The 57,671-nt window shown below is 44.9% G+C and carries 56 protein-coding genes, 1 tRNA gene and 2 pseudogenes (1 of these 59 only partly in view); 36 read left to right on the top strand and 23 right to left on the bottom strand.

Annotated elements, in window-relative coordinates; translation table 11 throughout:
- Window positions 1–1,251, bottom strand: partial view of a valine--tRNA ligase gene (locus QUA00_RS15220; RefSeq protein WP_333410125.1) — the start only. It extends 1,473 nt beyond the left edge of the window; only the first 1,251 of its 2,724 coding nucleotides appear in the window; the start codon lies at window positions 1,249–1,251; its stop codon lies beyond the left edge, outside the window.
- A gap of 156 nt (window positions 1,252–1,407) precedes the next feature.
- Between QUA00_RS15220 and QUA00_RS15215 the strand changes: the two genes are divergently transcribed.
- Together QUA00_RS15215 and QUA00_RS15210 are read left to right on the top strand one after the other, a co-directional pair.
- Window positions 1,408–1,743 carry a hypothetical protein gene (locus QUA00_RS15215; protein ID WP_333025783.1) on the top strand — a complete coding sequence of 112 codons (336 nt, stop codon included), beginning with the start codon at window positions 1,408–1,410 and terminating at the stop codon, window positions 1,741–1,743.
- A complete protein-coding gene (locus QUA00_RS15210; protein WP_015179269.1) occupies window positions 1,736–2,110 on the top strand; it encodes a type II toxin-antitoxin system RelE family toxin in 375 nt (124 codons plus the stop codon). The genes QUA00_RS15215 and QUA00_RS15210 overlap by 8 nt, the downstream gene beginning before the upstream one ends.
- 317 nt (window positions 2,111–2,427) lie before the next feature.
- Here the strand turns inward: QUA00_RS15210 and QUA00_RS15205 are convergent, their stop codons facing one another.
- The gene (locus tag QUA00_RS15205; RefSeq protein WP_333138333.1) at window positions 2,428–4,080 is read right to left on the bottom strand and encodes an FAD-dependent oxidoreductase; all 1,653 of its coding nucleotides are present in this window, start codon (window positions 4,078–4,080) and stop codon (window positions 2,428–2,430) included.
- A gap of 58 nt (window positions 4,081–4,138) precedes the next feature.
- Between QUA00_RS15205 and QUA00_RS15200 the strand changes: the two genes are divergently transcribed.
- From QUA00_RS15200 to QUA00_RS15180, 5 genes are all read left to right on the top strand, one after another.
- Window positions 4,139–4,306 (top strand): hypothetical protein, encoded by a 168-nt coding sequence (locus tag QUA00_RS15200; protein WP_333138335.1) that lies wholly within the window; start codon window positions 4,139–4,141, stop codon window positions 4,304–4,306.
- Between the two features lie 103 nt (window positions 4,307–4,409).
- Window positions 4,410–6,527, top strand: a complete 2,118-nt coding sequence (locus QUA00_RS15195; protein ID WP_333138337.1) for a GNAT family N-acetyltransferase — start codon at window positions 4,410–4,412, stop codon at window positions 6,525–6,527.
- Window positions 6,528–6,544: 17 nt separating this feature from the next.
- Entirely contained in the window at window positions 6,545–6,976 is a 432-nt protein-coding gene (locus tag QUA00_RS15190) for an ASCH domain-containing protein (RefSeq protein WP_333138339.1), read from the top strand.
- A gap of 52 nt (window positions 6,977–7,028) precedes the next feature.
- The gene (locus tag QUA00_RS15185) at window positions 7,029–8,633 is read left to right on the top strand and encodes an AAA family ATPase (RefSeq protein ID WP_333410124.1); all 1,605 of its coding nucleotides are present in this window, start codon (window positions 7,029–7,031) and stop codon (window positions 8,631–8,633) included.
- Between the two features lie 47 nt (window positions 8,634–8,680).
- A complete protein-coding gene (locus tag QUA00_RS15180) occupies window positions 8,681–9,877 on the top strand; it encodes a 5-methylcytosine restriction system specificity protein McrC (protein ID WP_333410123.1) in 1,197 nt (398 codons plus the stop codon).
- 238 nt (window positions 9,878–10,115) lie between these two features.
- Here QUA00_RS15180 and QUA00_RS15175 read toward each other — a convergent pair whose 3' ends face one another.
- A complete protein-coding gene (locus QUA00_RS15175) occupies window positions 10,116–11,120 on the bottom strand; it encodes a phosphoribulokinase (protein ID WP_333241886.1) in 1,005 nt (334 codons plus the stop codon).
- Window positions 11,121–11,984: 864 nt separating this feature from the next.
- On the opposite strand from QUA00_RS15175, the gene petH reads away from it, so the two are divergent.
- The 4 genes from petH to QUA00_RS15155 all read left to right on the top strand — a co-directional run bounded on the left by petH (window position 11,985) and on the right by QUA00_RS15155 (window position 16,862).
- The gene (petH, locus tag QUA00_RS15170; RefSeq protein WP_333138347.1) at window positions 11,985–13,190 is read left to right on the top strand and encodes a ferredoxin--NADP reductase; all 1,206 of its coding nucleotides are present in this window, start codon (window positions 11,985–11,987) and stop codon (window positions 13,188–13,190) included.
- 144 nt (window positions 13,191–13,334) lie between these two features.
- The gene (locus QUA00_RS15165; RefSeq protein WP_333410122.1) at window positions 13,335–14,090 is read left to right on the top strand and encodes a Uma2 family endonuclease; all 756 of its coding nucleotides are present in this window, start codon (window positions 13,335–13,337) and stop codon (window positions 14,088–14,090) included.
- 134 nt (window positions 14,091–14,224) lie between these two features.
- A complete protein-coding gene (locus tag QUA00_RS15160) occupies window positions 14,225–15,541 on the top strand; it encodes a homoserine dehydrogenase (RefSeq protein ID WP_333410121.1) in 1,317 nt (438 codons plus the stop codon).
- A gap of 469 nt (window positions 15,542–16,010) precedes the next feature.
- Complete coding sequence (locus QUA00_RS15155; protein ID WP_333410120.1) at window positions 16,011–16,862, top strand: hypothetical protein; 852 nt, start codon at window positions 16,011–16,013, stop codon at window positions 16,860–16,862.
- A gap of 17 nt (window positions 16,863–16,879) precedes the next feature.
- On the opposite strand, the gene QUA00_RS15150 is transcribed toward QUA00_RS15155, so the two are convergent.
- The 11 genes from QUA00_RS15150 to QUA00_RS15100 all read right to left on the bottom strand — a co-directional run bounded on the left by QUA00_RS15150 (window position 16,880) and on the right by QUA00_RS15100 (window position 28,221).
- Entirely contained in the window at window positions 16,880–17,356 is a 477-nt protein-coding gene (locus tag QUA00_RS15150; RefSeq protein WP_333308619.1) for a hypothetical protein, read from the bottom strand.
- A gap of 428 nt (window positions 17,357–17,784) precedes the next feature.
- Entirely contained in the window at window positions 17,785–18,348 is a 564-nt protein-coding gene (locus QUA00_RS15145; RefSeq protein WP_333308616.1) for a Uma2 family endonuclease, read from the bottom strand.
- A 126-nt stretch (window positions 18,349–18,474) separates the two neighbouring features.
- Complete coding sequence (locus QUA00_RS15140) at window positions 18,475–19,104, bottom strand: type I restriction enzyme HsdR N-terminal domain-containing protein (protein ID WP_333410119.1); 630 nt, start codon at window positions 19,102–19,104, stop codon at window positions 18,475–18,477.
- Between the two features lie 135 nt (window positions 19,105–19,239).
- Window positions 19,240–20,124 (bottom strand): PhzF family phenazine biosynthesis protein, encoded by an 885-nt coding sequence (locus tag QUA00_RS15135; protein WP_333410131.1) that lies wholly within the window; start codon window positions 20,122–20,124, stop codon window positions 19,240–19,242.
- 79 nt (window positions 20,125–20,203) lie between these two features.
- A complete protein-coding gene (locus tag QUA00_RS15130) occupies window positions 20,204–21,817 on the bottom strand; it encodes an anthranilate synthase component I family protein (RefSeq protein ID WP_333410118.1) in 1,614 nt (537 codons plus the stop codon).
- Window positions 21,818–21,837: 20 nt separating this feature from the next.
- The gene (locus tag QUA00_RS15125; RefSeq protein ID WP_333410117.1) at window positions 21,838–22,698 is read right to left on the bottom strand and encodes a GNAT family N-acetyltransferase; all 861 of its coding nucleotides are present in this window, start codon (window positions 22,696–22,698) and stop codon (window positions 21,838–21,840) included.
- 162 nt (window positions 22,699–22,860) lie between these two features.
- On the bottom strand, window positions 22,861–23,286 hold the full coding sequence (locus QUA00_RS15120) for a photosystem I reaction center subunit II PsaD (protein ID WP_333106609.1): 426 nt from the start codon (window positions 23,284–23,286) through the stop codon (window positions 22,861–22,863).
- A gap of 299 nt (window positions 23,287–23,585) precedes the next feature.
- Window positions 23,586–24,086 carry a peptidoglycan-binding protein gene (locus QUA00_RS15115; protein ID WP_333138365.1) on the bottom strand — a complete coding sequence of 167 codons (501 nt, stop codon included), beginning with the start codon at window positions 24,084–24,086 and terminating at the stop codon, window positions 23,586–23,588.
- A 423-nt stretch (window positions 24,087–24,509) separates the two neighbouring features.
- A complete protein-coding gene (locus QUA00_RS15110) occupies window positions 24,510–26,498 on the bottom strand; it encodes a DICT sensory domain-containing protein (protein WP_333410116.1) in 1,989 nt (662 codons plus the stop codon).
- Between the two features lie 474 nt (window positions 26,499–26,972).
- Window positions 26,973–27,284, bottom strand: coding sequence for a DUF2973 domain-containing protein (locus QUA00_RS15105; RefSeq protein ID WP_333106625.1), 312 nt, complete (start codon window positions 27,282–27,284; stop codon window positions 26,973–26,975).
- A 607-nt stretch (window positions 27,285–27,891) separates the two neighbouring features.
- On the bottom strand, window positions 27,892–28,221 hold the full coding sequence (locus tag QUA00_RS15100) for a DUF2605 domain-containing protein (protein WP_333410115.1): 330 nt from the start codon (window positions 28,219–28,221) through the stop codon (window positions 27,892–27,894).
- A gap of 415 nt (window positions 28,222–28,636) precedes the next feature.
- Between QUA00_RS15100 and QUA00_RS15095 the strand changes: the two genes are divergently transcribed.
- The 5 genes and pseudogenes from QUA00_RS15095 to QUA00_RS15075 all read left to right on the top strand — a co-directional run bounded on the left by QUA00_RS15095 (window position 28,637) and on the right by QUA00_RS15075 (window position 33,290).
- Window positions 28,637–28,786, top strand: coding sequence for a hypothetical protein (locus QUA00_RS15095; protein WP_333308607.1), 150 nt, complete (start codon window positions 28,637–28,639; stop codon window positions 28,784–28,786).
- On the top strand, window positions 28,779–30,608 hold the full coding sequence (gene thrS, locus QUA00_RS15090; RefSeq protein ID WP_333410114.1) for a threonine--tRNA ligase: 1,830 nt from the start codon (window positions 28,779–28,781) through the stop codon (window positions 30,606–30,608). Before QUA00_RS15095 ends, thrS begins: the two co-directional genes overlap by 8 nt.
- A 109-nt stretch (window positions 30,609–30,717) precedes the next feature.
- Window positions 30,718–31,508 (top strand): annotated as a pseudogene (locus QUA00_RS15085) (DUF4058 family protein).
- A 32-nt stretch (window positions 31,509–31,540) separates the two neighbouring features.
- Window positions 31,541–32,326 (top strand): DUF4058 family protein, encoded by a 786-nt coding sequence (locus QUA00_RS15080; RefSeq protein WP_333410113.1) that lies wholly within the window; start codon window positions 31,541–31,543, stop codon window positions 32,324–32,326.
- A 151-nt stretch (window positions 32,327–32,477) separates the two neighbouring features.
- Window positions 32,478–33,290 carry a DUF4058 family protein gene (locus tag QUA00_RS15075; protein WP_333410112.1) on the top strand — a complete coding sequence of 271 codons (813 nt, stop codon included), beginning with the start codon at window positions 32,478–32,480 and terminating at the stop codon, window positions 33,288–33,290.
- Here QUA00_RS15075 and QUA00_RS15070 read toward each other — a convergent pair.
- Both QUA00_RS15070 and QUA00_RS15065 read right to left on the bottom strand, forming a co-directional pair.
- Window positions 33,287–34,222, bottom strand: coding sequence for a DUF1350 family protein (locus tag QUA00_RS15070; protein ID WP_333138387.1), 936 nt, complete (start codon window positions 34,220–34,222; stop codon window positions 33,287–33,289). The two genes, QUA00_RS15075 and QUA00_RS15070, sit on opposite strands and share 4 nt — an antisense overlap.
- Before the next feature lie 315 nt (window positions 34,223–34,537).
- Window positions 34,538–35,356 carry a hypothetical protein gene (locus tag QUA00_RS15065; RefSeq protein WP_333138388.1) on the bottom strand — a complete coding sequence of 273 codons (819 nt, stop codon included), beginning with the start codon at window positions 35,354–35,356 and terminating at the stop codon, window positions 34,538–34,540.
- Between the two features lie 434 nt (window positions 35,357–35,790).
- Here QUA00_RS15065 and QUA00_RS15060 point away from each other — a divergent pair, with 434 nt between their 5' ends.
- The 8 genes from QUA00_RS15060 to QUA00_RS15025 all read left to right on the top strand — a co-directional run bounded on the left by QUA00_RS15060 (window position 35,791) and on the right by QUA00_RS15025 (window position 41,496).
- The gene (locus tag QUA00_RS15060; protein ID WP_333106650.1) at window positions 35,791–36,009 is read left to right on the top strand and encodes a DUF3285 domain-containing protein; all 219 of its coding nucleotides are present in this window, start codon (window positions 35,791–35,793) and stop codon (window positions 36,007–36,009) included.
- 206 nt (window positions 36,010–36,215) lie between these two features.
- Complete coding sequence (ybeY, locus tag QUA00_RS15055) at window positions 36,216–36,752, top strand: rRNA maturation RNase YbeY (protein ID WP_333138390.1); 537 nt, start codon at window positions 36,216–36,218, stop codon at window positions 36,750–36,752.
- Between the two features lie 161 nt (window positions 36,753–36,913).
- Window positions 36,914–37,426, top strand: a complete 513-nt coding sequence (locus QUA00_RS15050) for a diacylglycerol kinase family protein (protein ID WP_333138392.1) — start codon at window positions 36,914–36,916, stop codon at window positions 37,424–37,426.
- A gap of 177 nt (window positions 37,427–37,603) precedes the next feature.
- Entirely contained in the window at window positions 37,604–38,191 is a 588-nt protein-coding gene (locus QUA00_RS15045) for an aminodeoxychorismate/anthranilate synthase component II (RefSeq protein ID WP_333054712.1), read from the top strand.
- 701 nt (window positions 38,192–38,892) lie between these two features.
- Window positions 38,893–39,675, top strand: a complete 783-nt coding sequence (locus QUA00_RS15040; RefSeq protein ID WP_333410111.1) for an MBL fold metallo-hydrolase — start codon at window positions 38,893–38,895, stop codon at window positions 39,673–39,675.
- 213 nt (window positions 39,676–39,888) lie between these two features.
- On the top strand, window positions 39,889–40,017 hold the full coding sequence (locus QUA00_RS15035; protein ID WP_333138397.1) for a hypothetical protein: 129 nt from the start codon (window positions 39,889–39,891) through the stop codon (window positions 40,015–40,017).
- A 629-nt stretch (window positions 40,018–40,646) separates the two neighbouring features.
- Complete coding sequence (locus tag QUA00_RS15030) at window positions 40,647–41,276, top strand: fasciclin domain-containing protein (protein WP_333138399.1); 630 nt, start codon at window positions 40,647–40,649, stop codon at window positions 41,274–41,276.
- Between the two features lie 85 nt (window positions 41,277–41,361).
- Window positions 41,362–41,496 carry a hypothetical protein gene (locus QUA00_RS15025; RefSeq protein ID WP_333103346.1) on the top strand — a complete coding sequence of 45 codons (135 nt, stop codon included), beginning with the start codon at window positions 41,362–41,364 and terminating at the stop codon, window positions 41,494–41,496.
- Between the two features lie 153 nt (window positions 41,497–41,649).
- On the opposite strand, the gene QUA00_RS15020 is transcribed toward QUA00_RS15025, so the two are convergent.
- Together QUA00_RS15020 and QUA00_RS15015 are read right to left on the bottom strand one after the other, a co-directional pair.
- Entirely contained in the window at window positions 41,650–42,567 is a 918-nt protein-coding gene (locus tag QUA00_RS15020; protein WP_333410110.1) for a cobalamin-binding protein, read from the bottom strand.
- A 123-nt stretch (window positions 42,568–42,690) separates the two neighbouring features.
- A complete protein-coding gene (locus QUA00_RS15015) occupies window positions 42,691–45,402 on the bottom strand; it encodes a glycosyltransferase family 39 protein (protein ID WP_333410109.1) in 2,712 nt (903 codons plus the stop codon).
- 132 nt (window positions 45,403–45,534) lie between these two features.
- Between QUA00_RS15015 and QUA00_RS15010 the strand changes: the two genes are divergently transcribed.
- Window positions 45,535–45,607 (top strand) — tRNA-Phe (locus tag QUA00_RS15010).
- A 112-nt stretch (window positions 45,608–45,719) separates the two neighbouring features.
- Here QUA00_RS15010 and QUA00_RS15005 read toward each other — a convergent pair.
- The 3 genes from QUA00_RS15005 to QUA00_RS14995 form a co-directional block, all read right to left on the bottom strand.
- Window positions 45,720–45,986: a hypothetical protein gene (locus QUA00_RS15005; protein WP_333138405.1), complete on the bottom strand. Its 267-nt coding sequence runs from the start codon at window positions 45,984–45,986 to the stop codon at window positions 45,720–45,722.
- A gap of 111 nt (window positions 45,987–46,097) precedes the next feature.
- A complete protein-coding gene (locus QUA00_RS15000; RefSeq protein WP_333410108.1) occupies window positions 46,098–46,253 on the bottom strand; it encodes a DUF4339 domain-containing protein in 156 nt (51 codons plus the stop codon).
- Between the two features lie 292 nt (window positions 46,254–46,545).
- Complete coding sequence (locus QUA00_RS14995) at window positions 46,546–46,746, bottom strand: hypothetical protein (RefSeq protein WP_333410107.1); 201 nt, start codon at window positions 46,744–46,746, stop codon at window positions 46,546–46,548.
- A 113-nt stretch (window positions 46,747–46,859) separates the two neighbouring features.
- Between QUA00_RS14995 and QUA00_RS14990 the strand changes: the two genes are divergently transcribed.
- The 7 genes from QUA00_RS14990 to QUA00_RS14960 all read left to right on the top strand — a co-directional run bounded on the left by QUA00_RS14990 (window position 46,860) and on the right by QUA00_RS14960 (window position 49,733).
- Window positions 46,860–47,078: a type II toxin-antitoxin system HicB family antitoxin gene (locus QUA00_RS14990; protein WP_333138409.1), complete on the top strand. Its 219-nt coding sequence runs from the start codon at window positions 46,860–46,862 to the stop codon at window positions 47,076–47,078.
- A gap of 268 nt (window positions 47,079–47,346) precedes the next feature.
- A complete protein-coding gene (locus QUA00_RS14985; RefSeq protein ID WP_333054723.1) occupies window positions 47,347–47,679 on the top strand; it encodes a DUF433 domain-containing protein in 333 nt (110 codons plus the stop codon).
- Window positions 47,654–47,986 (top strand): DUF5615 family PIN-like protein, encoded by a 333-nt coding sequence (locus QUA00_RS14980; RefSeq protein ID WP_333410106.1) that lies wholly within the window; start codon window positions 47,654–47,656, stop codon window positions 47,984–47,986. The genes QUA00_RS14985 and QUA00_RS14980 overlap by 26 nt, the downstream gene beginning before the upstream one ends.
- 295 nt (window positions 47,987–48,281) lie before the next feature.
- A complete protein-coding gene (locus QUA00_RS14975) occupies window positions 48,282–48,536 on the top strand; it encodes a type II toxin-antitoxin system ParD family antitoxin (protein WP_333138411.1) in 255 nt (84 codons plus the stop codon).
- A complete protein-coding gene (locus QUA00_RS14970) occupies window positions 48,526–48,771 on the top strand; it encodes a twitching motility protein PilT (RefSeq protein ID WP_333138413.1) in 246 nt (81 codons plus the stop codon). The genes QUA00_RS14975 and QUA00_RS14970 overlap by 11 nt, the downstream gene beginning before the upstream one ends.
- The gene (locus QUA00_RS14965; protein WP_333138415.1) at window positions 48,743–48,904 is read left to right on the top strand and encodes a PIN domain-containing protein; all 162 of its coding nucleotides are present in this window, start codon (window positions 48,743–48,745) and stop codon (window positions 48,902–48,904) included. The genes QUA00_RS14970 and QUA00_RS14965 overlap by 29 nt, the downstream gene beginning before the upstream one ends.
- Window positions 48,905–49,457: 553 nt before the next feature.
- Complete coding sequence (locus QUA00_RS14960) at window positions 49,458–49,733, top strand: endonuclease domain-containing protein (RefSeq protein WP_333410105.1); 276 nt, start codon at window positions 49,458–49,460, stop codon at window positions 49,731–49,733.
- Window positions 49,734–49,880: 147 nt separating this feature from the next.
- Here the strand turns inward: QUA00_RS14960 and QUA00_RS14955 are convergent, their stop codons facing one another.
- Window positions 49,881–50,018, bottom strand: a complete 138-nt coding sequence (locus QUA00_RS14955; protein WP_333103360.1) for a hypothetical protein — start codon at window positions 50,016–50,018, stop codon at window positions 49,881–49,883.
- 73 nt (window positions 50,019–50,091) lie between these two features.
- Between QUA00_RS14955 and QUA00_RS36840 the strand changes: the two are divergent.
- The 4 genes and pseudogenes from QUA00_RS36840 to QUA00_RS14940 form a co-directional block, all read left to right on the top strand.
- Window positions 50,092–50,193: pseudogene (locus QUA00_RS36840) on the top strand (DUF4160 domain-containing protein); the annotation flags it as partial.
- A gap of 13 nt (window positions 50,194–50,206) precedes the next feature.
- Complete coding sequence (locus tag QUA00_RS36835) at window positions 50,207–50,341, top strand: DUF4160 domain-containing protein (RefSeq protein ID WP_333291193.1); 135 nt, start codon at window positions 50,207–50,209, stop codon at window positions 50,339–50,341.
- Window positions 50,342–50,354: 13 nt separating this feature from the next.
- Entirely contained in the window at window positions 50,355–50,651 is a 297-nt protein-coding gene (locus QUA00_RS14945) for a DUF2442 domain-containing protein (RefSeq protein ID WP_333410104.1), read from the top strand.
- A gap of 13 nt (window positions 50,652–50,664) precedes the next feature.
- Window positions 50,665–50,910 carry an endonuclease domain-containing protein gene (locus QUA00_RS14940; RefSeq protein ID WP_333410130.1) on the top strand — a complete coding sequence of 82 codons (246 nt, stop codon included), beginning with the start codon at window positions 50,665–50,667 and terminating at the stop codon, window positions 50,908–50,910.
- A gap of 228 nt (window positions 50,911–51,138) precedes the next feature.
- Here the strand turns inward: QUA00_RS14940 and QUA00_RS14935 are convergent, their stop codons facing one another.
- The gene (locus QUA00_RS14935; protein ID WP_333410103.1) at window positions 51,139–57,573 is read right to left on the bottom strand and encodes a S8 family serine peptidase; all 6,435 of its coding nucleotides are present in this window, start codon (window positions 57,571–57,573) and stop codon (window positions 51,139–51,141) included.
- Window positions 57,574–57,671: the final 98 nt, after the last annotated feature.

Below are 57,671 nucleotides of genomic sequence, written 5' to 3'. Positions count from 1 at the left end.
AGCCGGGATTTGGTGTCCCCACCACAATTGTCGGGAGATACACCAATCCTTCAGCTTCACCAACCAATCCCGATAAACCTTTGTCCATCTGTCAGGAACAAAGACTGGTGAGTTACTTTGATCTAATGCTTCTAAAGCACGTTGAGAAAGAGGCTCTATCTTCACAAACCATTGAGTAGATATCAAAGGTTCGACCGGAACTTTGCCGCGTTCGCTGTAGGGAACAGTATGCTTATAATCTTCTATTTTAACCAAAACCCCGTCACTTTCTAACCGCTGCACCACATTTTTCCGGGCAACAAATCGGTCTTGTCCTTGGAACTCTCCGGCATTTTCATTTAAAGTGCCGTCCTTATTCATAATGTTAATAAACGGCAAGTTGTGACGCTTACCCATCTCGAAGTCATTCGGATCGTGGGCAGGAGTCACCTTGACACAACCAGTTCCAAAAGTCGGATCGACAAACTCATCAGCAATGATTGGGATTTCGCGATTGACGATCGGCAAAGTGACAGTTTTACCGATAAGATGTTTGTAGCGATCGTCCTGTGGATTCACCGCCACCCCAGTATCGCCCAACATCGTTTCCGGCCGAGTCGTCGCCACCTCCAAATAACCAGAACCATCCGTCAAAGGATAGCGGAAATGCCACAAATGCCCGTCAACTTCCTGCTGATCAACCTCCAAATCCGACACAGCAGACTGACTCGCCGGACACCAATTCACCAGGTAATTACCGCGATAAATCAGCCCCTCATCGTACAGCCGGACAAACGCTTCTAAAACCGCAGCGGATAAGCCTTCATCCATCGTAAAGCGTTCGCGCGACCAATCGACAGACACGCCCAAACTGCGTAATTGATTAGTAATAGTATTGCCCGATTCAGCTTTCCACTCCCAGGCGCGTTCCAAGAATTTTTCTCGGCCTAAATCGTGGCGAGTTTTGCCTTCTGCTTTGAGTTGCTTTTCCAGAATAGTTTGAACGGCGATGCTAGCATGATCCGTTCCCGGCAACCACAGGGTATTGCGTCCAGTCATGCGGTGATAGCGGACGAGGACATCAATCAGCGTCTCTTCAAAAGCGTGTCCCATGTGGAGGCTGCCGGTGACGTTGGGCGGCGGGATAACTACGCAGTAAGGTTCGCCGCCTTTTTCGGGGTCAGCTTTGAAGGTTTGGTTGTCTTCCCAGTATTTTTGCCATTTGGCTTCGGTGGCTTGGGGGTCGTATTGGGGGGGTAGGTTTGCGGTCATGGTGGCTTCGGAGTTGTATCTTATTTAGATTGTGCCATAGAAGGGAGGAGAAGAGTTTTGAACCGCATCCGCGTCAGAGGCAGAGGGAAGAGCGATATTCAAGGCGGGGCGGGTTTACGTTAAAATCAAGGTAAAATTAAAAGGTTTGATGGCATTATGAATGTAGCAGCACTTCGACATCAAATCGATCGATGGCTCGATCGACTTTCTCCAGAACATCTGGCATTAGTTGCGAGTTTTATAGAGTTTCTAAGCCAAAAGCAACGTCAGGGGGTAATCATTTCGCAAAATAATCTGCCAGAGGTTTTCTCAGCAGAAATCCAAGAGATGCCTCCTGCTAATTCTTTTAGTATTCCAGAACCCTCAGAAATTGACGGAGAGGGCCAATCTAAAGCAGCGCTGCTACAAGATTTTCGGCAAGCTTGGCACGAAGCCATGACTGGGCAAACCATTTCGGTTGCTCAAATGTGGGAAGGAATTGAAAATGACTGACTTGCCCTTAATTCAAGTTATAGTTTCACCAACCTTCAATCGCAATTTACGCACTCTTGCAAAAAAATACCGCAGCATTCGCAATGATATTCAACCCATTATCGAACAACTCACACGGGGAGAACTGCCAGGAGATCGAATTGCTGGAGTGGGTTATGCAGTCTTCAAGTTGAGAGTCCGAAATAGCGACACTCAAAAAGGTAAAAGTGGTGGATACCGTTTAATTTACTACGTCCAAACAGCAACGGGAATCATTTTGCTGACCCTTTACACCAAATCCGAACAAGTCGATATTGCAGCAGAGGATATTCAGAACATTATTACAGAATACGAGCAGCAGCAGAGCGAAGATCGAGAGGATATCTAAGAGTTGGGGAATCTTGCGCCGTCGAATATGAGGTTTCGACATTTTCAGTGGAAAAATCCTTTTAATATCTTATTTGACAGAAATCCCTAATCCCAAACCCGCATTCTATCGGAGAAAGCCACGATTTTGCAGAGAAATCGGTTTTCTTTTTGCCTTAGTCCTACTGGTAAAACAAATTGAAATAATTAAGAATCGCAATGAATAACATTTGTTAAACTCCAGGAATTGCGTTTTTTGTTCTCAAACTCAAACAAAAGTTTATAGTTTGTAGGCGGGTTTAACATCGTATAGCAACACGGGCGACAGCTATATCTCGATTACTTCACCTCCTTATAATCCACCCCATAACTCGTATCTCTTCCCGACAAATACGTCGTTTTCCCCGTTAAAGTTTCCAGAGTTTTTTTCGTTTCAGCCGAAGTAATCGAATTCAGCGGCACGCCGAACTTGCTAGCCAAACCAGCGGCGACGCCCACACCTTGTCCTTGATAAATATTCACCGTCGCAATTCGCCCGACGGATACAGCCATACCGACATAACCGGACGATCGCCCGACAATGGCTAAATTCTTGACTTTGCTAGCCAAAGCGCTTTCTATCCCGAAATTATAGACTGGTAGCGGCGGAATTCTCGCAGATAAATTCTTGACTCCGCCCCGCATATCGAAATCGTAGGAAAAACTGCCGATCGACTTTTCGGGTACTGTTCCCCCTTTGATAATCTCCTGCCCCGTTAACGGATCTACCACATCGCGAACGTTCAAAGTTTGCCTGATATAAATCTCGTCCGGAAGAAATACTCTCACATCTTTACCAGACTTCTTTTGTAGCCAGTATTGGAGAAATGACATTTCTCTAATCATTTCAGGAGTCGGTTTTCTGCCGTTAGCTTCCATCTCCATTATTTTGTCAACTTGGTATTTAAACAGAAACCCGTTCCAGGACAGCACATTTTTGTTATAAACGCAGACATTGCCTTTATCAAAAAAGAATCCTTTATTTTGGCTAAAGGGCAGATTTCTGTCTATGTGATACGCTGCTCCTATAGCTACGCTTCTGATGTCGTAACCGTCTGTATATGGCTGATAAATCGTGCTCCAGAAATTCCTCATCCAGAATTTTGTACTAGCCGGATCTTTAGATTTTGTAATGCTTTCTTTAATCTTTTTTACCAAAGGCCGATCGTATAGAATTTCATCTTCTATACTGCGGAATTCGGACATCGTTATCCCTGTAATTCTCGGAACTACAGAGACAGCTAAAGTTTCATTTTTGGATTTTATATTTTGAGATTGATATCCTGTATAATAAGATAATCCTGCTTTTCTTGCCAATTCAGCGTCTTGAGTTACGTCAATAAAAGAGTGGGCTTTAATTGTTAAATTTCTGCCTGTTACTTCGGCATATTCGAGTTTTTTATCTACGACGTGGGGAGTAAGAGTTGAGTTGGAAATAACTTTGACTCCTGCAGCGGAAAGCATCTGTTTGAGAGCTCGATCTGCCTTTTTTGGATCTAAGCAAGATTCGGGCGCATCGGCTTTATCTAAGAATTCCTTAAAACATTGGGCGTAGGGTTGGCGATACCAACCGGGGATTTTATCTACATCGATGTAAGCTAAACCGCCGCGGGTGAGTAACCCGCCCAAAGGAGCACTTCCGTAGTTCGATCGCACGATCGCAACTTTGCCCTTTGCGCCTAAAGTTTTCTTAGCCCATATCGCCGCACATATCCCCGGTACTTCATCACCATATACTACTACATCAAACTTTTGCTCCGGTGATTTTTTGGGAGGTACCGGAGGGGGGCTGCTGGGTTTTTGCTGCTGAGTTCCAGCGTCTAAGGTGGCACTTGCTGGGTCTCTATTTGCGATAAAATTCTTTATTTCTCTGAAAGCCGGATAATTAAGTAAAAGTTCTAGGGCGGCAAAGATGATTGCAATTGAAGCTAATTTCTTGAAAGTAGAGAGCATTCAGTTGACTCGTTTATAAATTTGCATTACCTGAAAGCGCAGTTCAGGGTTTACGGAGTTGAATATAGCACGTTTAGATAGTTTCGACACAAGTTTAACTTTTCCGGGAACAGTTGTTAGCGGTTTTGCCAGTGTTACTGGTTTGGGAGGGCTATTGATGTGGGTAAGGATGGTGGGTGCGATCGTACTTTATGACTCCCGACTTTCCCAGCCGCTTGTAATGTGATACTAAGACGGAAGTAAGGGCGAGATAGCCACCCCAATCATTGACTCAGTGGTAAATTTAGATCAAACTGAGGTATTGCGGTAACTTGAGGAGGTAGAAAAAAGTGACAGAAGAAACACAGGTGACGATTGAAGAGATTGACGAAACATCCCCCCATTTAGAAACTGTTATAGCCCTAGGTGATGCCAATAAAAAAACTCTGGGTTTTTTTACAGAAGGTGCTTTTCGCAAAAGTGCAAGAGATCGGGTGATACTTATAGCACTCAATTCTCAAAAAAATTGCATTGGCTATCTGCTTTACCGACCAGTGCGTCGCAGCAACATTATTGTTATCGTTCATCTCTGCGTCGATCCTGCATATCGCGGTCGGGGTGTTACTAAACAGCTAGTCAATTCCCTCAGCCAAAAAAGTCAGAATTTTTATGGAATTCAACTCAAATGCCGTCGCGATTATGGAATAGACAGAATGTGGGAAACACTGGGTTTTATTCCTCTCAACGATCGACCTGGAAGAAGTAAGGAGGGTAAACTGCTTACTGTTTGGTGGTTGGATCACGGTCATCCAACTATATTTTCTCAAGCTGCTGCACAACAACTTGAGTCTAAAATTTGTGCTGTTATTGATACAAGTATTTTCTTAGAATTACACGGTAATGAAGATATTGAAAGCACGGAATCCGACTCTCTACTTGCTGACTGGTTACAAGATTATTTGGAATTGTGTATTACCGATGAGATTTTTAAGGCAATAAACGCGATCTCTGAGGTCGCTCTAAGAAAGCGTAAACGCCTGTTAGGGGAGAGTTTTACTAAAATCCACTGCGATCGGCAGACACTTGAAACAAAATTTAACTCTCTAAAACGTCTAATTCCCAGTATCAATCTCGATGAAATAAACGACTCCTTAGTTCGTCAATTAGCACAAGCTATTGCTGCTGATTACTTAATTTTCTTAACTCGCGAACCCAAAATATTAGCTTTAGCAGATGCCGTCTATGAAAACTTTAGTTTAGCAATTATGACTCCTACAGATTTAATTGTTAAACTGGATGATGTTCGCAGAGATACTCAATATCAACCGGTACGGTTTGTCGGCATACAGAATCTCACCATTCAACTAATTGATAGCAAATTTGATAAATTACTGTTAACCAACTGTTTTTATGCGGTTGATAGGGCAGAAAAAATAGCCGATTTTCAGAGAAATCTGCGCCAGATAATTGCCAACCCAGATAAATTTAAGTGTCATGTCGTTTTAGATGGTGAAAATCAACCCCTTGCTTTAATTGCCTATTGTCAATATAAAAATCACGAATTAGAAGTTACAATGCTCCGAGTTAAACGCGGTGCTCTAGCAGCGGCACTTTCACGGTACTTACTTTTCCACTCCATATCAGTTTCAGTAAAAGAAAACAGGCAATTTACGAGACTTACTGACCAGTATTTCGATGAAATTGTTATACAAGCTATTCAAGAAGATGCTTTTGTTCGAGTTAATGATGGGTATTTAAAGGCAAATCCGCCTGTAGCAGAAACAGCAGCAGATATGTCTCAAAAACTGGCAAGCCTAGCCCAAATAGGGCAAGAATATAATTTTTGCATGAAAATTGCAGAGACGCTTAACACTCCCGAATTAATTCAAGATATAGGAACGATGGCAGAGCTAGAACGTCGCCTTTGGCCTGCTAAGATTATTGATGCTGACCTGCCTACTTTCATGATTCCCATTCAACCCAGATGGGCCAAAGACTTATTCGATGAAGAGTTAGCTAAGCAGTACATTTTTGGCTCTCAAATTGAGCTAGCGCTAAAACGGGAACTTGTATATTATAGAAGCAAGTGGGCTAATGGTGGCCTCAGACCGGGTGTTATTGGTAGAATTTTATGGTACGTCAGCTCCAATTCCTCATTTACTCTGGGGACAAAAGAGGTTAAAGCTTGCTCTAGACTAGAGGAAGTTATCATAGACAAGCCGGAAAAACTCTATCGACAATTTCGCAGCTTAGGAGTATACGAATTAAAAGATTTAATGACAATAGCCAAAGACGAACCAAAGGCAGATATCATGGCGATAAGATTCAGCCACACTGAGCTTTTCCCTAACCCATTGACATTAAAGAGAATTCAGGGAATACTGGGTAATAAGATAACGGTTCAAAGCGTATTTAGGCTTCCAGAAACTAAATTCGGAATCATTTACAAAGAAGGAACCGCGACCTAGAAAGAGGATAATCACAAATGTCAAATATCTTATTATTATCTATTCGTCCCGAGTACGCAAATAAAATATTCGATCGTACAAAAACAGTTGAACTGCGTCGGGTTCGCCCTCGACTTTTGAATGAAGGAGATCGAGTGGTAGTCTATGTTTCATCTCCCGAAAAAGCTGTAGTTGGTTCTTTCAAGGTGGATAATATTGTTGAAAAACCCGTCACAGAGCTTTGGGAGGAAGTTGAAAAAATAGCAGGAATTAGCCATGAAGATTTTTATGATTATTACCAAGGTGTAAAACTAGGTATAGGTATCTTTTTAAAAGATATTCATAGGTTTAGTCAGCCAGTAGAGTTACATCGTTTAAGAAACAAGTTACCTAACCTTAAACCGCCACAGAGTTTTCGATACCTGACAGCTAATCAGTTTAACATTGTCACTTCATTAGGAGAACGTTAGACAGGAAGTGTTGCTGAAAAATATTAATTAATCGAGAGTTTTTGAGAATAGCATGGAAGCGGAAAAAAGGGCTGAGTTTGTCAAATTATTTCAAGAATTTGTCAATTCATATCCATACACTCCCGATGGATTGCGTCACATAGCCGCTTACAAGGAGCAGCGTCAGCAGGGGCGTCGAAATTTTGAAGAGATCGCTGCTGCTGCTGAGTCTGGAGAAGATGTGACTGAATCTATAATGTTGAAACTTCTACCTTACGAAGACTCTCCTACTAATCGACAAAGGGGAGCCTGGATTCATATTAATCCGTGCATAATAAAAGGGTTATTATGGAATTCCAAATCGTATAAAAAATTGTCATTAATAGCGCCAGTAAGAATGGCCGAATTAATTTTTTATTTAGTCTGCTGTTGTAACGACGATCCGAGTCAGCTATATTCGGCCTGTAGAGAGTTTTCAGAAGAAATGCGCGTTTCCTTGTTCGGCGAGATAGGGATGCTAACGCCTATCCTCAATGCTCTCCGTCCCGATGACTTTCTCGCGATTAATGACAAGTCAATACAGGTTATTAACTATTTCGCCAATACTTCGTACAGCAAACAGCTAATAGACTACTCCTATGCTAACTTAACCGGACACAAGCTGATCAAAGAATTAACTAAAGAAATGCAGCAGACTGGCGTTCCATCTATCCGAGAGGACGATGTATTTGATATGTTCTGCCACTGGCTGATAGAAATAAAAAAATATGACTTTCCTAGTAACGAAGTGCCATTATTAGATGAGGCAATTGTGTTTGAATACGCTGTAGAAGAAGTACAGTTGCAACCGGAATATCTTTTGAACCAATGTGCCGAAGAAACTGGCTTTGACGAAACAGAACTAAAGCGCTGCATACGCGCCATCCACCGCAAGAAACAAGCTATCCTGCAAGGCCCGCCCGGAACCGGAAAAACCTTCATAGCGGAAAAACTAGCCAAACATTTAATCGGTGGCGGTGACGGCTTTTCAGACACGATCCAATTTCATCCAGCTTATACTTATGAAGACTTTATTCAAGGCATCCGACCGCAGAGTCAAAATGGCCAATTAACCTATCCGATAGTTCCCGGTAGATTCCTAGAATTTTGCACAAAAGCTGAGTCTCGTCGAGGCACTTGCATTATCATTATTGATGAAATTAACCGTGCAAATTTATCTCAGGTATTTGGAGAGTTGATGTATTTGCTTGATGACCGCGATCGCACCGTTAAATTAGCCAGTGGCGAAGAATTGAGAATCCCTACCAATGTCCGTATCATCGGCACAATGAACACAGCAGACCGTTCTATAGCCTTAGTCGATAACGCACTCCGCCGCCGCTTCGCATTCATTCCCGTTTATCCCAATTATGAAGTCCTGCGACAGTATCACCACAGAGAGGAAACAGGTTTTCCAGTTGATAAATTAACTAGCATTCTAGAAGATGTCAATCGCGCAATTAACAACAAACACTATGAACTAGGCATCTCCTTCTTTTTGACAAAAACCTTAGCTGAAGATATCCAAGATATTTGGCAAATGGAAATTGAGCCATACCTCGAAGAATACTTCTTTGATAATCAGGCAAAAATGGATGAGTTTCTCTGGGTTAAAATCAAATCTCAATTCAGCAATTGATAATCTAACGCTACCATTATTACCACAAACACGGCGTTACAGCATCTATGAAACGAGAATCACCCCAAATCATCGAACTCACAGAATATCAATCAGCAACCTTTGATCGAAATTCAATCCCCGAATTAGTAGGAGAGAAAATATACCAGAATTATGCCAAGGAAATAGATATAGAATTTCCCAACCCTAAAACTAAATATAAATGGCAATTAAAATCTAAAGGCAGAGTTGGCAACATTCCCATCACTCCAGAATTTCACATTGCCATCCGCCCCAAGGTTCCCATAAACAACCTTTTCGGAATGATTGACTATGCCTACAACCTTAAGATAAAATTTCCCCAAGGCTCGATTCAGTGCCAATCTTTACAAGAAAGTTACGAGAGATTAGCTAACATTCTTGCCCAAAAAATTCTCGAACGCTGTCGCAAAGGATTATATCGCGATTACTTATCCAAAACCGAAAGACTCGCCTACATTCGCGGCCGCGTCGATTTGCGGTCAGCCCTGCAAAAACCTTGGGATGTTAAACTAAAATGCCACTATAACGAACAAACAGGCGACATCGAAGACAATCAAATACTCGCTTGGACACTTTTCATCATTGGCCGCAGCGGTTTGTGCCGTGAATCTGTTTCATCCACTGTGCGAAAAGCCTTTCACGCACTCCAAGGATTTGTTACATTAAAACCGTTTAAATCAGAAGCTTGTATTGATAGAAATTATCACCGTTTGAATCAAGATTATCAACTTTTACACGCCTTATGTCGATTCTTTTTAGATAACACAGGGCCCAGTCACGAAACAGGCGATCGCGAAATGCTCCCTTTTCTCATAGACATGGCCAATTTATATGAACAATTTGTCGCTGAATGGCTCAAAGCAAATACATCAAAAGGCTTTTTTGTCAAACAACAACACCGAGTCACCCACGACCAAAACTATTTCGATCGCATTGACTTACTCCTAGGCCATAGTGAAACAAAAAAAGTCCAATACGTCCTCGATACAAAATACAAAGCTGCCGAGAAAGTAGCCAATAATGACATTCATCAAATAGTTGCTTACGCAAATGCGTTAAAGTGCCAAAATGCAATTCTCGTCTACCCGCAAAACCTCAAACAACCACTAGATATAAAAAATGACGATATTCGAGTTCGCAGTCTAACTTTTTCCCTAGATAGCGACCTGAATGAAGCCGGAAAAACCTTCTTAAAATCTCTACTTTCAAACACCCTGCCCTAACTCCAATACGGTTCAGTTAAAAGTGTTTATTCCTCGGAGATCCCCCTAAATCCCCCTTAAGAAGGGGGACTTTGAGTAAGTTCTTGTCCCCCCCTTCTTAAGGGGGGCTAGGGGGGATCGGGCTTAACTGAACTGTATTGCCCCTAACTCTACTCTGCGCCCTCTGCGCCCTCTGCGGTTCATTTCTCCACAAAAAAAGAGGCGCAATTGCGCCTCCCAAATCTTTCATGTCTGCGTTCTAAACACTCATAGCCACTTTCGCTTCTTTTGCAGTCAACTTCTCGTAAGTCGCCCGCATCTTCAATCCGACTAACACTTGGAACAAACCAGTTCCATTGTTGGAACCAGGATATTCGCGGTGCTGGAGTAACAGGTGAGTTAACTCGCCTTCATACTTCGCAGAAGTCTTGCTCAAATGGCTTTCGATGTAAATAACTTCTTCGAGATTCTCGAATTGACCATCTACTTCCAAAATCGAGACTTCGTGACCGTAGAAAGCATCGGGCCCGTAGTACATCTTAATTCCGGGATAGGAACAAGTCAGCTTGCGGCCGCAAGGAACCCAGTTAATTGTTGAACCTTCGTCAAACAAATACGCAGGCTCAAAATTGGCGATGCCTTCGCGCTGGATCATCTGCACACGCAGAACTTTCCGCTCTTTGTCATCTTTGATCAAGTTGGTCGGCAACACTTGAATTACCACATCAGCATATTGCTTTTGCGGGTCGATGTAGGCGGTAAAATCCGGTTTGCGAGCATTGATCGCAAACAGCACGTCTTCGTAACGGTGGCCCCGTTCCGCCATGTCGCGCTGGATTTTCCAAGCAATTTTTACCTCGTCGCTGATGTCGAGGTAGACGCTGAAGTCGAGGAGCGATCGAACTCGCTCGTCGTACAGCGGATGCAGCCCCTCAATCACAATCACGTGATTCGGCTCTACCCGCTCAGGAGGATCGAGCAGACCGGTTTCGTGGTTGTAAATCGGCTTGTCGATCGCCCGACCTTCTTTGAGAGCCTTCATTTGCTCAGCCATCAGGTCAAAATTGTTCGCTCTGGGGTCAAGGGCTGTAATCCCTGTTTCCTTGCGCTGCTTGCGATCGAGACAATGATAGTCGTCGAGGCAGATTACAGTAACGAAATCTTCCCCGAACAAATCTGTCAATCGGCGTAAAAAAGTAGATTTTCCGCATCCGGAATCTCCGGCAACGCCAATTAAAACCACGCGATCCGGCTTACTTGTCATAGTTTCCCTCTAACAAAATCACTGTTTACTAACTAACTCAAGTCTAGATTCCACAAAATTTCAGCCCGCAGGTAGTGGCAAGCAGGCTTTGTGCTGCTGTGCTACCCCGAGACGATCGAGTTCTCACCAGCATACAGCAGTGAGTTGATTGCCTGCCCGGGAAGACCCAAGCAATCTTCAAGGCAAGTAATTAATAGCTTGTAAAAGTATAGTCATTTATGTATGACATGGGAGGCGTGAATCCCTCCCCTTTCTTTTTTACTTCGAGCGGATTGACCCGCCTGGGCTGAACTACGCAGCTCCCTATCCCATCGCACAAGGCATTTGGGATTGCTTGGGGCATAAGATCGTCATATCTATTAACACTAACTTTAGTAGTTGATCTTACCAGAATGCGATCGCCCACTACAAGCTCAACGTCGATAGATTTGAGATTTGAGATTTGAGATTTGAGATTGTAGAATTGACCCGTCAGTCAGCCTGGGAGTCATAAATCCAGGATCTTGTACCTGGCTGCTTTCGGTCAATAGGAGCTATTTGTTGCCCGATGCCACACTCCATCACCGGTCGGCAATCAAAACGACTTATCGGGGCAGATCCCCCGATCGGGTAAAATATTGGCAGTACGCAGACAACAATAGCTATAGGTCAACAGCCGAACGCAAAGCGGGCTCGGTGAGCGCGGCGTTCGGCTAGTAGGGATTGGATACGCGAGCGATCGCAACTTCAACACTCCCGCCGGCGTGGCGAGGCCCAAAAATTGGCGCGGCCAATTAGTCCCGAGGGCCTTAAGAAAAAAGTAAATTGAGTCTAACGTCACATTCTCTTTCTTTATAACTCTGTATCGTGAAGGAAAATCAACAAATGTACAGCCCAAGCTTATCTGGTGGAGCGGCAAACTCCGAATCAGGCAGCCGCATCTTTGTTTACGAAGTGGAGGGTATGCGTCAGAGCCAAGCAACTGACCAAATAAATAACCCGATTCGCCGTAGCGGCAGCGTATTTATCTCCGTGCCCTACGATCGCATGAATCAGGAAATGCGCCGGATTGCTCGCATGGGTGGAAGAATTGTCAGCATCCGCCCCTCAAACAGCGCTCCCGAAACAAATGGCAAAGTCGCACCAGAAGCAGGGCTACAGAGTCAGAAATCTGGAGAAGAAACTAAGCCCATGACTCAAGCCAAGGAAAAAGTTCAGGTTCCTGTTAACCTCTACAAACCGGCCAATCCCTATATTGGTAAGTGCATTTCTACAGAAGAATTAGTCAGAGAAGGCGGCGACGGCACAGTCCGCCACGTCACCTTCGACATTTCTGGAGGCAATTTGCACTATCTCGAAGGTCAAAGTATCGGGATTATTCCCGATGGCACGGATAAAAACGGCAAACCTCACAAAATTCGGCTTTACTCGATCGCCTCCACCCGTCACGGCGACCACCTCGACGACAAAACAGTCTCGCTGTGCGTGCGCCGCCTAGAGTACAAAAGCCCAGAAACCGGTGAACAAGTCTTTGGTGTTTGTTCGACTTTCCTCACCGGTTTGCAACCTGGGGATGATGTCAAAATCACCGGCCCCGTAGGCAAAGAAATGCTGTTGCCCGACGACGAGGAAGCCACCATTATTATGATGGGTACCGGTACGGGTATTGCTCCTTTCCGGGCTTACTTGTGGCGGATGTTTAAAGAAAACAATCCCGATTACAAATTCAGAGGTTTAGCTTGGTTGTTCTTTGGAGTTGCTTACACTCCCAACATTCTTTATAAGGAAGAGTTGGAACAATTGCAGCGCGAGTTCCCCGATAATTTCCGCTTGACTTATGCCATCAGCCGCGAGCAAAAGAATGTTGACGGCGGCAAGATGTACATTCAAAACCGGATTCAAGAGAACGCAGACCAATTGTGGGAATTGGTTCAAAAGCCGAATACTCACACTTATATCTGCGGTTTGAAGGGTATGGAAGGCGGAATTGATGAGGGAATGTCGGCCGCGGCTGGCAAGTACGGTGTTGACTGGGCTGCCTATCAGAAACAGTTGAAGAAAGACCACCGTTGGCACGTTGAAACTTATTAATGTGTTACCTGATTTAATCTGATTTGTAGGGTGGGCTTGGCTCGCCCTACAATTTTTGAAACAGTTTTGAGGCTGGAGGGGCTGGTTCACCCAATACAAGTGTAAAATATACAGTAAGCTCACCGAAAAAGGGAGATAACTGACATGGTTATAACTTCTACCCAAAAACTCACCTTTGAAGAATATCTGAACTATCAGGGAGAATCAGGTGTTTGTTATGAATTATATCGGGGCAATCTAATCGAAATGCCAACACCTACAGCAATACATATCAAAATTTGTGAATTTTTAGTTTATCAGTTCCGGCGCTTCTTTGCAGCACACAACCTACCGATAGTTGCAATTGTGACTACCGCAGTCCGAACTGAGGAAAACTCTTCTCGCATTCCTGATGTGGTGATTTGCACTCAGAGTCTGTGGGAACAAGTCTGCGCGCAACCTGGTTCCGCAGTGCTAGATTTTGAAGAAAAACCGCTGTTAGTTATCGAAGTTACCAGTCAAAATTGGCGGGACGACTACATTCGCAAACGGGCAGAATATGACTTAATTGATATCCCTGAATATTGGATTGTAGACGCCAATCAACCGAAAATACGAGTGTGTAGCCGTCCAGAAAATGAAGGCAGTTACTCTCACCAGGAATTTTTGCCGGGACAGCAAGTTCAGTCTGTACAGTTCGCTGAATTTATTTTATCGGTGAATCAAGTGCTATCTCCGCCGCTAGTAGAAGATTTAATTCGAGAAGAAGAAGCACAGCGACAGCAGCTAGAACAGCAAAATCAGGAACTAGAACAGCAAAATCAGCAGCTAGAACAGCAAGTTAATGCAGAACGCCAGCGGGCCGAAAGATTGGCCCAGCGACTCCGAGAAATGGGGGTAGACATGGATTCAGAACTGTGAATTGTCATCTCAATATCCAGAGCCCCGACTTATTAAAGAAGTCGGGGCTCTGGATATTGAGCTTACTTAAATGACAAATTGCTTGATTAGCATACAATGATTGTAGGTTAATTGAGTTTCTACGGGTCAAAGTCGTGGCTTTCAAAATTGGTTTGTTAGGTTTGGGTACAGTTGGCGCGGGAACAGCAGAGATTTTGCTCTCCCCAGATGGCCGCCATCCGCTGTTGCAGGAATTGGAAATCTATCGGGTGGGAGTGCGCGATATTTCTCGAACTCGGTCTTTACAATTGCCAGAAAATGTGCTGACAACTGACCTAGAAGCGATCGCAACTGACCCGGAAATTGATATTGTAGTAGAACTGATTGGCGGATTGGAACCGGCGCGATCGCTCATTCTGCAAGCTATTGCCAGCGGCAAGCACGTCGTCACTGCCAACAAAGCAGTTATCGCCCGCTACGGTAATGAAATCTTCGAGGCCGCCAACAAAAAAGGCGTTTACGTAATGCTAGAAGCTGCTGTCGGCGGCGGCATTCCAGTCATTCAAAGCCTCAAACAATCTTTAGGTGCAAACCGCATTCAAACTGTCACCGGCATCGTCAACGGCACAACTAATTACATCCTGACGCGGATGCAAACAGAAGGTGCAGACTTTGCCGAAGTGCTCGCCGACGCTCAGCAATTAGGTTATGCTGAAGCTGACCCCACAGCAGATGTAGATGGATTAGATGCTGCCGATAAAATTGCTATCTTAGCCTCGCTAGCTTTTGGCGGACGCATCAAATTAGCAGATGTTCACTGCGAAGGTATCAGAAAAGTTAGTGCGGCTGATATTGACTACGCCGACAAGCTGGGATTTGTGATTAAATTGTTGGCTATTGCTCAAGAAACCTCCCGCTACAATGGCAAGCAAGCGGAGGCAGAAAGCGAACTGCTGTCAATTCGAGTTCATCCGAGTTTTGTACCCAAAACTCATCCGCTGGCGAGTGTTAACGGGGTTTACAATGCAATTTTAGTCGAAGGAGAGCCGATCGGGCAATTGATGCTGTACGGGCGCGGCGCCGGTGCAGGCCCAACAGCTAGCGCCGTAGTATCCGACATCATGAATGTCGCGGCCATCCTGAAAACCGAAACAGTTCCGATTCCCCATCCTTTGCTGAGTTGCAGTCACCAACACTACTGCAAAATTGCTCCGATGCAGGAACTTGTTACTCGCTTTTACGCCCGTTTTCTGACGCGCGATACTCCGGGGGTAATTGGCAAACTCGGCACTTGTTTCGGCAACCACAAAGTTAGTTTGGAATCAGTTGTGCAGACGGGAATTCACGGCGATTTAGCAGAAATTGTCGTCGTGACTCACGATGTTAGGGAAGGTAATTTTCAACAAGCACTCGATGAAATTCGCGCGATGGAAGCAGTCGATAGTGTTGCTAGCACGTTGCGAGTTTTGTAAAAGTGATTTGCTAGGGGCGGGTTTTACCTACACTATTTGCCAATAATTGACAATCTATAAAACCCGCCCTCGCCCAACGATAAATCCGATGTACATTTGGCGGATTTGGTAGGGGCGGGTTTCACCGACAATATTTGCCAATAATTGACAATCCATAAAACCCGCCCGAACCGAACCATAAATCAGAATGTACCGGGTGCTTGTAGGGGCGGGTTTTACAAACAATAATTGCCTGAAACAAACAATCTCGAAAACCCGCCCGAACCGAACCATAAATCATCATGTACATTTTCCGATGCGATGCAAATTTCGGGTTGACGTAGGTTATCGGTGGTGGGGGGCGGGTTTATCTAGATTGTCGGTAATCGTTAGATATGGTTGGTGAACCCGCCCCTACCAAATCTGGGTAAAGGTATTTTGCAACAATACCGCGTTTTCCCCCCACAAGCAGTTAAAAATGAGATTTGGGATGAAAATAACAAAATCAGATTTTGTCGATCGCCAAACGGGAAGGCACTTGCTAGATTCCCTGTATGAAAAGTTTGCCAAACCCCAACTGCACGATACTTTTAAACCCAATAATCCTTCAATCTACATTCGGCACGAAGAAGGGCAAGTTATTGATGGAAATTATATCATAAAAAAAGTTTTTGAAGACTCTCGCACTGGTTTTTATGCTGAAAGTCGCCTCCCCATTTCTGGCAATAATCCGCCTGTTTTCGTGATTCGCGGCTACGGTTCTTGGTATCCTTTCGAGCGCGTTTTGGAAGATACGCCCGATGTATTTATGGCAAAACTAGAACGCCAGTTAAAATCGGCGCAAACTGTGGGTGCTATTGATTGGATAAAGCAGCAATTTCACAGCGGGAATCCGCCGGATGTTATCGGAGAAAGTTTGGGCGGCAAAGTTGCTCAGCAAATAGCAGCAAAATACCCGGATTATATTCGATCCACTGTAATTTTTAATTCTTTGGGCGTTTCGGAAAAGTTAGCTAAAACTTCCACCGCTAACAATGTTTTTCACTACTTTACTTTAGGCGAAAGGTATGCTTTCTGGGCAAATGAAGGCGATTATATACCGGGAACGATTTTTGTGATTTCCCCCAAAGGCAACAACTGTTGTTATAAACTCGAAGAGGCGATCGTCCGAATGGCGCGTTTTGAAGGCAAGTTTCTCAAAAGGCGCGCGATTGTGGCAATATTGGCTCAGTGGCTTTTGCTAAATAGACACAATGCGATCGTCCTCAACAAACGGCGGCCAGTAGTCGTTGAGATCGATCGCACTCAATTGCAAATTTTCCGAAAAAAGCGCTTTGTTTAAACTCAGACAGAATGGCTTCAGGCCGCAGATGGCTGATTTTCCCGTGCTGCGACGGCGAGAACCAGACAAAGTGCTGCGATCGCTTTTTCCCATTCTTGCTTTACAGCGGTGGGTTGAACCTCATCAAAGGCGCTAACTAAACGAGGTATCGCTCGTTCTAATGCCTGTCTGGGAATTGATTTGTGCAATTCAACTAAACGAGTTAAACTTTCTTGATTCTTCAAAAAACCGATTACCCATTTCGTAGTATGATCGGGACTCTCAGGGACGTTTTTAATTCCTAGTTCTGTTTGCAACCAGTCGTAAAAACGCGGCAGCTTTTGAGCTAAAACAGTTCCAGCAGTTGGCAAAGTTTCTTTGAGCAAACCACTATCCAGACTTCCCAAGACTTGATTGAATTCCGGTGAATCGAGCAAGCTGGTTAATGGCAGTGAAAGCAGCGTTTCAGAAGCGTCAGGGGATACATTTAAAGTCCGCGAAAATGTTTGCAGCATTGGAAAGTCTCTGGTAGGGATGACTTTTTTAGCCTAACAATCGCGCGAGTCTATGAATATGAGCTACCTCATATTAGCTGAGTTAAAGACTCGGCGGTTGAAACCTATCCTACACAAACTTTCGTCCCGTATAGGGACTAAAGAGTAATACTAATTATAAAAAATCATGCAACAGTAGCTGTAGGGTGCGTCGCTCTCAAAATTTATCAAAAAAAGCGACTATCTCACAGCGACGCACCGGTGCATACAGTCTTTCAGGAAACAAACCAAAAACTCATAACTGTTGCCCGATTTGGGAGAATTGGTATAATACCGAATCCTGCGGCTCAAACTCGGCGGTTGAAACCTATCCTACACAAACTTTCGTCCCGTATAGGGACTAAAGAATTATCCATAATTAAATTCAACCAATTTATTCTTTTAATTTTTTACGCTAGCAACTCATCGACGGCCATACTAAAACCAGGCAAAACTATTTGAGTGCTGACAACTTCACCTCTGGCGAATAAAAGTCTCTGCTGTTGAGTGACAACAACAATCCACTGACTCTCAGGAAGTACCAGCCATATTTCTTGACAGCCCGATTGCAGGTATTCATTTGTTTTGGCAAATACTTCTTCGGCTTTATCAGTAGGAGAAATAATTTCAGCAATCAACGGAAAACTTTGAGGAAGTATGGTAAAATCATTAAATTGGGCGACTAATTCTGGTGTCAAGTAGGAAACATCGGGACAGCGACCTCTCCCTACTGTACGGCAACCTGTTTCTGTGTAAACTTCTCCACCTTGTCCGCTGGAAAGTGCGTAATTTCCCCAATAGCGGGATAGCCGAGATTGAATCCGACCAGTTTTTGCTGTCATGCCGTTTTTTTCCACTAATTCTCCATCTACCCATTCTGTGCTGTCAGGCGGGTTTTCCATCCATTCTTCTAGGGAAATGCGGGGAAATTCAATCACTTGAATTTCTATTGATTCGATGAGTGAACTTACCATGTGAGTTAATCCTCTTTTATCTGTACTAAGCTAATACGCATTTAAATTGCCTGGGGCAATAAATTTTCCTTCTTGTGGGGTGGGCATCTTGCCCGCCCTCAACATACAATTTAAATGCACAACAGCTTATCTCACAATTTGAGCGATTCGCTTCATAATTTTGAGTACATTGTACAATTCATTCCCTCGATCGCGCAAATCAAAGGAATTAGATAAACCGTACTGCGGTGTACCTTGATACGTCATTTTAATGAACTGAAAATTCCTGCCGTTGCTTAGCATTCCAAAGGACGCCATGCTAGGATTAGGATTAGCCAGCAGATAAGCTAATATTTGCGCTAATCCTGTTTCTATGGAAATTTGAGCGCTTTTTGACTCGATAACCATTACCCAAAACTGCTGTTTTAAAACCAGGACATCCATCCTACCTCTGATAATTGTCTCGTCTTCGTCTTCAAAGAAAATTTCTACTTCAGGTTCAGCTTTGATATGAAAGGGAGGTAAATAGAAACCTGCAAAATGTAGCAAGGGAGATAAGACTACCATTTTGACGGTAGTTTCTAGCATTGGAAGATACTCGACTAAGTTGAAATAGCTAGCTTTCACTTGATCGAGAAATTGTTTTTCAAATTCGCTGATTTCGGGTAATTCGTCAATCCATTCACGAAAAAATTGGTCGTCATCAACGAGTTGGATATTAAATTTTTCCCTTAAGTAGGAGAGAGTAACTTCTCTAGCTTGGATTGTTGCCGTCATAGTTTTTGAGGATTATTCCTAATCTTAACTACATTATACAACATACAATTCATTTCCTCGATCGCCAAAATCTAATTTCAACCGGGCTGTACATATCTGCGTGCATCTGCGGTAAAAAAAATCCCATTAAATATTCTACACAAATTCTCCCTTAGCAACCATCACCACCTTACCACCCACCAAAACAGTTATTTCCTCTTCATTTTTGGCTGCTTGTAATAACAGCAAAGAAGGTCGATCGATTTCATAACCCTGCTCAACTCTCACATCAATCTTTGTTTCCCCATAATAATCATGTTCTACCAAATATCCAGCCAAACAGCCGTTAGCACTGCCAGTCGCCGGATCTTCGGGAATTCCTAATGAATGGGCAAAAACTCGCACGCTTAAATCATTAAGGTCGCTGTAAGTTTCTGGGCAAAATATCAAAATTTCTTTAGCTTCCATTGTATCAACTAGCTCAAAATATTTATCTAAGTTGACTTGAGCTTTTTTGAGCGATGCGAGAGTTTTTAATGGGACAATTATAAACGGCACTCCGGTCGAAACTTCTTGAATTGGGAATCTCAAATCAATTTCATCGGGTTCTAAATTCAGAACATTTGCCAGACTTGCGGCTGATAAAACTTGACCAAAACTAGGCGGGTTTTGTCGCATCCACAAAATATCTGCCGCTTCATTGTGATAATTAAAAGTAACGGGAATTTGACCGACGGCTAAATTGAGAATTACTCGATCGACCTTTTCGCGAATAATCTCTTGCTGCAACACAAACGCAGTGCCCAAAGTCGGATGACCGGCAAAGGGCAATTCCTTCTTGGGCGTGAATATCCGCACGTCATAGCCGCCATCTCGCGGATCGGGCGATCGAATAAACGTAGTTTCTGAATAATTGATTTCCCTCGCTATCTGTAGCATTTGAGCCTCAGATAGTTCGGCAACTCCTGCACCGCAAAATACAGCTAGTTGATTGCCAGCATATTTTGACTCCGCAAACACGTCAACTATATAAAAATTCACATTTCCCTCGTTCAACAGTAGTTTGTGTTTCTTGTTACCAGGCTCTGCCTGGTAACAGAGATCCAGAGGCTCCGCCTCGCTACTTCAAACAGCGAATTGCCTCCAACATTCCCCTGGCTTTATTCAGCGTTTCTTCGTACTCCATATCCGGGTTAGAATCAGCTACCAAACCAGCACCTGCTTGCACAGAAACCGAATGTTTATCGCCTCCTTGAGAGCGAACAACCATAGTCCGAATTGCGATCGCACTATTCAACTGTCCCTCAAAATCATAATACCCGTAAACCCCTGAATACGGCCCCCGGCGACAACCTTCCAACTCGTGCACAATCTCCATCGCCCGAATCTTCGGAGCACCGCTAACCGTACCCGCAGGAAAACCCGCTTTCAACAAATCCCAAGCTGTCTTATCCTGGGCCAATTCTCCCACCACATTGCTCACAATGTGCATGACGTGAGAATAACGCTCAATTTCCATTAACTCGTCAACTTTTACAGTACCGTTTCGGCAAACTCTTCCTAAATCGTTCCTACCCAAATCAACTAACATGACGTGTTCCGCAATTTCCTTCGGATCTTGCAGCAATTCAGCAGCCAAAGCATCATCTTCTTGAGGAGTTTTACCCCGGCGGCGAGTGCCGGCAATCGGTCGCAAAGTTGCTATCTTTTTGCCATCAGCAGTGTTTTCCGCCTTCACCATAATTTCGGGACTCGAACCGATAATCTGCCAATCTCTGAAATGAAAATAAGCCATGTACGGAGAAGGATTTATGAGACGCAAAGAGCGGTAAAGTGCAAAAGAATCGCCACTGTATTCAGCCTCTAGTCGCTGCGAAATAACTACTTGAAAAATATCTCCGGCTTTGATATAATCCTTCGCCTTTAAAACATTGGCACAATACTTTTCACGGGTAATATTGCTAGTGTAAGCCAATTCTGTATTTCCGGTTGTGGAACGGGCATCTTGCCCGTCCTTATCTCTTGTGGAACGGGCATCTTGCCCGTCCTTATCTCTTGTGGAACGGGCATCTTGCCCGTTATTGGGAGGTGTCCATTCTATGAGAGTAGATTGCCGGGAAAGCGGCGATTGCAGCTTCTGAACTAACTTGCCAACGCGATCGCACGCTTGCTGATAAGCCTGGGCAAAATCAACGCCAACCTCCCGCAAATCCGCATAGGCGACGACCCAAATTTTCCGCTTCACCTGGTCGAAAATCAGCAAATTATCAACCTGCATCCACAATCCATCCGGCAAATCATTCTCACTGGCTGGATGCACGGGAACTCGCGGTTCTATCCACTTAATTAACTCGTAACCCCAAAAACCAAATAACCCGCCAATTCCCGGCGGTAACTGCGGCAATTTCACCGGTTGATAAGACTCCAAACATTCAGTTAAAGCTACAAACGGATCGCCCGTAAATACTTTTTCGGAACCGTCACGGTAAACTTGAGTTGTGCGAGATCCCCTTGCCTCCAAAATCCACAACGGATCGCACCCTAAGAAACTATAACGCCCAAGTTTTTCCCCACCTTCGACAGACTCCAGCAGAAAACTGTAAGGTTGACCCGCACAAACCCGATACCACGCAGACACCGGCGTATCCAAATCAGCAACCCATTCTTGATACACGGGTACAAAATTGCCTTGTTTCGCCAGTTCCGAAAATTGTGAGAAATCGGGAAATATCATATACTAACTTCGCTATACAATCAATAAACAAAAGACGGAAACCAACATCCCTCCGGCGACCGATACTCGCCAACTGCCATCACCGCCATCGGCTTGAGGGCGCGCAGCCCCTCTTCCAAGCACCAGCGAAACAAACTTGGGTACCTCAGCGGCAAGTGAAAAGAAAGCAATTCTTCGGAATTGTACGCAGCAGCCCCCAAGAGCAAAGCCTGCATATCGGCTTCAGTTTCCGCGATGCTGTGGCTCAAAGCCGACACCGCACAAGTATAAGCCACAATCCGACCTTGTTTGCAAGCAACCCAAGGAGAAAAGAAAGTCAGGGCGTCTTCAATCTCCGAAGTTCGATCGCACCCGCACAGTTTTTCGCACAAAGCAGCACATTCACCAACATCCTCACTAGCCATCGGCCGCACCTCAAACCCATGCGGAGGCTGGCTGCGAAACTTCCCTTCCATTAACACGAAAGGTTCCTTCACCTCAAAACCCAAAGAAGCGTACAGCGACAGCGAGGCCATATTAAAAGATTCCTGAACCAAACGGATGCCCACAGCGTCCTGTCCCCGTTCCAGCAAAGCTTTCATGATTTCCCGTCCCGTGCCGCGGCCTTGAAAAGTTCGATCGACACTGACGGGCCCGATACCGCGAATCGGGTTGCGTTCGTCCATAAACCCGCAGCCGACAACCGCACCGGAACTCTCGGCTACTATGCCAAAAAACAACGGACTTTCGATCCGAAGACCAATAATTTCAGTTGAAAACTCCAGCGTCGGAAAATCTGTAGGGAATTGATGGCGATCGGAAATACATTTAAAAGCTTCATAATTAATGCGAGCGCAAACATCGATATCAGAAGGCTGCGCTCGCCTGATTGCGAGATTCATTTTTAATTTAACATTAACTTTTAATAAGATTAGAAGTTTGCAGTAGTATTTTGGCGCTGCGGGCTTAGCCTCCCGCGCCAGAATACTACTGCAAAAACAAGTTTACAAGCTGAGCCTTACAGGGAATATTACCTATGTTTTGCTCAGCCATGCACTCATCGTCTAAGGATCGAAAGTCTTCTTACCTGTGAACTTGAGCGTAGCCGGATTTGGATTGCTGCCAATATTGCGGTCAATCTTACCGTTGTAGGGACGACCTTCGTTCACCTTCTCAGGGAACACGCCATCCTTGGGATGCAGGTACTCAGTAGTACCGTCTGGAAACACGCGGTAAATTTTGTAGTTCGTGATTTTGAATTTAGCCCGCAGTTGCTGGCCGCCCAAAGCGATGCACTGCTCCTTCCGGGGCAGATGCAGCAAGTTGTCGCCTTGACGCATAATCGCAGCGCCACCCGTAGGCATTTCAAACACCTGCTCCTTGGGGCTAGTCCAAGTGATAGCGTACTTCTCTTCAACTAGCGCCTTGGTCAGCAAGCCGCCTGTGCTGCCGCCGAAGATTGGGGGTTGTCCAGTAAGTTGTTCGGCCATAGATATATCCAAAGGATTTTTACGGCATCGTATCATCGAGACTGCACGCTGTTCTCGAAATTGTAAGGAAAATTAACAGTTTTTTGGCGATCGATCTTTTCTGATAACTGATAATTAGTAATTAATAATTCATAATTGGTAATTTCCACCCAAGTTAGAAAACAAAATTAGGCAGCACGAATTCCGAAAAAATAATCAAAAAAAAACAGCAATTATTCTGGTGCTTGTGGGGCACCTGAATAATCGCACATTCCCCCAAATTACCCCCACACACGATCGCACAATTTACCGCGTCAACCCTAAGTCAAGAACGAATTAGGGTCATAGCCGCGCGGAATTTGGCTCAAAGCAGTCCAAGTTTCCTGATTGACAATCCCGTCAGCCTCAATCCCAAAGCTTTTTTGAAATGCGCGAACAGCTTTGTCCGTCAAAGTAGACAAGTCGCCGTCAACTTTACCGCCATAATGCTGGGAAATTTTGAGAACTTCCTGAACAGTAGCGACTGCTTGCCCAGAACTGCCCAATCTGAGTACCGGCATATTAACTGGAGCTCCAGTATAAAGCGCCTGCCAAGTCAGTGGCCCGACAATGCCGTCGGGCGACAAGAAAACCCGAAACTGAAACAGCTTCACAGAAAATTCAACGGCTTTGTTAAAAATTCCTTTAGCAGGCTGCCGGTAAAGGTGCAACTTGGTTAGCAGTTGTTCGAGTTCCAATACCGCTTTACCTTGAGAACCTAATTGCAGTTGTGGCTGTTTGGCCATAGGTTGAGTAGATTTCATCTGGGTTGTAGGTGACATAATCGATTTTGCTAACCTCTAGGTTTGAGTATTCTTCTGGAAAAAAACTTTTTCCGGGCCAAACATTTGCATTTTCAACTTTCCACGAATCAACACTGGCCTCGGCAGTGCCTCAACAGATTCGATCGACTTTTACCATGTCACGGCTTGTGCAGGGCAGACTTATACCAATTTAGATTTTAGATTTTAGATTTTAGATTCGGCAGGACTGATTACGATCGGGGTTTGCAGCTTACCTACAGTTGGATTCTTATTTTAAACTGCTATTAATTTTCGGCAGCGTCCCTAGGTATTCTGTCGCCAAACCGGGTTTAAGACGGTCAGCGCATCCTGAATCTGCTTTGATACTTTCTATTTTAAAGCTGAACACCGCTCCCGCCACATCACCTTTAAGAGTGATTAGTTAACTATTATCCATTGAGTCTAAACAGTGGGAATAGTAAAGTGAAATTCACTTCCTCGGTCTTTTCCTGCGGAATCTACCCAAATTTTACCGCCCCAGCCGGCAACAATCTGTTTGCAAATTGCCAATCCCAAACCGGTACCGCCGGCGCTGCGGCGCAAAGCTCCTTCTTCTTGATAAAATCGATCGAACACTACTTTTAAACTGTTCGCCTCTATTCCCCTCCCCGTATCGGCTACGAGCACTTCCACCATCCGAGAACCGTTGCATTTCGCTCTTATGGTCACGCTTCCTTGAGGTGTGGTGAATTTGCAAGCGTTGTCTAGCAGTTTGGAGAGAACCTCCACCAACCACTCTCCGTCAGCTTGCACTAAAGGCAATTCTGCGGACACTTCGGCGATAATTTCCGGTAACTGTCGATCGACCGTGCGCGATCGCACGCTGCTGAGGGCTAAATCCACGCATTCTTGCAGCGTCAGCGATTCTACATTCCATTGGACTCGCCCGCTTTCTAAGTGAGAAAGAGTTAAGAAATCCTGCACGAGTTTCCGCATTCGATCGGCATCGCCGAGGGCAGTTTCTAACATGATTTGCCGCAATTGGGCAGGCATATCTGGTTCCGAGTTCAAACTTTCCAAACACACTTGAATCGTAGAAAGTGGAGTGCGAAGTTCGTGTCCGGTGATGGCAATTAGATTGCTGCGAGTGCGGTCTAATGCTTCTAATTGTTGGTTTAGTTCTTCTAAATGAGCGTAGGTTTCTGCTTGAATTAATGCTGCTCCGAGTTGGGTGGCGATCGCCTCTACTAAAGCAATTTCGTCTTCTTCCCAAGCCAAAGTCGATCGGCACTGGTGCATTTCCACCATGCCCAAAACCCGCCCCTGATAAAGCACTGGCACCATTAACCAAGAGACAATTTGCCAATTTTTTACAATTTTTTCCAGGAATTGTGTATTGACAATCAGGGGGTGTTGTGCTGTGTCTTGGATGTAAACTCGCTCTTGCCGCGCCACCGCGTCGATCCATATTTGATTTTCCTGCAACAGCCAAGTCTGATCCAGCATGGAACTAGCGCCGGGAGCCAAAAACTCGCGATCGATTTTGACCGCCACATCTGCGGTCTTGCACCGATAAATCAAACATCGGCTTGCTGACAGGGCAGTGCCGAGTTCTTGAACTGCAACTTCGACGATTTCTTGTGGGTTGAGAGACTGCCGCATTGCCGTTGTAATTAAGTTTACCAGGCGTTCTTTGCGTTCCTGGGCGGCGATGGCGGCGTATGCTTTGAGCAGTTTGTGCTGGCCTGCTTGCAAGTAGGTGACTAAGCGTTCGGTAAAAGCATCGCTCAATTTTGGATTGGGAATTTTTGAGCTTTTTGCCGTACTTTTGTCGGGTTTGGCGGCTTTGGAAGTGGCGGATTTCCTCGTTTTTTTCGCTGTTTTGAGCTTGTAAGTAGTTCGCGCTCGATCGATCTTTTCGGCCAATTCCGGGCGATAATTGACAATTCTATCGAGCAACAATGCGGCCGCTTTGGAGCTGACCTCGCGATCGAACGTCCAAATTCCTTCAAATCTGCGAGCTTGATCCATCACCAGCGGCCCGCGATCGTCCTGGTCGTCGATCGGCACAATTTTTTCTTGACAAATCAGGCAAGTTGAGTAGTGTTCCCCCAGTACCACTAAGTGCCACTCTTTACTTAATCCGTCCTCCGGTGCAAACGCCACAGTTTCGTGACACTCCGAAGAATTTTTAAACTCAGTTTCCGGTGCTGCCAGCACATATACCTGAGAGGATCGTGAGGCAATTCGCCGGTAACGGTGAGCTTCCTGGCGGTAGAAGCGCTCTCGCTGAAAGCTTGCAATGACTAGGGGTTCGTCGTCGGAACCCGCCAAAACTAAGTCTTCCATAGCGTGAGACAGGGCTGTCATGGAAGATTTGAAATAAATTTGTGCCCGCAGTTGGGGCAAAGCTTGCAGAAGTTCTGCCAGTAGCGAAATAGGGACGATCATCTAGCTTTAAACGTGCATTTTTGCCGATGACAAAACAGGATCGATAGGAGGTTTAGAGCGATCCTTCTTCAGTATCTGATAGATTTACAGCACTTGGTAAGTAAAGTACAAAGAAATCGGTTTCGCTCTCCTGGGGTACCCCCGTGTTCGCCCAAATTCGCTCGGCCGTGCCCGCCAAGATTCCTAGTTTCCCTGTACTTGAGTGTCAAACTATCCTCGGTCTCTTGGATATCAGTGCCATAATTATCGCTTTTTGGCGATCGATCTGGTTAATCGGTAATTAAACTTTAAAAAAGCGCAAATAATTAGCCATTAGTTAAAAACTAACGACCAATTATTTTGACGACTGATCCCAAGAAACCCGGTTTTTACCCACCATCTATGAATAAACCGGGCTTCGGACACCTAGCGTGTAAGTCCTATATTTTTTTTGAGGCATCGCGCCTGAGTATAAATGCTGCGGCTGTGGTTGTATCAGGCTAGTTCGCCCCCTTCGTCGCTGCCGCCCGGAGATGATTTGTAGAGAGCATCTAATTGTTCGCGGGCGTCTTGGACAGTCAGCGAACGCATCACTAACAGCGGCTCATTGACAACATTTCCGTGTTCGTCTAAAAGTTCTGGATGTGGTACAGATTGAGAGCGAGGATAGGATGCGTAGGGATTATTTGCCCTGAACTGTTGAGGGCGCTGGGATTCCATACCAACGGTGACTAGACTGCGGATTAAGTTACCGACTGCCAGAAAGGCAAGAACGGTAAAAGCTAAAATATAAAGCAGGTGCAACATTATCTTCTCCTCCGGGCTAAACAGCCACACAGCAATTTACAAAAGTGTTTCAGCAAGTATTGACACTCCCGGCCGTAAACGCGGGGATTCTTGGTTCACTGACATACCTTTAAACTATTCATCCCTTCGGCAATATTTAAACCAAAAACCCGTCCAATTGAACGAAGCTTCGAGCCTAATTTGAATAGTCCCAGAGGGCTTGTCTCCCCAAGCGTTAAGGGCTCATTCCCTTTGTTCCCGTATGCCCTACGGTACATCTAACTACTAAGATTTTGAGTTTTCTGGTATGGGTGCGCGATGGCTACCCTAGCTATGTTTTTGTGGTTTTCGCCACCCACGAGACATTATTGTTTCTCAAGCGGGTCATTTTGGGGTTGGTTATCCATTCGATGCTCGCGGTTATTCTACCTGTATCTCTTTGTAGTATAGGGTACTATTTGGGAAACTTTTAGAACTTTTTGGAAATAAAGCCTTCCTAAAAGGACGGGGTTTTAAACCCAATTTTCTGATAACTTATTAACTGGAAATCTGTTTGAGGTTGTCAAGTCAGCCGCCACATTTCCCAAGATTGGGGATTTGACTGCAAGTTGAACTTGAACTCGCTTCCTTATTTTCCAGGGGGAGCTGACTGCAATGAGCGAAAGCGCGCCGATACTTGCCAGCATTCGGCGAGCAGTCTGTGCCACGGCATCAGTGCTGCTGTTTCAATCCCAACTTGACCTCCGGTTGCTTGAAATAGAGCTTTAGCCGCGCCTACTTCTTGCTGAGCCTGTTTGACTCGCGCCAGCAAGTCCGATTGATCTTCGTCGCTGAGAAAGGGAATTTCCTCAGTTTCTAAGAGCTTTGCCGATCGGTCGAACCAGTAAGTGAAATCCTCTAACAGCGGTTCCAGTAACGCTTTGAGCAATTCGGGCTCGGGCAAGTTGGAATTAAGCATGGATCAAAATTGGGTTATTTATCTATTATAGTCTTAGACGGTCTTTACAAATTGTAACATAATTTTAACAAAAATTCAAGGGTTTCACAACAATTAGTAGGTGGGTGTGAATAAATTTAACTGTGTCAGCAGCGATTTTTGAGTCGAAATCCCCAAATTGTGCAATATCGGCTCAGACTCGCTAGCAATAGCTCATAGCAGAAGGAAGTTCGGCAAGGGATTCGCTTTCTTCGGATGTAACGGATGTAACTGAGATGTTGCACCATTCTCAATAAGCTTTTTAGGAACAGGCAAGATGCCTGTTCCACAAGAAAATTCACTCTTTGTGGAACAGGCATCTTGCCTGTTCTTGACAATGGTGCAAGATGTGAGATGTAACGGATGAAAGGAAGAAGAAAGAAGGAAGAAAAAAACTATGCCCAATGCCCCATGCCCCATGCCCCATGCCCAGAATGACCTAATTTCCCGGAGTGTCCCCCAACCTGAAGTCGGCGCTTGCTGTCCCAATCTGAGTAATATAGAAGCAACTGCCACTAAATTAATTGCTAATTCAGCCGATGTCTAGCTCAGAATCCATGTCCCCTCCAGAAGAGTCCGTTAAGATTGAGTTGCCCCGCACGAGTGAGTCGGAATCACTAAAAAAAATTCGCCACACCACCTCCCACGTTATGGCGATGGCGGTGCAGAAGTTATTTCCCAAGGCGCAAGTGACCATTGGCCCTTGGATTGAAAACGGTTTCTATTATGACTTTGACACTCCCGAACCTTTTACGGAACAGGATTTAAAAGCCATTAAAAAAGAGATGATCAAAATCATCAACCGTAAATTGCCTGTAATTCGGGAAGAAGTCAGCCGCGAGGAAGCGGAACGCAGAATTAAGGAGATTAACGAACCTTACAAATTAGAAATTTTAGAAGGTTTGATCGAACCAATTACTCTTTACCATGTGGGCGAGGAATGGTGGGATTTGTGCGCCGGGCCTCACTTAGAAAATACCAGTGAGTTGAATCCAAAGGCGATCGAGCTAGAAAGTCTAGCAGGCGCGTACTGGCGCGGCGACGAAACCAAAGCTCAGTTACAGCGCATTTACGGCACTGCTTGGGAAACTCCCGAACAATTAGCAGCATACAAACACCGCAAAGAAGAAGCATTAAGGCGCGATCACCGCAAATTAGGCAAAGAATTAGGCTTATTTATCTTTGCCGATCCAGTTGGGCCGGGTTTGCCTTTGTGGACGCCGAAAGGCACTGTTTTGAGAAGTATTTTAGAAGATTACTTGAAACAAGAACAAATCAAGCGCGGCTATTTGCAAGTAGTGACTCCGCACATTGCCAGAGTCGATTTGTTCAAAATTTCTGGACACTGGCAGAAATACAAAGAAGATATGTTTCCGCTGATGGCGGAGGATGAGGAAGCGGCAGCAAACGAACAGGGTTTTGTGATGAAACCCATGAATTGCCCTTTTCACATTCAAATTTACAAAAGCGAATTGCGTTCCTATCGCGAATTGCCGATGCGGTTGGCGGAATTCGGCACAGTTTACCGCTACGAACAATCGGGAGAATTGGGCGGTTTAACGCGGGTGCGCGGCTTTACGGTGGATGACTCCCACTTATTTGTTACGCCGGAACAGTTGGATGCTGAATTCTTGAATGTGGTGGATTTGATTCTGTCAGTCTTCAAGAGTCTGCAACTGAAAAACTTTAAGGCGCGTTTGAGCTTCCGCGATCCGAACAATTTAGAGAAATACATCGGTTCCGATGAAGCTTGGGAAAAGGCTCAAGGTGCGATTCGCCGCGCGGTGGAAACTTTGGGAATGAATTATTTTGAGGGAATTGGGGAGGCGGCTTTTTACGGGCCGAAACTCGATTTCATTTTCCAAGATGTCTTGGATAGAGAATGGCAATTAGGAACTGTTCAGGTAGATTATAATTTGCCAGAACGTTTTGATTTGGAATACGTCGCTGAAGACGGTATTCGCAAGCGTCCGGTGATGATTCACCGCGCTCCTTTCGGTTCTTTGGAACGTTTGATCGGGATTTTGATCGAGCAGTATGCGGGCGATTTTCCGCTGTGGTTGGCGCCGATTCAGGTGCGGTTGTTGCCTGTCAGCGCAGAGTTTTTGCCGTTTGCGAAGGAAGTGGCGGCGAAGATGAAGGCGCTAAATATTCGCGCTGAAGCTGATGAGGATAGCGAGCGTTTGGGCAAGTTGATTCGCAATGCTGAGAAGGATAAAATTCCGGTGATGGGTGTTGTGGGTGCGAAGGAAGTTGAGGCGAATAGTTTGAATATTCGGACTCGTGCTTCTGGGGAGTTGGGGGCGATTTCGGTTGATGAAGTGATTGGGAGGTTGCAGGCGGCTATTAGTAGTTATGGCAATTTTTAGGTCATTTTAATCGCAGATGCACGCGGATTAACGCAGATGATATGTTGATATTGTCTGCGTTTTTTTAATTGAGCTGCTAAAATAGTAGTGGTAAACGGGAAGTACGCTCATGCCTAATCCATTTCCGGGGATGAATCCTTATTTAGAACATCCTGATTTTTGGCCAGAAGTCCATCATTTACTGATTAGTGTGATTAAGGAGTCGTTAACTCCGCAATTGCGCCCGAAATACCGCGTCGCTATTGAAAAGCGAATTTACGAAATCAAAGGTCAAAATTCTCTATTAGTAGCGATTCCTGATGTCTCTATCCAACAGAAACGCCTTCCCGCAAGTGCGATCGCATCTAATGCTGTCGCCGTCGCTTCCCGAACTGTGCAGCCTTTAAAAGTGAGAATCCCAGTGTCGGAAGAATTTAGGGAAGGATATTTAGAAGTAATCGATATGACAACCAAGGAAGTTGTCACGGTTCTTGAAGTGCTTTCGCCTGCAAATAAACGCCGGGGGAAGGTAGAGAAAAGTATGACAATAAGCGAAATAAAATATTTGATAGCAGTACCCATTTAGTCGAAATAGACTTGTTGCGAGGTGGGGAACCTTTGCCAGTTTTCGGACATTCCCATAAAAGCGACTGCAGCGTTTTAGTCAGCCGCAGCAATCAACGCCCGATCGCAGATTTATACTTATTTAACCTTCCCGATACAATTCCTGCATTTCCCTTGCCTTTGCGTCCCGAAGATGTAGAGCCGGTTCTGGATTTACAGGCGCTGATTAATCAAGTATACGATCGCGCAGGTTATGATTTTGAAATTGATTACACAGCCGATGCAGTGCCCCCGCTGTCAGAAACGGATGCTGTTTGGGCCGATTCTCTGTTGCGGGACAGAGGGTTAAGGGGATAATAGAAGTAGGTAAATTAACCGGAGCTAGATTAATGCCTAATCCGTTTCCAGGGATGAATCCTTATTTAGAAAGTCCTGAATTATGGCCTCAAGTACATCACTTGCTAATTAGTAGCATTTTTGAATCATTAGTGCCGCAGTTGCTGCCCAAATATATCGTCGATATTGAAAAAAGAGTTTATGAGCTTAGCGGGGACAATTCCCTATTAGTGGGGATTCCTGATGTCACTGTGCAGCGTTCTCCTAGTCCAACCAACCCTAATTCTTCTAATGTTGCAGTTGCCGCACCGCCTGTGACAGCTTTGAAAGTAAGACTGCCAGTACCTGTGGAATTTAGGGAAGCATATTTAGAGGTACGAGATACAGCAACTAGGGAAGTTGTGACAGTGATTGAAGTGCTGTCACCAGCCAATAAGCGCCCTGGAAAAGGGCGAGAAATGTATGAAGCAAAGCGAGAAAAGGTGTTTGGTAGTCGCACTCATCTGGTAGAGATTGACTTGCTGCGAAGTTACCAACCCATGTTAGTTTTTGATAACGATATTGAGGCAAGTTATCGAATTTTAGTGAGTCGCGGAAATCAAAGGCCTTTGGCGGATTTGTACCTTTTCAATTTACCGGATATGATTCCTCCGTTTCCCCTGCCTTTGCGCGCGGGTGATGCGGAACCAATTGTAGATTTACAAGCGTTATTAAATGGGGTTTACGATCGCGCAGCCTATGACTTTAGAATAGATTACACCGTCGCACCAGTTCCCCCACTGTCCGAAACTGATGCAGCTTGGGCCGATTCTCTGCTTCGGGAAAGAGAGTTAAGGTGATAATAGAAGTAGTAGTCTTGGACGCATCAAAACCTTGATAACCGGGTTTTTTGCGGTTTTTGCGGGCTATAAGGCGTCTTCTGGACAAAAACCCGGTTTCTGGCCACCCGTGCATAAGTCCTAAGTAGGTAAATCAACAGGAGTTAAATCAATGCCTAATCCGTTTCCAGGGATGAATCCTTATTTAGAAAGTCCTGACTTTTGGCCAGAAGTACATAATAGGTTGATAGTGGCGATCGCAGATGCTTTGGTTCCACAACTGATACCCAAATATCGAGTGGCGATTGAAAAGCGAATTTATGAAATCAAGGGGGAACAATCTCTGTTAGTCGGAATTCCCGATGTTTCTATCCAGCGCAATCCCATTCCCAGAAATCCAATTACATCGAATGTGGCTGTCGCTACACGAACTACCGCGCCTTTGAAAATCAGATTAGTGATGTCTGAGGAGGTGAGAGAAGGATATTTGGAGGTGATAGATATGGCCACTAAGGAAGTTGTGACGGTGATTGAGGTGCTTTCACCTGCTAATAAACGTCCGGGAAAAGGGCACGAAATGTATGAGGAAAAGCGGGATAAGGTGTTCGGTAGTCGCACTAATTTCGTGGAGATTGATTTGTTGCGGGGTTGGCAACCTCTCCCGGTTTTGGACAATGATATTGCAGCCCATTATCGGATTTTGGTGAGTCGGGGCAATCAAAGACCTTTTGCAGATTTATACTTATTTAATATACCAGATGCGATTCCCTGTTTTCCTTTGCCTTTGGGTGCAGGCGATGTGGAGCCTATTGTGGATTTACAGGCGTTGCTGAATACAGTGTACGATCGCGCCGCCTATGACATTACCCTCGATTATACGGCTGAGTTAGTCCCTGCGCTGTCCGAAACTGATGCTGTTTGGGCCGATTCTCTGTTGGAGGAGAGAGGATTGAAAGGGCGATCGCAAATAACAACCGATAGTTAAGCGCTTAACCGCTTTTTCAAAGCATCCAAAAAATGAACAGACCAATATTCAAGAAAGCGCCTTTTCAGGGGTTTGATGAATTTATCCCAAGGATTGAGGTCAACAATATAGTAACCGATTTGGACGCCAATCGGCTCTAAATGTTTGCCTTCTATTTCCTGGCTCAATAAAGGCAATTTTCTATTACTTAGCTGTTGTATGAGCCAAAGTACATCGCTGTTTTTTTGTTGTTCTGGACTTTTTTTGATATCATTGGTAGAACCAGCAATATCATCTCGATCGAAAGAAATTATTGCTGTTAAATTAAACAGAGAACTATTAGCAATAAAGCATTGAGTTTGTTCTCTGGTTGGTAGCACTCCTAAGCGGAATTTGTCTAACAGTTTTGCTAGCGATCGCACTGGAATAGCGCTCTCTGTATTGCTGATATCAGGAGCAATTAATAAGGACGGCTGGCCTTTAATTGAAGGTCTGTCGATGCCCAGATTTTCGATTAACCTTTGAATCCGTTCGTAGTCAGGGCGATCGCAGAATTTCTCCACAATGTTTGGATACCGATCGTCGCTTAAAAATTCTAAAAGAGCAATGTACTTGCATCCCAGACTGTGACCCACCCAAAAATAACTTGATGGTTCTTGATAAATTTCGCTTTCATAGCCTAATCTTTGAGCAATCTCGGTCAGTTCTGTTCTCAGAATCTCCTGTTCTTTTAATAACCCAATAGCGATCGGCCAGTGACGAAAAGTAAATCTAAACGGCAAAGCAACTACGGTATAACCTTCTTCAAACAACTGTTGTAAAAAATATCGATAAAACAAAGTTGGCAAACTACCAAAAAAAGTTCCACCAATAAATTGAACAACACCTTTGGGCTGCGGATGAACAGCCACCCAACTAAAAGAAACAGGCTGAAATTTAAATGAGTTCGACATTTGAATAAAGCTCACTGAGTGTATAAGTGGGGGTAATTAAACGTATAGCCTTTCTCAGAAAGATGAGGTACTCATGGGCATAGGGCATAGGGCATAGGGCATAGGCCTCCGTGGGCATAGGCCTCCGTGGGCATACCTCACTTTTTTGAGAACCGCTGTAATTAAACGTAAGGTGGGCATTGCCCACCCTACAGTTAAGCTGAAGTGCATTTAAATTGTAGAGTCAAATTTAAGAAAAGTCTTGTGGGGTGGGCGTCTCGCCCGCCCAAAAAATACAATTTAGATGCCCAACAGCTTACTTACCATTTAACAGTTCTAGCCGCGAGACATTCTGACAGGAATATCGAATTTATCCATCACTGTATTTAGCTCTTTCAAATTGACATCATTGGCATCGAGTTGGGCCAGCAGTTGCACGAGCATTTGAGCTTTTTCTGAATTGTCTGCTTCCAAAGTAGCCAAGTCCAAATTACCGTTGCGTAACTCTTCCAAAATTGGGCCAACAATTGGTAAATCGATGATAATTGGTTTACCTGGTTCAGGCGTAATCTCGTTCAAGCCTTTTCCACTGGCGATCGCTAATGTGTAATTAATTTGATCGAAGTCGGGTAAAGTTGGATTTTCGGATGGGAAATCGTTTGGCAAGAAAGTACCGCGAATTTCGGGATTCAATAACACCTTGACTGGTTTCTTGCTTTGGGGTTGAGGCTTTGGAAAGATGGAGCGCGCTGGCACAAATAGCGAGACATAGCCGCGCACTTCCAACAAACCTGGAGTCAGAGTTTTTGGCAGAATGGGCAACAATTGAACAGATGCAGTTTTGTGAGCGGGTATTGTAAAAAATGCGCGATATACCTTCGGTTTTCCTGGCTGCTGAGTCAGAGGTACCTCTATGTTAGTGCCTTCAACGTCAACAACTAAGAAAGCGTTGTTGAGCAAGATTTTATTAGGATTTGCCGGCACGGGTAAGCTGATGGTAAACTCAATCCGATATCGCAAGTCGATCGCTTCGAGATTGGAGATGGTGAGAAAGTATCCCTGAACGATTCGACGAGCCACTGGGATGAGTTGTGGAGGGATGCCCATCACAGGTGCGATCGGTGCAGCGAGGATTTCAAAGGTGGAAACTTCCATGTTTGTGTCCGAGTAATTTAACTTTTAGCTTGGGTTATTTAGCCGGAAAATTTTGTTTCTGTTTTTCCGTGGCTATATCTATGAATAACTGCCCGTCGCGGTTGGTTAACAGTCGCTTTTTCTGGTGACACTCATTTGAGTTAACTCAAATGAGTGTCGCTTGATTGTGCGACTTGACAATTTAAAAATTTTTGTTAAAGCGCACAGGAACACGGATCGGGAATTAAATTTATCCTTGTGTCTCTGAAGATGAAAAGAAAATATCGAATTGATTATCAGGGCGATCGCACATTAATCTGTTGGTATAATCCCCCTTTAATGGGCCCGGGGCGATCGAAAAGCTAAAAAATCCTACACAAAACGTTACATATTTGTTAACATCGGGACGAGCCTGTCCTCAACAGTCCCTCTCTTAACCTTCTAAACTAACCGTTATGAGTCAACCTCCCTCAGCAATTCCCGCCTCAGAAGAGTCCGCCGAAACCCCGACAGCACCGACAAACACTGCACCTCCACCGAGTTATGTCAAGCTGGCGATGCGGAACATGGTTCGCAAGCGGGCGACTTCTCTGTTTCATTTTGCCTTGACAGCGATCGGACTTTTAGGCGTACTCGTCGGTTTGGCTTTTCTCGATCGATATTTCAATTCTTAATCGGGGATTCTAACAATCAGCCTCTAATTTCTGCTGATGTTTTTCATATTTCTTAATCGGGAGTTAAGCTGATTGTTCTGCCTGCCTGTTGCAATCTCTAACAGATTACTGTATGTTGCCAGCAACAGCAAAATCCCCTGCCGTTCGATCGCGCAATTGGAATTTGTAAAAAAATTTAATATATCCCTTGACAGGAGAGCAAAAAAATGTTAATCGAGGTGAACGTCGAAGACTGTTACGGGCTCGCCCAGCAGTCAGCCGACGCTTCCAACCTCCCTGAGAGTGCAGCCAGCGGGGAGATTTTGGCCGAAACCTGGGAAAATTGGTTTAGCGTTTGGCTGGAAAACCAGGCGGCGGATGTGCCAGTGGCCCCGGGCTACGAAGTCAGTCTGCGTTTAACCGCCGATAGGGAGATGCAAGCCCTCAACCTCCAGTACCGCCAGCAAGATCGACCGACCGATGTACTAGCTTTCGCAGCTTTAGAGGTAGACTGTCCTCAGCTAGAGGAAATGCAGTCATCTGAACCCCTATACTTGGGTGATATCGTCATCTCGATCGATACAGCTAACCGACAAGCCCAGCAGCAAGGACATCCCCTGAAAACCGAACTAGCTTGGCTGGCAGCCCACGGTTTTCTGCATCTTTTGGGCTGGGATCACCCGGATGAAGAAAGTCTGACTCAAATGCTCGATCGACAGGAAACATTGCTGCGGGCGATCGGTCTTACGATCCAAACAGCATAACTGAAGTGGATGGTGATTTAACAAATCATGTCAAGCCCAACATAACTTTCTGAAATTAAACCAAAACTTTAGTAAAAACTTAGAAAAGTTACCTAGACTTGATGTAGTTAATTTGAAAAGTTTAGCCTTCATTCATCTCTGTAAATTAAAGTTGGTTCTTTATGACACTAGATAGACCCTCACTTTCATCACAAATCGCACAGTTTCTGCCCATGCCTCAAGACTCTTCTAGCCAGACAGTCCACGAGTCTAAAAAAGCCTTGAAATACAACCGAGATCTGTCCTGGAAAATCGCATCTAGCTTAGCTACGAGTTTTAGATACGCTTGGGGTGGTCTGAGTTATGCTTTTGAAACTCAGCGCAATTTTCGGATTCACACTGTTATTGGCACTTTGGCGATCGGACTCGGCCTATTTTTGCAACTGAAACCTGTAGAAATATCTGTGATCGGCGTCACCATTGGCATAGTTTTAGCAATGGAACTGTTGAATACGGCGATCGAATCGGTGGTAGACTTGACAGTCGGGCAATCTTACCACGAACTAGCCAAAATTGCCAAAGACTGCGGTGCGGGAGCGGTTCTGGTATCGGCAATGGCTGCTACGATCGTCGGTAGTGCACTTCTGCTTCCTCCCTTGTGGGCAGTCGTTCAAATTGCGATCGCCCGTCAGTAAATTATTGGCCTCAGCAAATTTTAGGTTTTAGATGACCAATGGGAGGTTTTTAGTTTTATTCGTCTATATTGCAACTATTTTTATCTTGGGCATCTATCTAAAATCTTAAAACCCTTGCTTTCAGGCAGCGAGTCAATCTAAAATCTAAAATCTCAAACCTAAAATCCAACTTAACCCGTGATTATAGTAATCGATAACTACGACAGTTTTACATACAATTTGGTACAGTATCTAGGAGAACTCGGTGCCCAGTTGCCGGTAGCAAGCGAAGTGCAAGTCTACCGCAACGACCAAATTTCCTTAGCAGAAATTCGCCAATTACAGCCTGCGGCAGTGGTGATTTCTCCAGGGCCGGGGCGGCCGGAAGATGCGGGAATTTCTCTGGAATTAATCAAAGAATTGGGGCCGACTCTACCAATTTTAGGCGTGTGCCTCGGACATCAAAGTATCGGTCAAGTATTCGGCGGCAAAATTGTTTCTGCACCCGTGTTGATGCACGGCAAAACTTCTCAGGTAGAACACGCAGGAGTCGGAGTTTTTCAGGGCGTCGAATCGCCGATGATTGCAACTCGCTATCACAGTTTGGTAATTGAAAAGCAGAGTTGTCCAGAAGTTTTGGAAATTACGGCTTGGGTTGAAGACGGAACTATTATGGGGGTGCGGCACCGGGAATATCCGCATATTGAAGGTGTGCAGTTTCACCCGGAAAGTATTTTGACGACTTCGGGGAAGCAATTATTGCGAAATTTCTTAGAAAGACTTTAGTTGAATTTCTCTGAATTTGTAGGGTTCGCTCTTATAGCACCTTACGGTGAGAGTAGGGTACACATTTTCGCACCTGAACCGCCCCAAAAAGGATACAAGCCCCCCACTCCTGTCGTGGTGAACCCCAAATTTTACACTCCTGTTCGAGATTCCAGATTCAATGCTGCCAGTAAATCTAAAATCTAAAATCTAAAATCTAAAATCGACTGACGGTGTTTTGTGGTATAACAACAAACGACCAACACCCGACAACTGCAACCACAAGGTCAGGAACTCAGGGAATCAACGCCACTGAGCTTGTAAGAAATTGCAAGCTGTTCTGACCAGACCCCTCTTTACAGAGGAGACGTTATTTAGGTCATGACACCGGAGAATGCGACGCTAGTTTTCCGCTCTGTCATCTGCAATTAAACAGTTTTAAAGTCACTGAAACAGTGTTGCAGGTCTAACAAGCCTTTATAACCAGGTCGAAGCGAACATTACCCCGAAAGGGAGGCTCCATAAGAGCAAACATTATGCGTACAGAGTTGCAAGGTTTGAGGCAGTAACTGTCCTGCCGAAAGTGCATTACAAAAGTACACCAAGTCCAGCAACTCCAAGGCGGTAATGGATACAGAAAGATTCAAGGCGATTGAAATCGCCGTGTCCTTTCCCTCTCAGGTCTTTCATACCCTGAGTTTCCCACTTACCGAGTGTTTTTGATGAAACGGCGACAATTAATACGTTACGCACAGACGGGTTTGCTAGCAGCTTTGTCCACTGGTTTGCCATCTGGATGGGAAAGCTATCAAGCTCAAACTACTAATTCCTTGTCGATTCAGTGGTTGGGCCACACTTGCTTCTTGTTCACCGGTGGCGGTGCGAGGGTGCTGGTGAATCCTTTTCGCCCCCTGGGCTGTACGGCAGGCTATCGCTCTCCTAAAGTGCCAACAGATTTGATTCTGATTAGCAGTCGGTTGCTCGATGAAGGGGCGATCGACGGATTTGCGGGCAATCCCGGCCTTTTGTACGAACCGGGGGCTTACAGGTCTAACGGACTGCGGATTCAAGGGATTCGGACGGAAAAAGACCGTGAGGGAGGACGGCGATTTGGGGTCAATGTGGCTTGGCTGTGGCAGCAAGCGGGCGTTAAGATTTTACACTTGGGCGGAGTTGCTGGCCCGATCGGCATTGAAGAACAAATCTTGATCGGGCGGCCCGATGTAGTGCTGATTCCCGTGGGCGGCGGGCCGAAAGCTTACACTCCGGCGGAAGCGAAGCAAACTTTGCAACTTCTTAAACCAAAGATGGTGATTCCGACACATTTCAAAACCCAAGCCGCCGATGCTGCTGCGTGCGATTTGGTGCCGCTAGATGAATTCTTGGCGCTGATGGATGGTACGCCGGTGCGCCGATTGAATAATGACACGATTTCGATCAAATCTGGTGACTTACCCCAAACTGGTTCGGTGATTGAGGTTTTGAGTTACAGATTTAGCGGTTGATGCCAGATTTTTTAGGTTGCGTTATATTAAGGAAGTTTTGTTCGATATGGGATGCAAGAGAATTTTCTCTCTACCTTAGCCTCTAGCAACCTTGCTTTTTGTCGATATTTGGCTAACATAACAATTCATGTTCACGGTTTTATATCATCGGAAAATTTGGGTAGAAACCCCGTCCTTCTAGGACGGCTTTACAAATTTTTCACTATAATTAAAGTGGTCGTTGACCCACCCGCGACGATGGATCAGACAGCCTATACGAGCGAAGTCCAGCAAACAACTGGCGGCGCAGACAAATCGGTAGACCGGGAAAAGCACTATTGGGCAATGGTACAACATCCCTGAGTGACGCAAACAAACAGAAATCTTGAGATTTCTCGATACATAAGAACCGCTGGGCTAGCGGGGATAGTCTGTGGAGCGACCGTAAGACCATAAACTCCTTGAGGGTGGAGGCAGGTGCAATGAAGCAGAAACCCAAGTAGTGATGCTTGGGAATCACCGTGGCTTTAGCCCGGTGAGGATGTCAAAAGGAAATGCAAGCGCAGTCAGCAACCCAGCCCTAAAGGGACTGAGCTTGGTCGCGAGAAATCTCTCCCAAGCTGTGCTGACCAGACCCCTCGTAAGAGGAGCCGTTATTTGAGTCGCGACACCGGGCGAATGCGTAGCTAGTTCCCCGCTCTGTCGCTCGTGATTAAACAGTTCCAAGGTCACTGGAACAGTGTTGCGAGCCCGCGCAAGCTCTTATAACAAGGTCGAAGCTAACATTACCCCGTAAGGGAGGCTCGAAAGAGCAAACATTATGGGTACAGGATCGTGAGGTTTGAAGTGGTAATTGTCGATCGTAAAAGTACATCACATTCATTACATCGAATCAAACGATCCCCCTGTAATGTTCAAGGCGGTTGAAACCGCTGATCGTTTTCCTCTCAGCGCTATGCAGCGACTGAGTTTCCCACTTACCGACAGGTTTTATGACAAATCAAAATTTACCTAGCTGGATCAAACAACTGACAGGTTTCGCAGGAGTAATCGGCGCTAGCGCGTTGATTGGTTTCCCGGCTTGGGCTCACATCACCTCCAATACCAATGTTGCTAATGCAACTCAAACTCAACAAGTTGCAGGAAATGTGAAAACCGCTGCTTCACCGGCACCAACTGGCACTTCACAGGCACCAACTGCTGCTGCTAAGGATATTGTTGCTATTGCATCGGGCGACCCTCAATTCAAGACGCTGACAAAGGCTTTGGGAGCAGCAGACTTGGTTGCAACTTTACAAAGAAAAGGCCCTTTCACTGTTTTTGCTCCGACTGACGCGGCATTTGCTGCTTTGCCAGAAGGAACTGTGGAGAATTTGCTCAAACCGGAAAACAAAGCCCAACTTACTAAGATTTTAGCTTACCACGTTGTTCCTGGTTCGGTTTTATCTACTAGCCTAAAATCCGGCGATGTTAAAAGTGTGGAAGGCAGCGCGCTGAAGGTTGGAGTTAACGCAGGCAAAGTTACTGTCAGCGGCGGTAATGTTGTGAAAGCTGATATCAAAGCTAGCAACGGCGTGATTCACGTAATTGACAAGGTTTTGATGCCCCCTGATGCCAAATAGGACTAGCGTTTTTTGCATCAATTGATGTCAGATTCGGTTAAATGAAAGCGAAGTAAGGACACAACATTGTTGTGTCCTTATTTGTGTGGCAGGCAATTCAGAATTAGAGCAGAAGGAAGAAGGAAGTTCGGCAACGGATTCTGTAACGGATGTAACGGATGTAACGGATGTCAGGAAGAAGGAAGAAAATCAATCGTTTCAGCCATTAACAACGTCCTAACCGTCTTGGCGGTTGCTATAATATATAGCAATTTTTGCAGGAATCGTAAATTTTTTACCCCACCCCAACCCTCCCCTTATCAAGGGGAGGGAGTAAGAAGTTCACAAATGATTTAGGATTGCTATATATAAAGCTTTAGCTAGCTGCGGGTATTTACAAAAAAGGCTGCCAACCCTTACCCCGATGGCCAAAATTGAAGATTTCGGGATGGAGAATTTCTGCTAAAATTTCTAACGAATCAACCAATCTCGGCCCCGGCCGATTAAAGTAAGAATTGCCGTCAGTTAGGTAAACTTTCCCCGTTTTTACTGCTTGCAAATTAGGCCATTCTGCGTATTTAGTTATCTGCATTGCTTCGCTGCGAGTGCGGCTTAAATCAAAGCCGCAAGGCATGAAAATAATTACATCGGGATTAGCTTCTACTAGCGATTCCCATTTTAACCAAGGGGAATGTTCGCCGACAATTCCAAATAGCGAATTGCCTCCCCCCATTGCCACTAATTCGGGAATCCAGTTACCCGCAGCCATCAAAGGTTCAATCCACTCGATGCAAGCTACTTTGGGTTTAACGGTTAATATTTTGGTTTTTAAGATAATAGCATCGATGCGGGATTGCAAAAGGTCGATCGCGCTTTTGCCATCTACGCCCAAAGCAGCAGCCACTCGCTGAATATCCGTCCAGATTTCTGATAGCAGATTCGGCTGCAAAGAAATAATTTCCGGCTTGCTATTTACCAGGGTGCTTACTGCTTGTTCAACATCTGCTAGAGAACAAGCGCAGACTTCACATTGAGCTTGAGTAATAATGTGAGTCGGCTGCAATTTTTCCAAAGTATCTATTTCTACTTTATAGACACTCAGCGCATTTTGCAACAATTCTGTCACGCGGTTGTGAATTTCGCTGCTAGTTCCTTCGGGATTGAATTTAGGCTGAGTGCAAACAGGTAAATTTTGGATTTCTGGGGGATAGTCGCATTCGTGGGAACGGCCCACAATTGCATCGGTTAATCCTAAAAGTGCTACAATTTCGGTGGCGCTGGGAATTAGAGAGATTATTCTTGGTTGGTTCATTGGTTTTCTGTTTTTTACCGATTCGGAAGCACAGGCTTTACAGATTTATCAGCACAGGCGTTACAGATTTAGAAGCACAGGCGAAGCACAGGCGGGACGCCCGTGCCACAGTAAAAGGGATTGTTAAATTTTTAGTTTTTTTAAGTATTGCAAATCTTGCCATGCTTGGATGAGATTACCTTGCATTAGTTGCGCTACACCGTTTAAAATTCTAATTTCCGGTAGGTTGGAGTTGAGAGCGATAGCAGGTTTTAAGGCTGTTTGAGCGGCTTTGGGATGCCAGCCGTACAGGTGTACGAAAGCGAGATAGGCGTAAGCGTAAGGGTTTTTTGAGTCGAGTTGAGTGACTTTTTCTAAGGCTGCGATCGCACTTTTGACATTCTGCTGCAATACTCGCGAAAATGCCAAAGCATAAGCCAATTCTAGATTATTTGGTTCCTGTTTCAACCGATATTCTAACGCTTGTTCCGCTTGCACGGTATAATCTTGAATTGGATCGTACTGATTGATGCGCCCAATCTGCTCGAACACAGGTTCTAAACCGGGCAATCCTTTGGGTAAATTAACCGCCATCGCCCGCAATTGAGTCACCAAATCTAACTCAGGCTTATCTGTATTATTCTCGTTTCCAGGCGCTTTATCCTCGTTCCCAGGCTCTGCCTGAGAACGCATATCCAGAGGCTGTGCCTCGATTTTAACACTCACTGCAGGCACATTAATCGGATAAGTTTCCCCAGTTTTCCGATTTAGATAAGTAGCTTGCAGATTGTAAGTTCCCGGTGCAATATTAGCAGGAGGAAGCATCGCCGTGCGATCGACAACTCGAAACCCCACAGCAAATTTGTCCGCTTCCAGCATCCCCGGATGCAGAGTCGCCTGGGCGATCGCGCGATCGTGTAAAATCCTGAAAGTCTGTCCCGGTGGAATATCGCCAGACTGCTGATTTTGCCACGTTACCAACACTAAACCAGACTGCAACTGCTGCCAAGGCCCAGACCAAGTATAAGTAACCGGCAGCGCGACTCCGGGAACTGCTTTTCCCCCGACAGTAACTCGATCTAATTGTACTTGCGATCGCCCTTCATTCAACGGCTGTATTTCGACAGGCTGCACTCGCTTGCGATAAAGATTTAAATTAGTATAATCTGGCAAAATCCAAGTTTTATCTAAGTCAAATTTATCCCCTTTTTCAATCGCGGTTACGGCTGCATTTTGAGCTTGTTTAATTTTTTCGCGGATCGAACCTTGCGGGCCAGTTTTAGTTACGAACCAAGAGAGCGATCGCACATCTTGCGGCACTTCTTTTAAATTCGTTCCAACCTGCCGCCCGTAAACCTGAAAATTCGCCAAAGCACCGTAAAAATTCAAATTATGCTGGTTAATTTCCGGCGTAGAAGGCAACACGCCTAAAGTAGATTGCAAATAAGGTTCCCTATCAATAATTTCTGCAATTACCTCTCGGTGCGGCCACTCTTTCCCCAAGTAAGGATAGTTAGAATTGCCGGGACTGATAATTTGGACTAAGCTATGTCCAAAAGCACCTCCCAGCGGCCACATATGGAACAGCATCGCCAGAATTGCCAAGCCAATTGTACCCCAGTGAATTTGCCGTCCCCACCGAGAAGGCCAAAGCGTTAAACAATATGCTAAGAAAATAGATAAAACTGGCAAATAAGGTATCACATATCGGTCATCTTTGTTGATATTTAGAGAATTAATTAAATAAGCTCCTCCCCAGAAAACAGCCAGCCAGCGACAGGAGTTGAGATGCAAAATTGACGAACTATCTTGCCGGCGACGCCAATAAAGTATCAATCCTACTAAGGGAATAAGTAACAGAGGCCAAGAAATCTGTTCGGGTAAGTGTTGACCGTAGTAAATCCAAGCGTCGATCGTATTGAGGGCCGGATCTCCTTCGGCGATCGCAGAATCCAGCGTAGCCCGTTTTCCCCCGGTCAAAATTAACAGCCAATTGGTTTTCGCCCAGGGCCCAAACACCGCCACCGACAGCAACAAAGCACCAGTTAATTGACCTAATCTCCCCCAAGCTTTTTGGCGCACAGCACCCACAGCCAACCACACAATCGGGGTAAACAGAAATAATACAGTCGTGTGTTTAACTAATATTGATAAGCCGAGAGAAATTCCAAAGGCGATCGCCCAAAAGAAAGACGACGGGGAGAGGGGGAGAGTGGGGGAGGGGGAGAGAGAGGAACTGGAAGAGGGGAAGAATTTATACTTTTTATTCGTTCGTTCTTTCAACTGAGTTCTATCGGTTACATCCGTTACATCCGTTACAGAATCCGTTGCCGAACTTCTTCCCTCAGAAGCCTTCCACATTGTCAGACAATAGAAAGCCAAAGTAATCGCCGCAGTGAGGGGATAGTCGAGTAAAAATTGCAAGCGGAACCGATAAAGTCCGGGTAACAAAACGCAAATTGCAGCGGCCCACAAACCGACTTGCCGGTTAAATAATTGGACGCCCAGACTGTAAACTGAAGCGAGGAGAATTGCACTAAATAATAAATGAACGAGGGTTGCCCGATCGCCCCCGGTACCAAAAACCTGAAGAAACGGAACCGTTAAAATGTATGCCAAGGGCGGAATTTTCGTCGAAAGCAGCCAGAAGTTTGTCCACCACTCCCCGGAAAACCACTGAGGATGCTGCAACGCCTGCAAGTAATTCAGGGTGCTAGTCAGGTATTCTGCTTGATCCCACGCCGGGACAGATCGATCGAGAGCAAACCAGAGGCGATCGCTAATTGCCCCCAGCAGCCAAATTATGCCTAAGACAAGCAGACTCTTGCCCTCGCTGTCCCGATGTTGCTGTGCCATTGCGATTCTTGGATTTTAGGTTGCAGCTTTTAGCTTACAGGGAGGCGGTTCCGGGCGATCGAAAATTAATTTGAAAAAGTGCTTGCTAAATTCTGTATGTGTCTGCTAAGATAGTAAAGCGCGAAAAAACAAGCCGGGATAGCTCAGTTGGTAGAGCAGTGGACTGAAAATCCACGTGTCACGAGTTCAAGTCTCGTTCCTGGCATCGCAAAGCCCTCACAAAGTTGAGGGTTTTTTTTTATATAAACTTGAGCCAACAAAATAATCACCAATGGCATTCAAGTCTCGGCTTGCTGTGGGAGAGACAAAGCATCGGTTCATCCCTGAACCTCTCGTGCCTTGCGAAACTTTTCCTGCAATTGCTCGATGGCAGTCTCTAAGGGGATTCCCTCACCTCGCGATAGTTCCGCCTCCGCTTCCTCCACCGAAGAGCGCACTTCCTCCACCCACTCCCAATAATGCTGGCGTGTTTGAGTCAAAGTCTGGAGGGCTTTTGTAATCACCTCTTCCGGCGAGCTAAACTGCCCCAGTGCTAATTGCGCTTCGATCAATTTCACCTGCTCAGGACTCAAAGTAATATTCATAAAAATCTCCGGGAGTCTCGCTGACACAAATCCCTTTTCTAAGAATAGCGCTACTTTCTGGGGAGCGCGATCGTCTTAAGCGCCGATCGACGTGCGGTGACGTGTACTGTCTTATTTTTGAGTGAGGTACGACGCTAATTCTGGAATTTCACCGGCCCGCTGCCACTCGGCTTCCCCGCGCCGCACTTTGGTTCGGGCTGTGATTTCCTGAACCTCCCATAATTGCAATCTGGTATAGGGCCCTTTGGCTTCACCGCTGCGAAACACTTACCATTGAGGAACTTCAGGAGTTGGCTGGGTCGATCGTCTTAGGATCGCGAATTAAATAATTTACACTCTTGAAAGTGGGTTGGGCGTCCCGCCCGCCCTTTCTGGACGGGCGTCCCGCCCATCCCACAAGAACCATCACGCATGGTAAGTTATTTAATTCTCATTCCTTACTGACAAGCGAATTTCAAAGGTGGCATCCGCCACGTGATTTATCCGTGGAATCAATCCAAAATCTAAAATCGAAAATCCTCAAGAAAGAGCATTTATCTCGCGCAAGTCAATCTAAAATCTAAAATCGAAAATCGATTGGCTTCATCCGATTCATTCCAGTTGTGGTTTTGAGCTGATTTAGCTCTTGTTCTACCGGATTGGGAGGCGGTGAGTTAGAATTGGGCGATCGCTTTTTCTTAGCCTCCGGCTTACCTCTAGCAATTTCTACTTCGCGCGGCCACCCCCAGAAATGCCACAGCGCCACCCAAACTAGCGCCACAGCAGATCCTAAAATCTCTTCTTGTGTTGAGGATACACCATTGTATTTGGAGAACTTGTTAAAAAAAGCAATTCAAGAGTTAGAAACAATTCTTCAGCAGAGGAATCAGAGGAATGAATTACCGCTATAGTTTATTAATTCAATGGTCGCAAGAGGATGGACTGTATTTGGTAACACTGCCAGAGTTTGCAACAATTGCAATGCAGCCCTGTACTTATGGGAAAACTTATGAAGAAGCGATCGCCAATGCTAAAGAAGCGAGCTCCAGCTACCTTGAGTATTGCCAAGAAGAAGATTTAGTGCCTCCGAGTCCGGCAATCGTGGCAGCTTAAAGAAAAGTCGATCGCCCTTTTTGACTCAGAACAAAAGAGATATCGACTTTTCCAACCCAAAAGAGCGATCGCCCTTGTTGACTTATTCCAAAAGGGCGATGCCTTTGGTTGAGAAAAAGGGGTAAATGGCGATCGCACTTTGTGACTTATTCCAAAAGGGCGATCGCACTTTTTGACTTATTCTAAAAGGGCGATCGGCTTAGTTGTCAAGTAGGCACGGTTTGGGATAAACTAATATAAATGCTAACTTGAATTTTGAGGAAATTCTATGACAGCAGTGATTGCGGAACATATTGAAATTACTCCGGGTGTTTGTGGCGGTAAACCGCGCATTGCCGGACATCGGATTAGGGTTCAAGATGTTGTAATTTGGCACGAAAAGATGGGAATGTCTCCTGATGAAATTGTGTCGCGGTATCCTACAATTACTTTAGCAGATGTATACGCAGCCTTGACTTATTACCACGACCATCTTGAGGAAATTCGACAACAAATTCGAGATAGCGATGCTTTTGTGCGGGAATTGCAAGCAAAAACTCCTTCCAAGGTACAGCAGAAATTGAGAGGGCAGAATCTTGGAAAAGATCCGATTTCATTGTGATGAACAAGTCGAACGGGCGATCGCAGAAGCTTTAAGAAGGCGCGGTATTGATGTCACGACTACACCAGAAGCACGACTTTTAGGTGCTGCTGATGAAGAACAGTTAGCTTTTGCCATTTCTCAAGAACGAGTAATCTTTACTCAGGATGATGATTTTTTAGCACTTCATCAGCGGGGTTTAGAGCATTGCGGTATTGTTTACTGTCATCAAAACAGCCGTTCACTTGGTGAAATTGTACGCGGTTTGATTCTGATTTGGGAGGTACTTGAACCGTCGGATATGCAGAACCATATAGAGTTTATTTGAAAAGGTCGATCGCCCTTTTTGACTTATTCCAAAGGGGCGATCGCACTTTGTGACTAATTCCAAAAGGGCGATGCCTTGGGTTGAGAAAAAGGGGTAAAGGGCGATCGCACTTTGTGACTAATTCCAAAAGGGCGATGCCTTTGGTTGAGAAAAAGGGGTAAAGGGCGATCGCTAATCTGCGCTTACAAGCAAGGATCTCGCAAAATCTTCCCGTAGCCAAAAATGTTAAATAACAAAATTTGATAATTTTTGTTATTATGGGGTAATAGTTGACTCAAATAGGTGACTCAACATCATGAATATATCCTTAACTCCTGAACTAGAGCAGTTTGTTCAATCAACAGTCAAAAACGGTAGGTACTCATCTGCTTCTGAAGTGATTCTGGCTGGGTTACAATTGCTAAAAGAACGAGAAGTTTTAGTTGTTTTGAATCCGGTTTCATCAGAGGAGAAGCAGAAACCCAGCTATGATTTCTCTGATTTGGTGGGGCGATTAACTTGGCAGGGAGATGCAGTAACAATGCAGAGGAATCTACGCGATGAGTGGTAATCGCTATGTGTTGGATACGAATGCGATCGTTGCTTTGCTTCAAGGAAATATTCAACTCATTGAATTACTGAAAGATGCGGATTGGATTGGAGTTTCAGTTATTAGCCAAATTGAGTTTCTGGTATTTCCTGGGCTGACTCAAGACGATCGTCAGATCTTTGAGCAGTTTCTGCAACGAGTGGAGGTTCTTGGTTTAGTGGCGATGGATGCTGTCTTGCTCTCTGAAAATCATTGAAATTCGCCAGCAACATCGCTTGAAACTACCGGATGCGGTTATTGCAGCAATGGCAATCCAAAATTCAGCAACTTTGGTGACAGCCGATCGAGAGTTTGCAAAGGTAACAAGTTTAACGGTAATTAATTGGTAGCGATTGCCCTTGGTTGAGAAAAAGGAGTAAAGGGCGATCGCACTTTTTGACTTATTCCAAAAGGGCGATCGCCCTTTTTGTCAAGTACACATAATTTGAGATCAACTAATTCTAAAAATATTCCCTAAATATCGCCCCTTCCCCGACAATTTGAATGAACATCATGTCCCCCCCTTAAGAAGGGGGGCTAGGGGGGATCAATCCAAGACTAAACGACCCAACCATGAATTTCAATGCACATCTTGTCCCCCCCTTAAGAAGGGGGGTTAGGGGGGATCAATCCGAGACTAAACGACTCAACCATCCACCTCAACCAACATCCAGTCCCCCCCTTCTTAAGGGGGAGTAGGGGGCAAGCTAAGGGGGGATCAGTCCGAGACTAAGCAACTCAACCGAGAATTTCAACTAACATCTTGTCCCCCCCTTATTAAGGCGGGCTAGGGGGGATTATGCCAAAACTAAACGACTCAAACTTCCACCTACCATACAACCCAAAACTCATCCCCATCGCCAAACAACTGCGGAAAAATCCAACTCCATCATAAAAAAAACTGTGGGAAAATTTTCTCAGAAATTCCCTTTTAGAGTTCTGAGACAGCGCCCCATCGACAATTTTATTGTAGATTTTTATTGTGCGGCTTTACTGTTAGTAATTGAGATTGATGGGGAGAGTCATTTTACGGAACAAGGGAAACTATATGATGCAGAAAGAACCGGGATTTTACAGGGGTATGGATTGAAGGTTGTTAGGTTTACGAATGTTGAGGTGTTGCAGAGTTTTGAGGGGGTTTGTGGGGAGTTGTTGGGTTTGATTGAGGGTGATTTTTGAGGCTAGATCACCCTGGCGCCCCCCTTAAGAAGGGGAGTAGGGGGTGGGACATGAGGGGAGGGGAGTTGAATGGGTGGCTGGGTGCGATCGAGGCGATCGGATAAAATATTAGGCAACATAATTTAATTGTACTATGGAAAAGTTGACTCAATATCGATCGCGCGATGCGTAAAAAGAGCGATCGACCTTTCTATACCAAAAGAGCGATCGACCTTTCCATATCAAAAAGAGCAATCGACCTTTCCCTGCCAAAAAGGGATCTCGCTCTAGTTGTCGAGTAGACATGATTTGGGATAAACTAAGATTGTCTCCTTGGCTCGGCTATAATAGTCCTCGTATCATTCTTTAAAGAACCTTTATGCCAGAAGTTGCACGATTTTACGGAATAATCATCAAAATTTTCTTTGGGGATCACCCACCTCCTCATTTTCACGCAGTTTACGGTGAGTACAACGCTTTGATCGGTATTGAGTATGCGAGAAATTATAGAAGGAGATTTACCGAATCGGGCCCAAAAGCTGGTAATAGAATGGGCTACGTTGTACCAGAAAGAACTGCTGGATATGTGGAATAGCCAAGAATTTAGTAAACTTCCACCATTAAAATAACTCCGATCTGTTTATGAAACCTGAACGCATTGTTTCTGCTAAAGCTATTGACGACCGCACATTGATGGTTAAGTTTACCAATCTAGAATTTAAAAAATACGACATCTCTAAGTTATTAGATAATCCGATGTTTACGACCTTAAGTAATCCTGGGTTTTTCCGAAATTTTACAGTTGAACCTGGTGGTTATGCACTGGTTTGGAATGATGAGATAGATATCAGTGAATATGAACTTTGGGAGAAGGGAATTAGTTGCACAGAGGAGGAAATTGAGCGATATATTGAATCTATTCATCATGTTGCTCGCTGAGAAATAAGACCCGATTCTTCTGAGCGATCGACCTTTCCATACCAAAAGAGCGATCGACAATTTTATTGTAGACTTTTATTGTGCGGCTTTACAGTTAGTAATTGAGATTGATGGGGAGAGTCATTTTACGGAACAAGGGAAACTATATGATGCAGAAAGAACTGGGATTTTAGAGGGGTATGGATTGAAGGTTGTCAGGTTTACGAATGTTGAGGTGTTGCAGAGTTTTGATGGGTTTGTGGGGAGTTGTTGGGTTTGATTGAGGGTGATTTTTGAGGCCTGATCCCCCCTAACCCCCCTTAAGAAGGGGAGTAGGGGGGGGGACATGAAGGGAGGAGAGTTGAATGGGTGGCTGGATGCGATCGCACTTTTTGACTTATTCCAGAGGGGCGATCATCCCTCTGCAATCCCAAGCATAGCAATTTTGGGTTGATTGTAAGGGGTAAATCGCTATTTTTTTAGAAGCAGTTATTCAAGATTTTTAATATTAGCGTCCATCGTCAATTTCAAAAAGTTTTTTGGCAGCAATATTTTTTTCCCCTATCTCTATCAACTTATCTTTCTTGTCCAATATTGCCTGGTGTAGTTGTTCAGAAGTCAGAGATGCTCCATATTTATTCCACAGTTCGATTCCTATATCTACAGTCAAAACGTCACCTTCATCATTAGTTCCCGCTACGACAGGGATCTTACTACCATCCTGTAAAGTTTGTTGGTCAAAACCAGCAGCCGTTCCTACGTAACCATAGTGAATATTAGACCAAATATCATAATAGTATTCATGGTTTTCATCTTCTCGAATAGGAAACCTGTAAAACTTTTCTAGCGGCTTTCCATTTTCGTCTTCAAAGTTGAGCATTTTTCGGAGTTTAGGTTTATGATCCCACCAGCTATTAGGGGCTACCTGAAGTCCCCAAGATACTATTGCGTAGGGTTTACCAATACCGAAAGGCGATTGATTCAAAGACAGAATATGCCTAGTGGAGCTGCTTTGAGAATTTGCTACCATTTCGTCGTGCATATATTTAAGAGTTTTATCAAACCTGTGATAGTTGAGGTTTTCTTTAATGGGTGTGACTACAATCGAAAGTCCAGAAGAAGTTGCATCACCAGTAGAACTATTAACAATGGCTTTAACTTGATAACTGCCAGGTAAAACACCAGGCGGGACTATTAGAGTAGCAGAGAAATTGTCATCATCAAAATTTATGTTGCCTTGCGTCAAAGGAATATCACCCAAATAAAATCGGATATTTTGTGAATTACTCTTACCACTCAGTATGATTTTGCTACCAGCAACAACGAAATTATCCCCATCATTTGCATCGTAGGCACTGGCGATCGAGATAGATGGGAATAGAGATGTGTTATCGTTGGAATCATCAATAGGTGTGACTCCACTACCGACATAACCAAGCTCACCTTCTTTTATAGGTGTGACTCCTATTCCGACATCACCAATCAGTCCAGCACTCCCCCCACTTGCTACTTTTTGAATAAATTCTTCACCAGCCCAGAAATAGCCTTCACGACCATCATTCAACCGCACCCGATACCAATCACTATGTCTGAGAGTTGGATCGGCAGTTGTCGTCACCTTTTCAAGGATAGTGAAAGTTGTTCCTACCGGCATTCCTTGAACCAAACTGCTGCTGTCGAGCCAAGGATAATTGCGGAAATTTAGCCCTTGAATTAGCTTGCCCGTTCCACTTTCGGCATTTCGGTTGATGATTTGAGGTGTGTTAACTTGCGTAGGGCTAGGATCGGGATTTGATGATGTTTCCTTTATTATATAAAAATATAATTTTCCGTCTTGTTGTACAATTTTGCCGTTTTGAAAATTCTGTGCCGGCCATCCATTTTCATCCACAAATCGATCAGAAGTAGGATAGCCCCAGTCATGTTGGGTATTAACTGCACCTTGGTATGCCAACCAAAAATCACCACCAACCCAGAAAGAATTATCGTTAGCACCAGACTTCATAATTGCCCCTGAACCTTCAGAACCCCCTGAAAATTCTTGAACATACCCATTTTCCGTTCCAAAAGGATGCACATTACCAGTGGGAGAACCTAAAGCCGATGATCCACCATGGTTGTTGAAAGTATCGACATAAGTTTGATGAGTGTTAGCACCGTCGTAACCCACTGTATTATTCAGGTTCTGTTGAGGCGTTTCCCAAGGACGATAAGCTTTCGCCCCATCCTGCGCTGTCCAATAAATATATCCCCCTTCAAAATCAATGCGTTGGCCACCTGACGAATCCGTTTCCTTTCCTTTAGTCGGAAAGCCTAACCAGCCACTATAACCGCCATTTTCATTGTAAGTATTGGCGAAGCCATGCCACAGTGCGATCGCCCCTGATTGAGGAGTCCAATAGACAGTACCATGATCGTATTTTCGACCGTAACCCTGTGTTCCCATTGCTGAATAACCCGTCTGCAAATAGTCAGTAGTAGGATTTCCTAATAGGTTTCTGGTATACTGATATGTGTTATCAATGTCTTTCTGCCATTGAGGAATCGGTGGAGCATAAGGATCTCCTAATTCGATATCTTTGATATCGCTTTCAGGAAACATTGGAAAATATGTGACGTTTATGCCGAGCGCTCTCAGAGTATCCCAATCAGGAACTAAACGTCGCTTCCCTGACTCCATCAAATAAATACGTCCAGACAAATCAGCAAATACATCACCGTTTTTACGTGAAGGTAAATCATCTCCATAAGGAATTAGAGTTAAATCTTGATTCGAGAAGGTCTTAACTGTATTCGCAGCAATTCCCATTGCTGTTAATGTTTCCTGGTTGGGAATTAATCGAAGTTGGCCATTCTGGACTAAATAGTAATCCGAATTGTAGCTAGCAATGACTTGATTTTCTAGCGATCTTGCTGCTACGTTCACTGCATATACACTTGTCGCATCCGATGAAAGAGAGCCTACTTGTAAGTAATAATCTCCTGCTCCTAAAATTACATCGAGATCGAGTGGTTTCGTTGTAAGAGTACCAGTCTTAATTGCCTCACCCGGATCGACTTGACCATTACCATTTCGGTCTTGGAGCAACCACCACTGAGCAGCAGTGCCGGATGGAGCTAAGTAAAAATTTACTAATTTCAAGCTGTCGAAGCTAAATTTGTAGAAGTCGTTTAAATCCTTACTACCTATTGAACTAAGAATATACCCTATTCCAACCTGATTGCTATTAACCCCATCTCCTAAGTCAGCACCACCAGAAGGCAATAATACATTGGCGGCAGTCTGGATTGAGTAGTTTCCATCCGGATCGCCTACAGGAGTTGCCGATAATTTCAAGTCATATTCATCACCATCATAATCTTTTGGCTTGTGAACGAGAACGTAATAACTTCCAGGTTTGAGAGTCTGGCTAAACTCTGGAACAACACCATTAGGAGGAGTGCCTGAAATGATATCAATATGTGTAGAATCGTCGCTGTTGAAATACCAGTCTTGGAACAAATAAAACCCAGTATTTCCCATCTTTCCACTTAAAGCAAAATCTACTTTGCTTTCACTGGTGATGTTAAACTTGTAGTAATCAAAGCGGTCATTTCTATCAATAACATCATGAAAAGTTTGTGTACCAATTAAAGTCCCAATATCACGAGCCATGTCCGGTGAATTTCCTGCATAATCTGGAGGTATTTCAAAGGGTAGGGGTACCGCACTAATTTCGATAACCCCGATCGCATTTCCAGTACCATAACCATACCAACTCGCTTGACCCGAAGGCTGCACCGTCAAATACCCGTTCTTGTAATAGTGATTAACAACTCCATTACTCACCACAGTCTTATCAAACGCCCCAGCAGACGAGGGAACTTGCCCTTGTCCGGGCTGTGGCGCATTCGGAGTAAAAGTGGCATTCAGCGTATAAGGTCGTACCAGCGTCTTCTCAGTCGAATTCCAAGTCGAATTCCAATCAGGTTCTAGCCAGTAATTGCTGGGAGTTTTCACTTCAATGTCATAGCGCCCTTTATTCAGATCGAGTTCCAACCATTGATCGGAGTTAGCAGCAACCTCAAGGCTAGCAATTGATTCCGGTCGATCGTCAGAACCAATAAACTTCTTGATGCTCACTTCCATTTTACCGTTGGGAGAATTCAAATTAATTCTGATTTTTCCCGACTCATTCACCTCCACCCCATACTTAGCAATCCGGTTGTTGAAATTTATAACATTGTTATAAGTGACAACACCTGATAAATTATTTAAATCAGAAACAGTCGGCCCTGAGAAAACCGCACTTTGCAGGCTATTCTCTAAGGAATAATAAGGCTGAGTTCTGTACTGTATATTCCCAGTAAAAGTCGAAACCTTATCAGCAATAAACTGAGTGGATATGTTGTAATCCTTGAAACTAGACCCAGCCCCATTGCCGACTTTGAGATAGTACGTCCCCGGATCGTAGAAATTGCCACCTTCAAAAGAAGTCTGTCCTTCCCCTACGATAGAAGTTTGAAGAGAAGCCCCTTTAAAGAAGGTATGAGATCCAGGCTTGCCGTCAGCTTTCGTAATAGTTACCTGCGGGGGAGTGGGAAATCCTGAAACAGGGTTGAGACTGGTCAAATTCCAACTCACATAACCAGGTTCAGTCACCGTAAATTGATAATATTTTTCAGGCTGGTTCGAGTCAACTCGATCGCTATCTGAGAAACTAGATGATGCTTGTACAGTTGCAGTCGCGATCGAATTTCCACCTTTAGCCGCCCGTTCCTCCGGCGTTACTTTCCCTTCCCCACTCCAAGTTCCAGGCGTAACCCACGGAGTCGGGTTATAAACTTCCCCTGTCGTCACACCAGCCAAAGCCAAAGCCGCCGCCATATTCAACAACCCTGCACCCGTCTCTCCATCCCAATTAGGCTCCTTCAAATCAGTGGCCGTAGACTTGAGAATATCAATCACTTGCCGATAACTCAACTGCGGATTCGCCGCCCAAACTTGCGAAACCGCACCCGTGACCTTCGCAGTCGCCACCGAAGTCCCCGCCATCGCACCAACTCCATCGCCAGTAGTGGACAACACTGGATTTTCCACTGTTCCCCCATCGGCCATGATATCCAATCCGCGACCGTAGCTGGAATAGTCGGCGCGATCGTAAGCCTTAGAAAGGGCAATTTCATCATTGATTCGTTCCGCCGCACCGACAGTAATAATGTTGTCAAATTCCTGGGAAGCTTGACCCAAAACTGACATCACACCGCCATCGTTACCAGCCGCAACTACCAGCAATACGTTATGCTGACGCGCATATTCGATCGCACTTCTTTCCTCCGGCGTAAATTCATAGCGAGTAGTAACGCTACCGTCAGGATTGATTTGAGTTAAATCTAAACTCAGGTTGACAACAGCATTCGGTTGATTCGACTCGATCGCAGCATTAACAAATTCAACCAAAGATTCCGCCCACTGTCCAGAGCCGATCGCACGCCCCACCCACAAAGGCGCTTGATCGTTCACCCCATCAATGCCCACACCATTGTTTTGAGTTGCGCCAATAATCCCTAAAATGTGCGTACCGTGTTCGCTACCTTCACCTGTCGCCAGTAAAGGGTTAGCATCATTAGAAACGCGATCGCGCCCTAAAATAATGCGTGAATAGTCAATATCAGGATTATTGCCACTGAAACCCGTATCAATTACACCCACTAACGGCTGATTTGCTACAGGAAACTCCAACTGTACAGGTTGAATAGGTTCGACTGGTTTAGGTGCGACTTTCACAACCATATCTTCCAGCCGCGAAATCAACGCCGCTGTATTGTCAGAAATAGGAGTCGATTCAGTTTGCTCCCTCAACTTCTCAGTCATGGCTTCCAAACGAGCAATCAAAGTGCGATCGATCGCATTTTCGGCAACAATATCCGCACTACCCAAATTACTCAAACGCTGTTTAATGCTATCCAACCGCGCAATCCAATCAGCATTGACATTATTATTGTTTTGTGCTACTTCCTGCTTAACCGGTTCAGTCACCGCCGCAGTCGAATTATTCTCAATTGGTTTTGCAACAGTTGGAGAAATTGGCAATAACTCTTTTGGTGCAGCATCATTAACACCAGCAGTCTCAGTCTGAGTAACTATCTCCTTGTTCCGCAAGTCTACAGCAGTATTCGTACCTACAACTGGCATAGTTTTCGCTGCTGTCGGCGGCACAATCGCTGGAGTTTCTTTCGGCTCAATAGCCACTGTTGGCTGACTTTCCTTCACCGACTCTACAGGATTTGCGGCTACAACAACTTGAGGAGTTTCAGTTTTCTCTACCTCAGTTACTAAAGCCGGCTTTGTTTCTACTTTCGCCTGAGTTTCCGCTGGCAAAACTTCGGGTTTTGTTTCTACTTTTGTCAGAGTTTCCGCTGGTAAAACTGACGGCTGAGTTTCTACTTGTGTCAGAGTTTTCGCTGGCAAAACTTCGGGTTTTGTCTCTACCTTTGTCAGAGTTTCCGCTGGCAAAACTTCGGATTTTGTTTCTACTTTTGTCAGAGTTTCCGCTGGCAAGACTTCGGGTTTTGTTTCTACCTTTGTCAGAGTTTCCGCTGGCAAAACTGACGGCTTTGTCTCTACCTTTGTCAGAGTTTCCGCTGGCAAAACTGACGGCTTTGTTTCTACTTTCTCAGTTGGTATCGTTGCAGCAACTTCCGTCTCAGTAGTAGATTTAGCTGGCAAAGTTGGCATCGCTGGTGCTTCGGTAACTTGGTCTTTTACCTCAGTTGTCGCTGCGGGAATAGGCGTTTTTTCAACTGGTAAATTTTCAGTCGAATCCGCCACAGTATCTTTGCCAGCAGTTGGTGTAGTTGTCGCACCTGTTGTCGGCTTTGTATCTACCTTTTCGGTAGTTTCAACCTGAGTCGAATCACCCGAATTATTCGCAATATCTTTGACTTCTTCCTCAGTCGTCACCGCTGGAGTAGTAGGCTTTGCATCTACCTTTTCGGTAGTTTCAACCTGAGTCGAATCACCCGAATTATTCGCAATATCTTTGACTTCTTCCTCAGTCG

Origin of the sequence: Microcoleus sp. T2B6, from assembly GCF_036700475.1 — a bacterium.
Lineage (GTDB): Bacteria > Cyanobacteriota > Cyanobacteriia > Cyanobacteriales > Microcoleaceae > Microcoleus.
The sequence above is the reverse complement of the archived record's forward strand: the minus strand, read 5'-3'. Positions and strand labels throughout refer to the sequence as shown.

Excerpts from the sequence above, each read along its gene's own strand:
- QUA00_RS15060 (WP_333106650.1), top strand. The coding sequence starts at position 35,791 with ATGAGTCAACCTCCCTCAGCAATTCCCGCCTCAGAAGAGTCCGCCGAA.
- QUA00_RS15080 (WP_333410113.1), top strand. The coding sequence starts at position 31,541 with ATGCCTAATCCGTTTCCAGGGATGAATCCTTATTTAGAAAGTCCTGAA.
- QUA00_RS15210 (WP_015179269.1), top strand. The coding sequence starts at position 1,736 with ATGACTGACTTGCCCTTAATTCAAGTTATAGTTTCACCAACCTTCAAT.
- QUA00_RS14975 (WP_333138411.1), top strand. The coding sequence starts at position 48,282 with ATGAATATATCCTTAACTCCTGAACTAGAGCAGTTTGTTCAATCAACA.
- QUA00_RS15040 (WP_333410111.1), top strand. The coding sequence starts at position 38,893 with ATGAAACGGCGACAATTAATACGTTACGCACAGACGGGTTTGCTAGCA.
- QUA00_RS15175 (WP_333241886.1), bottom strand. The coding sequence starts at position 11,120 with ATGACAAGTAAGCCGGATCGCGTGGTTTTAATTGGCGTTGCCGGAGAT.
- petH (WP_333138347.1), top strand. The coding sequence starts at position 11,985 with ATGTACAGCCCAAGCTTATCTGGTGGAGCGGCAAACTCCGAATCAGGC.
- QUA00_RS15105 (WP_333106625.1), bottom strand. The coding sequence starts at position 27,284 with ATGTTGCACCTGCTTTATATTTTAGCTTTTACCGTTCTTGCCTTTCTG.
- QUA00_RS15145 (WP_333308616.1), bottom strand. The coding sequence starts at position 18,348 with ATGGTAAGTTCACTCATCGAATCAATAGAAATTCAAGTGATTGAATTT.
- QUA00_RS15190 (WP_333138339.1), top strand. The coding sequence starts at position 6,545 with ATGTCAAATATCTTATTATTATCTATTCGTCCCGAGTACGCAAATAAA.
- QUA00_RS15140 (WP_333410119.1), bottom strand. The coding sequence starts at position 19,104 with ATGACGGCAACAATCCAAGCTAGAGAAGTTACTCTCTCCTACTTAAGG.
- QUA00_RS15015 (WP_333410109.1), bottom strand. The coding sequence starts at position 45,402 with ATGGCACAGCAACATCGGGACAGCGAGGGCAAGAGTCTGCTTGTCTTA.
- QUA00_RS15075 (WP_333410112.1), top strand. The coding sequence starts at position 32,478 with ATGCCTAATCCGTTTCCAGGGATGAATCCTTATTTAGAAAGTCCTGAC.
- QUA00_RS14965 (WP_333138415.1), top strand. The coding sequence starts at position 48,743 with ATGCTGTCTTGCTCTCTGAAAATCATTGAAATTCGCCAGCAACATCGC.
- thrS (WP_333410114.1), top strand. The coding sequence starts at position 28,779 with ATGTCTAGCTCAGAATCCATGTCCCCTCCAGAAGAGTCCGTTAAGATT.
- QUA00_RS15165 (WP_333410122.1), top strand. The coding sequence starts at position 13,335 with ATGGTTATAACTTCTACCCAAAAACTCACCTTTGAAGAATATCTGAAC.
- QUA00_RS14990 (WP_333138409.1), top strand. The coding sequence starts at position 46,860 with ATGAATTACCGCTATAGTTTATTAATTCAATGGTCGCAAGAGGATGGA.
- QUA00_RS15095 (WP_333308607.1), top strand. The coding sequence starts at position 28,637 with ATGCCCAATGCCCCATGCCCCATGCCCCATGCCCAGAATGACCTAATT.
- QUA00_RS14955 (WP_333103360.1), bottom strand. The coding sequence starts at position 50,018 with ATGTCTACTCGACAACTAGAGCGAGATCCCTTTTTGGCAGGGAAAGGT.
- QUA00_RS14945 (WP_333410104.1), top strand. The coding sequence starts at position 50,355 with ATGAAACCTGAACGCATTGTTTCTGCTAAAGCTATTGACGACCGCACA.
- QUA00_RS15180 (WP_333410123.1), top strand. The coding sequence starts at position 8,681 with ATGAAACGAGAATCACCCCAAATCATCGAACTCACAGAATATCAATCA.
- QUA00_RS15070 (WP_333138387.1), bottom strand. The coding sequence starts at position 34,222 with ATGTCGAACTCATTTAAATTTCAGCCTGTTTCTTTTAGTTGGGTGGCT.
- QUA00_RS15065 (WP_333138388.1), bottom strand. The coding sequence starts at position 35,356 with ATGGAAGTTTCCACCTTTGAAATCCTCGCTGCACCGATCGCACCTGTG.
- QUA00_RS15155 (WP_333410120.1), top strand. The coding sequence starts at position 16,011 with ATGAAAATAACAAAATCAGATTTTGTCGATCGCCAAACGGGAAGGCAC.
- QUA00_RS14970 (WP_333138413.1), top strand. The coding sequence starts at position 48,526 with ATGAGTGGTAATCGCTATGTGTTGGATACGAATGCGATCGTTGCTTTG.
- QUA00_RS36835 (WP_333291193.1), top strand. The coding sequence starts at position 50,207 with ATGCGAGAAATTATAGAAGGAGATTTACCGAATCGGGCCCAAAAGCTG.
- QUA00_RS15115 (WP_333138365.1), bottom strand. The coding sequence starts at position 24,086 with ATGTCACCTACAACCCAGATGAAATCTACTCAACCTATGGCCAAACAG.
- QUA00_RS15120 (WP_333106609.1), bottom strand. The coding sequence starts at position 23,286 with ATGGCCGAACAACTTACTGGACAACCCCCAATCTTCGGCGGCAGCACA.
- QUA00_RS15185 (WP_333410124.1), top strand. The coding sequence starts at position 7,029 with ATGGAAGCGGAAAAAAGGGCTGAGTTTGTCAAATTATTTCAAGAATTT.
- ybeY (WP_333138390.1), top strand. The coding sequence starts at position 36,216 with ATGTTAATCGAGGTGAACGTCGAAGACTGTTACGGGCTCGCCCAGCAG.
- QUA00_RS15150 (WP_333308619.1), bottom strand. The coding sequence starts at position 17,356 with ATGCTGCAAACATTTTCGCGGACTTTAAATGTATCCCCTGACGCTTCT.
- QUA00_RS15020 (WP_333410110.1), bottom strand. The coding sequence starts at position 42,567 with ATGAACCAACCAAGAATAATCTCTCTAATTCCCAGCGCCACCGAAATT.
- QUA00_RS15030 (WP_333138399.1), top strand. The coding sequence starts at position 40,647 with ATGACAAATCAAAATTTACCTAGCTGGATCAAACAACTGACAGGTTTC.
- QUA00_RS15110 (WP_333410116.1), bottom strand. The coding sequence starts at position 26,498 with ATGATCGTCCCTATTTCGCTACTGGCAGAACTTCTGCAAGCTTTGCCC.
- QUA00_RS15215 (WP_333025783.1), top strand. The coding sequence starts at position 1,408 with ATGAATGTAGCAGCACTTCGACATCAAATCGATCGATGGCTCGATCGA.
- QUA00_RS15130 (WP_333410118.1), bottom strand. The coding sequence starts at position 21,817 with ATGATATTTCCCGATTTCTCACAATTTTCGGAACTGGCGAAACAAGGC.
- QUA00_RS14985 (WP_333054723.1), top strand. The coding sequence starts at position 47,347 with ATGACAGCAGTGATTGCGGAACATATTGAAATTACTCCGGGTGTTTGT.
- QUA00_RS15100 (WP_333410115.1), bottom strand. The coding sequence starts at position 28,221 with ATGCTTAATTCCAACTTGCCCGAGCCCGAATTGCTCAAAGCGTTACTG.
- QUA00_RS15005 (WP_333138405.1), bottom strand. The coding sequence starts at position 45,986 with ATGAATATTACTTTGAGTCCTGAGCAGGTGAAATTGATCGAAGCGCAA.
- QUA00_RS15050 (WP_333138392.1), top strand. The coding sequence starts at position 36,914 with ATGACACTAGATAGACCCTCACTTTCATCACAAATCGCACAGTTTCTG.
- QUA00_RS15125 (WP_333410117.1), bottom strand. The coding sequence starts at position 22,698 with ATGAATCTCGCAATCAGGCGAGCGCAGCCTTCTGATATCGATGTTTGC.
- QUA00_RS15205 (WP_333138333.1), bottom strand. The coding sequence starts at position 4,080 with ATGCTCTCTACTTTCAAGAAATTAGCTTCAATTGCAATCATCTTTGCC.